The sequence below is a fragment of the Streptomyces sp. NPDC050164 genome, from assembly GCF_044459945.1.
In the GTDB taxonomy this organism is placed as follows: domain Bacteria; phylum Actinomycetota; class Actinomycetes; order Streptomycetales; family Streptomycetaceae; genus Streptomyces; species Streptomyces coeruleorubidus_A.
In genome coordinates this window covers 56,646-112,569 of sequence record NZ_JBITJK010000015.1, presented here as the reverse complement: position 1 = coordinate 112,569, position 55,924 = coordinate 56,646, and the positions used below count along the sequence as shown (strand labels likewise).

Here is a 55,924-nt window from a genome sequence, read left to right as displayed (position 1 = left end):
GGCCGGCAACCGCTACATCGACGGCCTGTCCGGGCTGTACTGCTGCCAGATCGGCTACTCCTACGCCGACGAGATCGCCGAAGCGGCCCAGAAGCAACTGCGCGAACTCTGCTACAGCCCCCTGTGGTCGGACTCCGCGCACCCCACCGGCCTGGCTCTCGCGGAGCGCCTCGCCGCCCTGGCCCCCGACGGCATCGAGCACGTCTTCTTCAGCGGCGGCGGCGCCGAGGCGGTGGAGACCGCCTGGAAGATCGCCCGCAGGTACCACACCCTGCGCGGCGAAGCGGGCCGGACCAAGGCCATCGCCCGGCGCGGCGCCTACCACGGCCTGACCCTCGGGGCGCTGTCCTTCACGGACGACCCCGGCCTCACCGAGCCGTACGGGCCGCCCGCCGTGGAGACCCACTTCGTCGCCAACACCAACCGGACCGCCCTGCAACAGCCCCTGGACAAGGCGGCCTTCACCGCGTACCTGCTCGCCGACGTGGAGGCCACGGTCCTCGCCGCGGGACCGGAGAGCGTCGCCATGCTCATCGCCGAACCGGTGCAGAACCGGGGCGGCTGCATCACCCCGCCGGAGGGCTACTGGCAGGGGCTGCGCCGACTGGCCGACCGCTACGGCTTCCTGCTGGTCGCCGACGAGGTCATCACCGCCTTCGGACGGCTCGGCGAGTGGTTCGGCGGCGACTGCTACGGCGCCCGGCCGGACATCGTCACCGTCGCCAAGGGCATCACCGCCGGCTACGCCCCCATGGGCGCGACCCTGGTCTCGGACCGCGTCACCGAGGTGATCAACCAGCCCGGAGAGGTCCTCAACCACGGCTACACCTTCAGCGGCCACCCGCTCAGCGCCGCCATCGCCCTGCGCAGCCTGGACATCATCGAGCGCGACCGGATCCTGGAGAACGTCCGCCGCCACCAGGACCACCTGGCCCAGCGCATGGCGTCCCTGGGCGAGCTGCCGATCGTCGGCGACGTCCGCGGCGCCGGATACTTCTACGCCCTCGAACTCGTCGGCGACCTCGACGGCGGCGGCTTCAGCGACACCGCGCGCGCCGCGCTCGTCGCCGACCTGATCCCGCGCCGGCTGCGCGAGTCCGGGCTGCTCGCCCGCGTCTACAACCGTGCCGCCCCGCTGGTGCAGATCGCGCCCCCGCTGATCAGCGACCGCGCACTGCTGGACCGTATCGCCGACATCATCGCGGACACCCTCGACGAGGCCTCCGCCCGCCTGTGATCCACGCATTCGCGTATTGAAAGGAACGACATGTACTCCATCGGCCCCCTGACCGTCGCCCCCGGCGAGCGCGCCCAGGGCCTGATCCCGGTCGGCACCAGCACCTACGGCGTGGAGCTCGGCATCCCGCTCGTCGTCGTCAACGGCACCGAGGACGGCCCGGTCCTGTGCGTGGACGCCGGTGTCCACGGCGACGAGTACGACGGCCAGGAGGCCATCCGCCGCGTGCTCGCCGCCATCGACCCGGGCGGCCTGCGCGGCACTCTCGTCGGCATCCCCTGCATGAACACCCCCGCCTTCGAGGCGGCGGCCCGCACCAGCGGCCTGGACCACCTGAACCTCAACCGGATCTTCCCGGGGGATGCGGACGGCTCGTACTCGCTGCGCCTGGCCGCCACCTTCGTCGAGCAGGTCGTCCCCGCCGTCGACGCCCTCGTCGACCTGCACACCGGCGGCACCTTCGGCGAGATCGCCCCGCTCGTCATCCTCCAGGGCGGCTACGAGGACCTGGCGACCGACCTCGCCCTCGCGGCCGGGCACGAGCTGGTCTGGAAGGGCGGCAAGTGGGGCGGCACGGTCCGCCACCCCACCCTCGCGGCCGGCAAGCCCGCCGTCACCATCGAGGCGGGCGGCGGCACCTACCACGAGCAGAACGTCGCCCTGCACGTCCACTCGATCCGCAACATCATGCGCCAACTCGGCATGATCGACGGCGAGGCGGAGCTGCTTGACAGCTACACGACCGTCTCCGGCACGTTCGCCCGGTCCGCCGCCGGCGGCTTCTTCCTCGGCCACGCCGAGCCCGGCGAGACCTGCAAGGAAGGCGACCTGATCGCCCAGATCGTCGACCACTACGGCAACACGCTGGAGGAGGTCCGCGCCCCGCAGGACGGCATCGTGCTCTGGGTGCGCCGGATCCGCACCGTCCGCCCGGGCGACGAAGTCGTCATCTTCGGTGAGGTGCAGGGAGAGATCCAGCCATGAGCGGCGAACTCCAGCTGACCGAGCTGCTGCTGATCGACGGCAAGCAGGCTCCCGCCGCCGACGGCCGGAGCTTCACGGTCCTCGACCCGTCGGACGGCACGGCCCTCGCCGAGGTCTGTCACGCCGGCCCGGCGGACGTCGACCGAGCGGTGGCGGCGGCGCGCGCGGCGTTCACCTCGCCGGAGTGGTCCCGGATGCGCGCCGCGGACCGGGGCAGGCTCCTCCTGCGCATCGCGGAGGCGATCCGGCGCGAGGGCGGGCGGCTGGCCCGCCTGGAGTGCCAGGACGTCGGCAAGCCGCTCAGCCAGGCGAAGGCCGATGTCGAGTCCGCCGCCCGCTACTTCGAGTTCTACGCGGGCATCGCCGACAAACTCGGCGGCTCCACGATCCCCCTCGGACCCGGTCTGATCGACTACACCGTCCGTGAGCCGATCGGGGTGTCCGGCCAGATCATCCCGTTCAACTACCCGCTGCAGAACACCGCGCGGGGCTCGGCGCCCGCCCTGGCGGCGGGCTGCACGGTGGTGCTCAAGCCGTCCCCGGAGGCGCCGCTCACCCCGCTGGAGATCGGCTGTATCGCACTGGAGTGCGGGATGCCGCCGGGCGTGCTGAACGTCGTACCCGGCGACGGCGAGACCGGCGCCGCCCTCGCCGGGCACCCCGGCATCGACCAGGTCACCTTCACCGGCTCGGTGCCGACCGGCATCAAGGTCGCCCAGGCGGCCGCCGCCAACGTGGTGCCCTCCGTGACCGAGCTGGGCGGCAAGTCGCCGTTCGTCGTCTTCGCGGACGCCGACTTCGACCTGGCGTTGAAGGCCGTGCTGGGCGCGTCGTTCAGCAACGCCGGGCAGATGTGCTCGGCGGGCACCCGGCTGCTGCTCCAGCGCGGCGCCGAGGAGTTCCTGGACCGGCTGGTCGAGAAGATCGCGGGCCTGCGCGTCGGGCCGGGTCTCACGGACCCGGACATCGGCCCGCTGGTCGCCGCCCGGCAGCGCGACCGCGTCCTCGGATACCTGGAACTGGCCCGGCAGGAAGGCGCCGTGGCGCGAGTCGGGGGAGGCGTACCGGCCGCCCCCGAACTCGCCGACGGCTACTACGTCGAGCCGACCGTCCTCACCGGCCTGACCAACCAGGCCCGGTGCGCCCGCGAGGAGATTTTCGGCCCCGTCGTCACCGTCATCGAGTTCGACGACGCCGACGACGCCCTCCAGATCGCCAACGACAGCCCGTACGGCCTGTCCTCCTACGTCTGGACCCGCGACATCGACAAGGCGATGCGCCTGGCCGAGGGCATCCGGGCCGGACAGGTCTACGTCAACGCCACCGGTGTCGGCACCGGCGTCGAGCTGCCCTTCGGCGGCTACAAGCACAGCGGCTGGGGCCGCGAGAAGGGCCTCGAAGCGCTGGCGAGCTACACGCAGACGAAGAACGTCTGCATCGGATTCGGGAGCCGGTCATGAGCGCCATGAGAGGAGCCCGGTCATGAGATACCGCACCCTGGGCGAACGCGGCCCGGCCGTCTCCGTCGTCGGCGTCGGCGGCAACAACTTCGGCTCCCGCCTCGACGAGGACGGCACGAAGGCCGTCGTCCACGCGGCCCTCGACGCCGGGGTCACCCTGTTCGACACCGCCGACATGTACGGCGGGTTCGGCGAGAGCGGCGGTGCCCGCGGCGACGGTGAACGCCTCCTCGGCGCCGCCCTCAAGGGCCGCCGTGACGACGTCGTCCTCGCCACCAAGTTCGGCATGGAGATGGGCCCCGAGGCCGACCTGTACGGCCGGCGCGGAGCCCGCCCCTACATCCGGTACGCCGTCGAGGCGTCGCTGCGCCGCCTCGGCACCGACCGGATCGACCTGTACCAGTACCACGAGCCGGACGGCGTCACCCCGATTCAGGAGACGGTCGCCGCCCTGACCGAGCTAGTCGACGAGGGCAAGATCGGGTACATCGGCTGCTCCAACCTCCCGGCCGAGCAGCTCACCGACGCCTTCGTCAGCACCCAGGCCCGCTACCACCTGCTCGACCGCAGCGTGGAGAGCGACCTGATCCCGGCCTGCCTGCGCCACGGCATGGGTCTCCTGCCGTACTACCCGCTGGCCAACGGCCTGCTCAGCGGCAAGTACCGGCGTGGCCGGCAGCCCCCGCCCGGCAGCCGGCTGTCCTGGCGGGAGGGCTGGCTCACCGACCCGGCCCTCGACCGTGTCGAGGCGCTCACCGCGTACGCCGCCGAGCGCGGCCTGACCCTCCTCCAGGTCGCCGTGGGCGCACTGGCCGCACTGCCCGCGGTCGGCTCGGTCATCTGCGGCGCCATGACCCCGGCGCAGGTCACCGCCAACGCGGCGGCGGCCGACTGGATCCCCGACGCGGCCGACCTGGCCGCCCTGGACGCGATCGTCGCCCCCGGCGAACGCGTCGTCTGAATCCCCCGAATCCCTTTTTGAGAAACGCGAATTGAGGCTGGACAGCATGCGAGAGATCGTCACCTTCGACGCCTATGGCACCCTGGTCGACTTCCAGCTCGGCCCCACCACCCTGAAGGTCCTGGCCGGCCGGCTGGATCTGGACAACCTGGACGTCGACGAGTTCCTCGACGACTTCCGCGTCATGCGCTTCCAGGCCGTCCTGGAGGCCTACCGCCCGTACCACGAGATCCTGCACTCCAGCCTGCGCAACGCCATGCGCCTGCACGGCCTGGAGTACCGCGAGTCCGACGGCGACGCCCTGGTCGACGCCGTCCCCACCTTCGGCCCGTTCCCGGAGGTCCCGGATGCCCTGCGCGCGCTGAAGACCCGGTACGAGATCGCCATCATCTCCAACACCGACGACGACCTGATCGCGCGCAACGTCGAGAACATCGGCGTGGAGTTCGATCACGTCATCACCGCCCAGCAGGCCGGCGCCTACAAGCCGGACCGGCAGACCTTCGAGCACGCCTTCACGACCATGGGCGTCGAGCCGTCCCAGGTCATCCACACCGCCCAGGGCTGGGAGTACGACCACATCCCGACCCGCGACCTCGGCCTGAAGCGCCGGGTGTGGATCAACCGCTTCGGCCGCCCCGGCAGCGCCGACTACCAGCCGTACGACGAACTGCCCGACATGACGGGCCTGCCGAAGCTGCTCGGCTGCTGAACCCTTCCGGACGTTTGTGAGGACGCACGCCATGAAGCAGATCCCCTACTGGCTGGATACAGCCCCCGCCCTGCCCGACCGTTCCGGCAAGGACCTGCCCGACGAGGCGGACGTGCTGGTCATCGGCGGTGGCCTCACCGGCCTGTCCACCGCCTACCACGCCGCCCGCAAGGGAGCCCGGGTCGTCCTCGTCGAGAAGGACAAGGTCGGCTCGGGCGCCTCCGGCCGCAACGGCAGCATGTGCACCCAGGGCCTGACCATCAGCCCCGGCGAGGCCCGCAAGCGCTACGGCCAGGAGCGCGCCCGCGAGCTGTACGACTCCTTCCGCGAGGCGGTCGACGTGGTCGAGGAGATCACGCGGACGGAGCGGATCGACTGCGACTTCCACCGGGCGGGCCGGCTCGGAGTGGCCTTCAAGCCGCAGCACTTCGAGTCGATGCGGGCCACCCAGCGCGACCTGGCCGACAACTTCGGTCACGAGACCCGGCTGCTGACCCGCGGCGAGCTGAAGTCGGAGCTGGGCTCGGACTACTACCACGGCGCCCTGCTCGACCCGCTGAGCGCCGCCCTGCACGTGGGCAAGTACGTGCACGGCCTCGCCGAGGCCGCCGAACGGGCCGGCGCCGAGATCCACGAGCGGAACGCGGCCACCGGCCTCACCCGTCTGCCGGGCGGCGGCTTCGTGGTCGAGACCCTCGAGGGCACGATCCGTGCCAAGCAGGTCATGGCCGCGACCGACGCCTACACCGACAAGGCGCTGCCGTGGTTCCGCAAGCGGCTCATCAACGTGGGCAGCTTCATCATCGTCACCGAGCCGCTCGGCGAGGCACGCGCCAAGGCGCTGATCCCGAACGGCCGCCTGGTGGTCGACTCCAAGAACATCGGCCACTACATCCGCCTCACCCCCGACAACCGCCTCGCCTTCGGCGGCCGGGCCCGCTTCGCCCCCTCCGACCCGGCCTCCGACGTCAAGAGCGGCGACATCCTGAAGCGGGAGATGACCGAGATCTTCCCGCAGCTCGCCGGGGTGCGGATCGACTACGTGTGGGGCGGCATGGTCGGCTTCTCCTGGGACCGCCTGCCGCACGCCGGTGAGGCGAACGGCCTGTACTACTCGATGGGTTACTGCGGCCACGGGGTCCAGATGGCCACCTACATGGGCCGCGCGGTCGCCGAGATGATGGACGGCCGCCCGGAGGCCAACCCGCTGCGCGGCCTCGGCTTCCCGAAGGTCCCGGTCCCCTTCTACAACGGCACGGCCTGGTTCCTGCCGTTCGGCGGCGCCTACTACAAGGCCAAGGACAAGCTGCGCTGACGCTCGGCACACCGAGGGCCCTTCCGCGAGGTGGGGCCCTCGGCCGTTCCCGGCCCATGAAGGTATGAATGAGTCTTCATGTATTCCTGTATGGTGAGGGAGTCATGCGTCCCCGCCTGAAGGACCCCCCGATGACCTCCACGCTCACGCCGCAGCCGGTCGAACGGGCCAAGCCCGCCCGCACCGGGGCCGCCCCCCGGCGGCGTACCCGTGTTCTCGCGCTCCCCGAGGCGCGCTGGGCCGCTGCCGCCACCGTCTTCTTCCTGCTCGCGCTGCCCCTCCAGCTGACCGGCGCCCCCGCCTGGACCTGGGGCCCGCTCTACGCCCTGTCGTACGTCACGGGCGGCTGGGAGCCGGGCTGGGAAGGCCTCAAGGCGCTGAAGGAACGCACCCTCGACGTCGACCTGCTGATGGTCGTCGCAGCCCTGGGCGCGGCGGCGATCGGGCAGGTGATGGACGGTGCCCTGCTCATCGTCATCTTCGCCACCTCCGGCGCGCTGGAGGCGCTGGCCACCGCCCGCACCGCCGACTCCGTCCGCGGCCTGCTCGATCTCGCCCCCGCCACGGCCACCCGGCTGACCCCTGACGGTGACGAACAGGCGGTGCCCGTCGAGGAGTTGGCGGTCGGCGACACCGTCCTCGTCCGCCCCGGTGAGCGCGTCGGCGCCGACGGCCGCGTGCTGGACGGGGCGAGCGACGTGGACCAGGCGACCATCACCGGCGAGCCGCTCCCCGCGGCGAAGGAGCCGGGCGACGAGGTCTTCGCGGGCACCCTCAACGGCACCGGCGCCCTGCGGGTCCGCGTCGAGCGCGACGCCTCCGACTCGGTGATCGCCCGGATCGTCCGGATGGTGGAGGAAGCGTCCGAGACCAAGGCGCCCACACAGCTGTTCATCGAGAAGGTCGAACAGCGCTACTCGCTGGGCATGGTGGCCGCGACCCTGGCCGTCTTCCTGGTGCCGCTAGCCTTCGGCGAACAGCTCACCGACGCGCTGCTGCGCGCCATGACATTCATGATCGTGGCCTCTCCGTGCGCGGTCGTGCTGGCCACCATGCCGCCCCTGCTGTCGGCCATCGCCAACGCCGGACGGCACGGCGTGCTGGTGAAGTCGGCCGTGGTGATGGAGCGGCTCGGCCAGGTGGACGCGGTCGCGCTGGACAAGACCGGCACGCTCACCGAGGGCAGCCCGCGCGTCACCGATGTCCGGCCGCTGCCCGGATCCGGCCTGGACGAAGCCGAGTTGCTGACACTGGCGGCGGCGGCCGAGCGGCCCAGTGAGCATCCGCTGGCCCGGGCGGTCGTGGACGCGGCCCGCGAGCGCGGTCTCGACCTGCCCGGCGCTGAGGACTTCACCTCCGCGCCCGGCGTGGGAGTGACCGCCGTCGTGAGCGGCCGAGGGGTCGCCGTCGGCGCCCCGGCCCGCCTGCTGGACGGCACCGGCAGCACGGTCACCGCCGTGGCCGAGGAACTGGAGGAGTCCGGCCGTACCGCCGTCCTGGTCCTCGTCGACGGCGCCCCCGCCGGGCTGCTCGGCATCGCCGACCGGCTGCGCCCGGACGCCGCCGCCACCGTCGCCGCGCTCACCACCCTCACCGGCACCGCCCCGACGCTCCTCACCGGCGACAACCCCCGGGCCGCCGCACACCTCGCCGCCGAGGCCGGCATCGACGACGTGCGCGCCGGGCTGCTGCCGCAGGACAAGCTGACGGCCGTGCAGGAGATGGAGCGCGCGGGCCGCAAGGTGCTGGTCGTCGGGGACGGCGTCAACGACGCACCCGCCCTGGCCGCCGCCCACACCGGCGTCGCCATGGGCCGGGCGGGGTCCGACCTGGCCCTGGAGACCGCCGACGCCGTGATCGTGCGCGACGAACTCGCGGCCGTCCCCACCACCGTCGCCCTCTCGCGCCGCGCCCGCAGGCTGGTCGTCCAGAACCTCGTCATCGCCGGAGTGTTCATCGCCGGCCTCGTCGTCTGGGACCTGGCCGGAAACCTGCCGCTGCCGCTGGGCGTCGCGGGCCACGAGGGCTCCACGGTCCTGGTCGGTCTGAACGGTCTGCGGCTGCTGCGGGAGACGGCCTGGCAGCGGGCCTTTGCCGAGGGAAGCGCCTGACGAACGCCGTCAGTTCACCGGTGGCGGGCCGCTGCTGGCACGCACGACCAGATCCACAGGGACGAGCGTGCCGACGCGGGGCGACTCCCCGGGACCGTCGATGCGGTCCAGGAGGAGCCGCAGGGAACGGGTGCCGATCTCGGCGAAGTCGGTGCGGACGGTGGTCAGCGGCGGCAGGAGATGCGCGGCCTCGGGGATGTCGTCGTAGCCGACGACGCTGACGTCCCCGGGGACGGAGCGCCCGGACTCGTGCAGGGCGTGCAGCAGGCCCAGGGCCATCTGGTCGTTCGAGGCGAACACCGCCGTCACCTCCGGGCGCCGGGCCAGCCGGCGGCCCAGGTCGTAACCGGAGTCGGCGCCCCAGTCCCCGGCGAGCGGGGCCGGGATGTCCGCACCGGCCGCCTGGAGCGTCGCCTGCCAGCTCGCCAGCCGGTGGTCGGCGGAGGTCCAGCCGGCCGGGCCCGCGATGTGCCAGACCGTGGCGTGCCCGAGGCCGAGGAGGTGCTCGGTGGCCTTGCGGGCGCCGGTCCGGGAGTCGCCGGTGACCAGGGGCGTGCTGTCGTCGAGGGCGCTCTCCAGTACCACCAGGGGAGTCCCGAGGTCGGTCTGCGCCAGGGCCCGGCCCACCCACTGCTGCGGGGCGATCGCGATGACGCCGTCCGCGCCCTCGGCCGACAGCCGGTGCACGGCCTCGACGACGGTGTCGTGGTCGGCCGTGTCGAGCGCGATGGAGCTCACCAGATAACCGGCGTCCTGGGCCGCGGTGTTGATGGCGGTCAGGATGGAGGCGGGCCCGTACCGGGCGGCGTCGAAGGAGATGACGCCGAGCATCCGGGTCCGGCCGCTGGCCAGCGACCGCGCGCTGCGGCTGGGCCGGTAGCCGAGGGTGCGCATGGCGTCCAGGACCGCCTCGCGCGTCTCGGGGCGGACGGCCGGATGGTCGTTGAGCACCCGGGAGACGGTCTGCTTGGAGACGCCGGCCAGCCGGGCCACGTCGGCCATCACCGGCCGAGCCCCCGCGAAGTTGCGCCTGCTGCGGCCCTTGGGCACAGGGCTGTCGGTGGCGCTCGGTGTCATGGCGGGTGATTCCTCGACGTCGGTTACGGCGGTCCTGACCCCGCCCGGCAGGAGCACAGCATAGGCCGGGCGGGGGCGCGCAGGATCCTCGGAGCGACAGGGGCCTCAGCCCGTCCGGAGCGCCCACGAGCGGGTGACCACCCACTCGGCGTGCCGCACCCTGGCCGACCGCCAGTCGTCACCCGCCTGCCCCGGCACATGCACGGGAGCGTCCGCGGCCAGCGGCAGCACCCTCAGCCGCAGGCCCCGCGCCCGCACCTGCTCGACGGGCAGCCGGTCCAGGCCGATGTCCCAGACCCGGCCCGAGTAGAACTGGTCGGCGACCAGGACGTCCCCGACGTAGGCCCGGGCCAGGTCGCCCGTCCAGCGCAGCCGCAGCAGGACACCGGCGGGCGCCCGAAGCAGGTCCTCCGGTACGTCGACCCGGTACTCGGCGGCCACCGGCTCGACGTACTTGTCCGCCGGCACGCTCGCCCGGCCCTGCACGCCGGTCACCGGCTCGGGCGCCGGACCGGCGGGCCTGACCAGGGTGACGGGCACCGCGGTGTCCGCGAGGGGCGCGGCCTCGATCGTGTAGCGGGTGAACACGCCGTCCGCCGCCTCCCGCACCCGTGTCCCCGCCGGCACCGGAGCGGAATCCGGCGCGGGCAGCACCGCGAACGAGGGCTCGGCGGCCGGGCTGTGCAGCCGTACCTCGTCACCGTCGAAGACGACGCCGTCCCCGCTCAGCACCAGCCGCTCGGCTCCCCACGCCTCCCCCCGGTAGACGGTACGGGCCGTCGCCGCGTCCAGGACCAGCAGCCCGACGCGTGAACCGTCGGCCGCGTCCACCTCGACCAGGGCGTCGGTGCCGGGCCGCACGCCGCTGACCAGTACCCGGCCGGCGACCGGCGTGACCTCCCCGGACGGTGTCGCGACGGACGCCACCGTGTCCGCGTCCAGGGCCAGTTCGGGCGCGATGCCGTCGGTCGCGGCCAGCACCAGGACCGTACGACCGCCCGCCTCCACGGTGCACACCGGCTGCGCGGTCGCCCACTCCAGCCGCAGCCCGGCCACCTCCAGCCGCAGCGGCCAGCAGAAGTAGGCGCCGGAGGGCACCGTGACGGGAGCGCTCGGCAGCGTCAGCGGCGGTGCGTGCGGGAAGTCGACCGTGAAGGCCGTGTCCGGGTGGTCGGGCAGCGGCTCGTGCGGCTGGTGGTTGGTCACGAACAGGAAGCCCGACGTGCCGTCGGTACGGACGGCCCAGCGCAGCGTGTCCCGGTCGTGCTGCCCGGTCGGCCGCTGCTCGGGCAGCACGGACTCCATGGGCGCGATCCGGTGCCCGAAGCAGTCCAACAGCAGGTGCTGGAGGCGCAGTTCGTGGTACGAGGACCGCAGCTGGCCGTACTCGCCGAGCGGGGCCTGGAAGTCGTAGGTCAGGACCGGCAGGTCGTTGAGGTAGCCGGTGGCGTGCGACTCCTGAAGGGTCGTCAGCTCGCCGGGTGGGTTCGTGCCGCCGTGGAACATGTAGTAGCCCTGCCACACCGAACCGCAGCCGATCTTGGTGAGACCCAGCGCGCCCACGTCGGCGGCCTCGACCCGGGGCCGCCGGTGGTAGGCCACCGCCATGCCGCCGCCCAACTCGCAGGTGGCCCAGGGGAATCGGTCCGCCGGTACCGGGTCGGCGCCGCGCACGGTCGTGGGCCGCAGGTCGGCGCCGATGCTCTCGTCGTCGCGCTCGTGGGTGAAGAAGAAGTGCTTGCGGCAGGTGTCGGGCCAGCCGCCGTCCGCCTCCGTCCAGAACGCCTCCGGGTACCCGCCGTACAGCGGAAGCAGTTCCTCGCCCGGGAGTTGCACCCCGCCCCAGGCGGTCGACGTCCATAGCGGCGCGCTCAGTCCGGCCTCCTGGGCCAGGCGCTTCAGGGTGCGCAGATGGCCGGGCTGGTCGTAGAGCTCGTTCTCGATCTGGATCGCGACGATCGGGCCGCCGTGCGCCCGGTCGAGGCCACGCAGTTGTTCCGCGACGGCCGCGAACCAGACGCGTACGGGTTCCAGATAGGCCGGATCGTCGGTGCGTGGCGCGCGGGCGCGGGCCGGCACCCAGTCGGGCAGGCCGCCGTTGCGTACCTCGGCGTGGCACCACGGGCCGATGCGCGGGATGAAGTCCAGGCCGTGGCGGGCGCACAGCTCGGCGAAGCGACGCAGGTCGCGGTCGCCGTCGAAGCGGATCCGCCCCTCGATCTCCTCGTGGTGGATCCAGATGACGTAGGAGGCGACGGCACTCACGCCGCCCGCCTTCATCTTCAGCAGCTCCTCCTCCCACTCCCGGGCCGGGTAGCGGGAGTAGTGGAACTCGCCGGAGACCGGGAACCAGGGGCGGCCGCCACGGGTGAGCCAGCGGCTGGTGATCTCGATCGGGTCGGACACGCCCGGCGCGTCCGCGAAGGGCAGGTGGCCGGCCAGTGGGGGAGCGGAGGGCGCGGGCACGCGCAGCCGGTACGCGGTCACCAGGTGTTCTCCGGGCCGAGGTCGGGCGTATCGGTGAGCTGGGCGCGGGTGGCGGTGCTGCCGTGCAGCTCCAGCAGGACCAGTTCGTTGGTGCCGGGCCGCAGCACGGGCGCAGGGACGTAGAGCGTGCGCTGCGGGCCACGGTTCCAGTAGCGGCCCAGTTGGAAGCCGTTGACCCAGGCCTGCCCCTTCGTCCAGCCGGGCAGGGAGAGGAAGGCGTCGGCGGGCGCGATCACCTCGAAGGTGCCGCGATGGAAGGCCGGAACGGTGACCGCCGCCCCGTCGCCAGGGATGAACGGCACCGCGTCCAGGTCGTCCAGCGGCAGGGCATGGCAGTCCCAGCCGCGCAGGACGGTGCCGTTGAAGGAGACGGGCCCGAGCAGGCCCTTCGCGGAGCCGATGCGGGGCCCGTAGTTGACGCCGCCCATGTTCTCGACGAGCACCTCGAGCGTCGCGCCGGGGCGCGGGACACGCACCGGCAGCGTCTCGTCGTGGCGTTCGCGCTCCAGCACACCGACGGGTGCGCCGTCGACGAAGACCTGGGCACGGTCGCCGACACCGCCGGCGAAGTGCAGCAGGCCGTCACCGGAGGCGGCAAGGACGGTGCGGTAGAGCGCGTAGCCGGTGTGCTGCCCGAGCTCGCCCATGGTCACCGGGTCGTCGGTGCGGACGGGCGTGGCGAGCGCGCCGACGAGGGGAAGCAGAGCTGCCAGGCCGTCCAACTCGACGTCGGTCGGCGGCAGTTTGGGTCCGGGATCCGGGACGGGCTCGTCGGGGACGGCGGCATGGCGGGCGATGACCTCGCGGAAGGCGTGGTACTTCGGGCCCGGGTCGCCGCACTCGGTGAGCGCGGCGTCGTAGTCGTACGACGTGATGGTGGGTTCGTAGGCGTGCTTGTGGTTGGCGCCGTTGGTGAGGCCGAAGTTGGTGCCGCCGTGGAACATGTAGATGTTGACGGACGCCCCGGCGGACAGCAGCCGGTCCAGATCGGCGGCGGCGTCGGCCGCGTCCCGTACGTGGTGCGGCCCGCCCCAGTGGTCGAACCAGCCGATCCAGAACTCCGCGCAGAACAGCGGGCCTTCGCTCCGGTGCGCGCGCAGCCGCCCGAGGTTCTGCTCGACCCGGCTGCCGAAGGTGCTGGCGGTCAGCACGCCCGGCAGGCTCCCGGCGGCCAGGTGCTCGGGGTCGGCCTGGTCGCAGGTGAACAGCAGCTCCTCGACGCCCCGGGAGCGGAACGCGTCGGCCAGGTGCTTCAGATACGCGCTGTCGTCGCCGTAGGCCCCGTACTCGTTCTCCACCTGCACGGCGATGACGGGACCGCCCGCCGCGGCCAGGTGCGGCCGGAGCGCGGGCAGCAGCAGGTCCAGGTAGCGGTCGACGGCCCCGGTGAAACGCGGATCGCTGGACCGCAGCCGGATGTCCGGGTCCGACGTCAGCCAGTCGGGCAGGCCGCCGCCGTCCCACTCGGCACAGATGAACGGACCGGGACGCAGCAGCACGTGCAGCCCTTCGTCCCGGGCGAGCCCGAGGAACCGGGGCAGGTCGAGGAAGCCGTCGAGCACGACAGGCCCGTCGGGATCGGGCTGGTGGTGGTTCCACGGGATGTACGTCTCCACCGCGTTGAGGCCCATCAGCCGCGCCTTGCGCAGCCGGTCGGACCACAGGCCGGGGTGGACACGGAAGTAGTGCAGCGCACCGGAGATGATCCGGAACGGCTCACCGTGCAGAAGGAATCCGTCGGACGTCGTCGTCAGGGCGGGCATGCGGAGGCTTCCCTTCGGGATAAGGGTGGAAATTCGATGGGGCTTCAGGGCGAGCGGGTGACGCGGATCAGCCAGAGCGTGGCGGCCAGGCACAGCGCCGAGACCCCGCTCAGCAGCAGCGGCACCGCGCGGACCCCCGACCACTCGATGGCCTTGCCCAGCGCCGGCCCGGCAGCGACACCGCCGCCCATGGACGCGGCGATGACCAGCGCACCGGCTCTGCGGGCCCGCGGGGCGACCCGGTTGAGCCAGGGCAGTCCGGTCGGGAAGATCGGCGCGATGAACAGACCGACACCGGCGTACGCGTACGGCGCCAGCGCCGGCACGGACGCGGCCAGCAGACACACCGTCATACCCGCGCAGGAGACGGCGATGATGGCCTGGGCGGAGAAGCGCAACGCGAGCGGTGCGACCAGGAATCGGCCGGCGGTCATCATCAGCCAGTACACGGAGGTGGCGGTGGCGGCGACGCCCGCGCCGTAGCCGACGGTCTCCAGATGGGTGGGTTCCCAGCCGCCGACACCGGCCTCGATGCCGACGTGCAGGACGTAGAGCGCGACGAAGACGGCGAGCACCGAGGCGAGGCTCCGCCTGAGGGCCCCACCACCACTCGCCTCGTCACCGGCCGGGACGGGCGCGTCGTTCCGCACGCCCTTCAGGCACAGCAGCAACGGCAGGTTGGCGAGGGCGAAACCGAGGAAGACGGCCGGGTAGTGCTCGGACCCGACCAGGCCGATCAGGGCGGGGCTGAGGATGGCGCCGATGCCGAAGTGGGCGTGGAGGATGTTCAGCATCGCGGTCGAACGGTGGCCGAAGCCCACGGCGAACAGCTGGTTGAGCCCGTAGTCGATGCCGCCGAAACCGAGCCCGGCGAGCAGGGCCGCAGCCAGGGCGATGGGCCAGCCGGGCGCCAGCGCGAAGCCCGCGGCGCCGACCGCCATGAGCAAGTAGGAACTGCCGAGGATGTGCCGGTTGCCGACCCGCCCGTAGAGCCGGTCGAACAGCAGCACACCGGCCACGCCGCCGACGAAGTGGGCACTGAGCCCCAGCCCCGCGGCGGACGGCGAGAGCCCGAACTCGGCACGTAAACCGGGGATCGCGGGCCCGTACAGAGCCTGCAACGCGCCCATGAGCACGAAGCCCACACAGGAGGCGACCACGGCGGCCCTGCTGAACACCGGGGCGGACGGAGCGGGGGAGGGGGTGGCTGCGCGCTGTGCGGTGGGCTGGTCGGTCACGCGGACTCCGGGGGACGGCCGGCGGCGGGCGATGGTGATGTTACCGGTAACATTTGCCCCGCCGACACCCTTTGGCGACACGAATGAGAAGCCCCGCGCAAGTTCCCCGCTGCTGTGACGACTCCGGTAATCGCGTGGTCAAGCTGGTTCAACGGTTGATCTAATGCGCGCGTGGAGATCTGCAGGAGCGACGCACCGTGTCCCGCCGCCGACCCCTGGCCCGGATACTTCGCCGACCGCGGGCACCCAGATGCCCGCCGTATCGGCGCCGGCGTCGAGGGCGTCGTCTACGGGCTGGGCGACGGCCGGGTCGCCAAGGTGTGGACCGGCCGGCCCCCGACCGAGCTCACCCGCCAGGTCTACGCGGACATCGCAGCACACCGCCCGCCCTTCGCCACCCCGGAAATCCTCGAGGTCCACGAGCACCAGGGCATCGTGGTGACGTACGAGCGTGAGCTGCCCGGTGTCCCGATGCGGTCCGACTCCGCACATGAGGAGTACGAGCGCGAACTGCCGGGCCGGCACAAGAACACGCTGCTCGCCGTCCTGCGTGGTCTGGCCTCGGTGCCGGGCACGGAGGCGATGCGCCGGCTGACCGTCCAGGGCGACGACCGACCCCTCTGGCAGGGCCACGACCGCTTTCAGGACGCGCTCGCGGCCCTGGTCGCCCGGGCCGCGGCCCGGCACGGCGCTGCCCTCGCCGCGCGGGTGCCCGACTTCGACGCCGGGGTCGAGCGCACGCTGAACGCGCTGCGGTCGCTGCCCGATGCCCCGGTCACCGCGATCCACGGTGACCTCGTGCCGCCCAACATCCACGTCGATACGGCCGGCCGACCCGTCGCCGTACTCGACTTCGGCTTCTACACGACCGCGGGGGACCCGGCCTTCGAGGCGGCCGTCACCGTCGCCGTCTGCGACATGTACGGCCCGCACGCCCAGGAGCACACCGCGGAACTCACCCGGCTCTTCGCACAGGAGCTCGGCTACTCGCCCGCCACCCTCACCACCTATCAAGCCGCCTACGCCCTCAGCACCTACGACCTGTTCGGCCCGGACGGCAGCGACGGACACTTCCGGTGGTGTGCCGGGCAGTTGCGTCGCAACCGTGTGTTCGGGCCGGCGTAACGAAAGGGAACCTTCGCATGGCCGTCATCCACCGCACCTCGCTCCAACCGACCAAGCTGGAACTGCTCACCTCCTGGCTGCCGTCCCGTCCGTGGTACCGCGGTGGCGCGGCCGAACCGCAGCCGGCCAAGGCCGGCGGGTTCCGGCTGGACGACCCGCAGGGCGAGGTCGGGATCGAGTTCATCGTCGTCACCGACTCCTTTGGCCCTCACCCGATCACCTACCTGGTGCCGCTGACCTATCGCGGTGCCCCGCTCGACGGGGCGGAGCATGCCCTCGTGGGCACCATGGAGCACGGCGTGCTCGGGCGGCGCTGGGCCTACGACGGCTGCCACGACCCCGTGCTGATCGCCCAGTTGGTGGCCTTGATCGAGGGGCGGGTGCAGGCCCAGGACCAGAACACCAGCGACGTCCCCGACCGGGAGGTCATCGCCTCGTACACCGGCGAAGGCTCCATCCCCACGGACTTCATCACCACCGACGACCAGGACGGCACCCGGCTGACCACACCGCACGGCACGACCCTTGGCCTCCACCGGGTCCTGCAACCTGCCCCGGACGGCCCGCTCCCGCCCTCCCAGGGAGCGACCGGCCAGGTCACCGGCTCCTGGCAACTCCCGGACGGCACCCGGGCCCGCGGAGTGTTCGCCGTCCTGCACACCGGCCCCGGGGCGGCCTAGGGCCTGTCCGGCGGATCATGTGACCGTCGTGACTTCGGGTCGTTGGCATGAGCATGGGGCGGGGAGATTTAACGCATGAGGAGTGGGCCCGGCTGAAGCCGCATCTGCCGAAGTCCGGGCAGCGGGGCGGCCGTTGGGCCAACCACCGCAGGGTCATCAACGGGATCCTGTACCGACTGCGCACTGGGGTGCCATGGCGGGATCTACCGGTGCGTTTCGGTCCATGGAAGACGGTGTACGAGCGGCACAGACGCTGGTCGGCGGACGGCACCTGAGACAGGATCTTCGCGGCCGTCCTGGCCGACGCCGACGCGGAAGGCCGGATCGACTGGTCGATGGTGAGCGTCGATTCGACCTCCTGCCGGGCCCACCAGCACGCCGCCGGGGCTCGTAGGAAACCGCCACGAGTGCCGGGAAAAGACGCACGCCCCGGCAGCACCGCCGCGACGAGGGACTCGGACGCTCCCTGGGCGGTCTGACCTGCAAGATTCACCTCGCCGGTGAGGGTGGGCGCCGTCCCCTGGCCCTGCTGATCACTCCGGGCCAGTGGGGCGACGCTCCGCAGCTCATCCCGGTCATGGAACGCGTCCGTGTCGGCCGCCTCGGTGGCGGACACCCGCGCACGCGGCCCGAGCATCTCGGCGGTGACAAGGCGTACTCCTCCCGTCGCAACCGCCGCTACCTGCGGCGACGCCAGATCAAGCATCCAAGGCACCGTCACCGTCGCCTCGATCCGACTCTGGCTCCGCCCCTGATCTCCGCCGGATCTAGTCGCCGGTCGTGCCGTCGAGCATCTCGCGCAGGATGTCCAGGTGGCCGTTGTGACGGGCCGTCTCCTCGGTGAGGTGAAGGAGAATCCAGCGCAGGTCGACATGGAGGCCGTCGCGGACGGCTCGCTTGGCCTGACTGTCCAGGCCATTCCCGGCGACCAGTTCGCGGTAGCGGGCGCTCTGTTCGGCGTATTCGTCGAGCAACTGCGTGAGCGGGAAGTCGACGGCGATACGCATCTCGCGGTCAGGGTCCTCCTCGGTCCAGGGACCCTGGTCTTCCTCACCGAGGAAGACCACCTGGAACCAGTAGTACTCGACCCAGCGGAGATGGTTGATCACTCCGCTCATGGTCATCAGCGGTGAGCCCGGCAGGAGCGCCTTGCGGGCGTTCTCCGCAGAGACGCCATCGCACTTGGCGCGGGCGGTGTCACGTGTGTAGTCGAGAAACGTGGTGAGCTGGGTGCGCTCGTCCCACGCGGGTGGCGTGTCATCGATTCTGGTCATCGCGCGAAGCGTCCCCGATCACCGCGACCGATGTCGAGGCATTTATCGACGGGCCCAACCTGCTCCACCCAGTTCCTTGTCCGGCGGGTCGCTACAGCGATTCAGCGCCCGTGGGCCACCCGGCATGATCCGGCGGACAGGCCCTAGCCTCACGCGATCACGCACCTGTCCAGGAAGGCACAGCCATGGCCGTCGAACCCCCGCAGCGCCTCGCCCTCCTCGGCGGCGGCTTCTCCACCGACGACGACGGTCTTCTCGACGACTGGGTACTGGCCCGGGCACGGGTCTCCCACCCCAGGGTGTGCTTCGTACCCACGGCCAGCGGAGACGCACCGGCCTACATCGAACAGTTCCGCACGGCCGGCTCCCGGCACGCCCGGGACGGTGAGCGGATGCAGCGCTACTTCCGGGACGCGGCCACCTACTGGACGCACATCGGGCCCAGCATGGCCGAGCCGCTGGCCCGGCGGGTCGGCTGCGACCGCCTCGGTCTGCCCTCCGGCCACATCCCCTGATCCCCTGAGCCTCGCCGGATCAACAGGATTGTTTCGGGCACGATCGGGTACGCGAGCAGGACCGCGCCCGGGGCGGATCTTGTCCCGGGCAGGCCGCACGACCGCCGCTACCAGGGAATCTGCCATGGAGACACCCGCAAACGACCCGACGCCCACGCCCGCCCAGCGGGCTCTGGACGTCCTCGCCGACAACACCGAGGACGCGGCGGCTCTGGACGCGCTCGCCAACAGCGACGTGCTCATCCCCGTGCCCGACGACGCGAACGACGCCGACGCCGCCAACCCCTCGGCGGTGGCGCTGCCGGTGCTGGAGCAGCCGGGCGGCGAGCCGGTGGTGCCCGTGTTCACCTCCGAGGTGGAGATGGCCGGGCTGCTGCCGTTCGTCTCCCGCTACCGCCTGGTGCCGCTCGGCGCCCTGGCCGCCCAGTGGCCGGCCGACGACCTGTCGCTCACCATAGACGGCAGCTCGGAGCACCGCCTGACGCTCACCTCGGAGGGAGTACGCACCCTGCTGGCCCGCCCGTAGGACCCCAGTGGGCCGGGGCCCGGGCCCGGGCGGTCTACGCGCCCAGCGTCCGGGCCAGCGCGGCCCGCTGCAGCGGCAGTACCTGCGCGTGCAGGTCACGGCCCTTGGAGGTCAGGGCCACCCACACCCCCCGGCGGTCCTCCACACACACCGAACGCGTCACCAGCCCGTCCTTCTCCAGCCGGGCGATGAGCCGGGACAGCGCGCTCTGGCTGAGATGGACGCGCCCGGCCAGGTTCTGCACCCGGCACTGCTCGCCCTCCTCGGGCGCCGCGGTCGTGAGCATGTCCAGGACCTCGAAGTCGGACGCGCCGAGGCCGTGCGGATGCAGCACGCGGTCGATCTCGCACATCGTGCGCGCGTGCGCCGACAGGATGTCCCGCCACCGTTCCTCAAGCCGCGCACCAGCCGTTTTCGACGCCATATGGGAACGGTAACACCGGTGCGGCGTTCCATGACTGTGCATGCAGTGCACGTCTTACGCCGGGAGCGGGAGCCTTAAGTCGACTCCCGTTCGACCAGCTCCGTCGGCAGGATCACCGCCGCCGGATCCTCGCCCCCGATCTGCGCGAGCAGCACCCGTACCATCTCGGCGCTGATGCGGTCCCACGGCTGCCGGATGGTCGTGAGCTCGGGGCTGGAGGCCAGGGCGGCCGGGGAGTCGTCGAAGCCGCCGACCGCGACGTCCTGCGGCACCCGCCGCCCCGCCCGCTGGAGGGCCGCCAGCACGCCCTGCGCCATGAGGTCCGAGGCGACGAACACCGCGTCCATGTCCGGGGCCTGGGCCAGCAACCGCTCGGCGCCCGCTTCGCCGCTGGCCCGGCCCCAGTCGCCGGAGACGATGAGCCGCTCGTCGATCTCGAGGCCCGCTTCCGTGAGCACCTCCTTGTAGCCGGCGAGGCGATCGACACCGCCCGGGGTGTCCATCGGGCCGTTCACCACGCCGATACGGCGGCGGCCCAGCGACAGCAGGTGGCGCATCATGTCGCGGGCGCCGGCCCGGTCGTCCGCCGCCACGTAGCTCACCTTGGAGCCGCGCCCCATGGGCTTGCCGCACTGCACGAGGGGCACCCCCGCCTCGTGCAGTTGCTCGGCGACCGGGTCGGCGGAGTGGCTGGAGACGAGCAGCACGCCGTCGACGTGGCCCGCGGTGATGTACCGCGTGATCCGGCGCCGCTCGTCCTGCGTGCCGGCCAGCATCAGCAGCAGGGGGATGTCGTGCGCGGCCAGCGACTGGGTGCAGCAGCGCAGCAGGACGTTGAAGTTGGGGTCCTCGAACAGCTTCTCCTGCGGTTCGGTCAACAGGAAGCCGATCGAGTCGGAGCGGCCCGTGATCAGCGAGCGGGCGTGCCGGTTGACGACGTAACCCGTCCTGCGGATGGCCGCGTTGACCGCCTCCTGGGCGGCGGGGCTGACGTAGTGGCCGCCGTTGAGTACACGCGAGACGGTGCCGCGCGAGACCCCTGCCTCGCGCGCCACGTCGTGGATCGTGGGCGGCTTGCGCCTGCCCCCCGCAGCGTTCATGGTCATGACTTTACGGCTCCGGAGAGCAGATCCAGGCTCCAGAACCGCTGGATGACCAGGAAGAGAGCGACCAGCGGCAGCACCGCCAGGAACGCGCCGGTGATCACCAGGGTGTACATCGCCGGGGTGTTGGCGCCCTGCTCCAGCAACGTGAACAGGCCGAGGGTGATCGGGAACTTCTCGTCGTCGCTGAGCATGATGTACGGCAGCAGGAAGTTGTTCCAGATCGCCACGAACTGGAACAGGAACACCGTCACCATGCCGGGGATCATCATCGGCAGCGCGATCCGCGTGAAGATCCGCCACTCGCTCGCCCCGTCCACCCGGCCGGCCTCGACCACGTCGGCGGGCACCGCGGCGGCGGCGTAGATCCGCGCGAGGTAGACGCCGTACGGCGACAGGATCTGCGGCAGCAGGACGGACAGGTAGGAGTCCGTGAGGTCGGCCTTCGCCAGCAGCAGGTACTGCGGGATGGCCAGGATCACCGGCGGCATCAGCACACCCGCGAGCAGCACGTTGAAGATCGTTTCGCGGCCCCGGAAGCGGTAGATCGCCAGCGCGTAGCCGCTGAATGCCGACACGCATGCCGACAGCAGGGCGCCCAGCCCGGCGTACAGGGCGGAGTTGCCCATCCACGACCAGTAGACGCCGTCGCGGTAGGCGCTCAGGTCCTGGAAGTTGTCGGCGAAGCCGGTGCCGGGCAGGAACGTGAACGTGGAGAACAGCTCACGGCCCGACTTGGTGGCGGCGATGACCACCCAGGCCACCGGCAGCAGGCAGTAGATCGCCCCCAGGAGCAGCGTGACCGTCGGGATCAGGACGATCCGGCGGCGCAGCGGCGGGCGGCCCTTGGCGGTACCGGGCGCGGTGCCCGCCACCGGCTCGGCCTGGGAAACGGCAAGGGAACTCATCGAGCTGCCTCCTGCTTCTGACGACGGTTCGCGGCTCGCAGGAAGCCGAAGGACAGCAGGAGTGTGGCGAGCGCGATGATCACGGCCTGCGCGGCGGCGCCGTAGATGTCGCCCTCGCCGAACGCGTCCCGGTAGACCTTCATCAGCGGACTCCACGTCGTGGACACGGAGTTGGTGAGCGGCTTGAGGGTGGTCGGCTCGTTGAACACCTGGAGCGTCGCGATGATCGAGAAGAAGAAGGTCAGCACCAGCGAGGGCGCCACCATCGGGATCTTGATCCGCAGGGCGATCTGCAACGGGGTGGCGCCGTCCAGCTTCGCCGCCTCGTACACCTCCGCCGGGATCGCCTGGAGCGAGGTGTAGATGACGATCATGTTGAAGCCGGTGCCGCCCCAGACCGCGATGTTCGACAGCGCCAGGTACAGCGGCCCGCCGTCCAGCAGGTCGGGCTGCGGCAGTCCCAGCTTGTCGAGCACGAAGTAGAAGGGGCTGACGTCCGGCAGGTACAGAAAGCCCCACAGCAGCGCCGCCACCACACCGGGGATGGCGTACGGCAGGAAGATCGCGAGCCGGGTGAAGGGGGCCAGCCGCACCCTCTCGGAGTCCAGCATCAGCGCGAACAGCAGGGCGAGGCCGAGCATGACCGGGACGACGATGCAGCCGTAGCCCAGCACGCGCAGCGCCCCGTTCACCAGCTCGCTGTCGGTGAGGGCGCCGGTGTAGTTCTCCAGGCCCGCCCAGACCTCCTTGCGGGCGCCGGAGCCGAGGCCGAGGCCGGAGACCTTCACCTTGCGGAAGCTGAGCCAGAGCGCGTAGCCGATTGGCAGGGCGAAGAAGAGCGCGAACAGGATCGTCGCGGGGAGGAGGAAGCCGTACGGGGCCCCCTTGACCCCGTACGACTGCCGGCGTGCCGTGCTTTTCACTCCGCGACCTCGAAGCCCTGCTTCTTCATGTCGGCGACGGTGTCGTCCTGCATCTTGTCGAGTGCCGCGCCGAAGTCCGACTTGTTCTTCGCGGCGGCGCCGAAGGCGTCCTTGAAGGTGGTGTAGGCGACGTTCACGTTGGGGCCCCAGGCGGATGGTGCGGTGGTCTCCGAGATGTCGGCGGCCTTGGTGTAGAAGTCGGCCTGGTCGGAGAAGTAGGCCGGCGGCTTGAGGAAGGCGCCGCTGGTCTGGGCGTTCTTGGCGGCCGGGTAGATGCCGCTCTCCTTGGCCAGCGCGTTCAGGGCGGCGCTGTCGGTGTTCAGCCAGGCGGCGAACTTGGCGGCGGCCTCCTGGTGCTTGGAGTCCGTGGTGACGGCGGTGGAGGACCCGCCCCAGCTGCCGGTGCGGTTCTCGTTCGCGGACCACTGGGGAAGCGGGGCCATGGCCCACTTGCCCTTGGTTTCGGGCGCGGCGGTGGTCAGGGTGCCCGGTGCCCACACGGCGCTGACCCAGGCGATCTGCTTGCCCGTGTTGAGCGCCTTGTTCCAGGCCGGGGTGTACATCGGCTGGTTGTCGATGGCGCCTTCCTCGACCAGGCCGCCCCAGAACCTGGCGACCTTCTGCGTCGCCGCGTCGTTGATGGAGACCTTCCACTGGTCGCCGGAGGTCGTCCACCACTTGGCGCCCGCCTGCTGGGCGAGGCCCGCGAAGAGGCCGGAGTCGTTGGCGGAGAAGGTGGTGAGGTCCTTGTCGGGGGCGGCCTTCTTCAGCTTGCGCGCGGTCTGCGCGAACTCGTCCCAGGTCGTCGGCACCGTCAGGCCGTACTCCTTGAACAGGTCCTCGCGGTAGTAGAACATCATCGGCCCGATGTCCTGCGGGACCGCGTAGACGGCGTCGGTGCCGAGCGTCGTCTGCTGCCAGACGCCGTCGGCGAAGCTGCCCTTCGCGTCGCCCACGTTCTTCGATATGTCCGCCAGGGCGTCATTGCTGACCAGCGTGGGCAGCGCCTGGTACTCCGCCTGCACCAGGTCGGGCGCCTTGCCCGCCTTGTGCGCGGTGAGGATCTTGGTGACGAGGGTGTCGCCGGACGCCTGCTTCTTCACCGTGACGGTGACCTGGTCCTTCTTGCCCGGGCCCTTGTTCCACAGGTCCACGACCTTGTCCATGCCGGGCGTCCAGGTCCAGTACGTCAGCGAGACCGGCCCCGACTCGGTCTCGCTGTCCCCGGAACCCGAGCCGCAGGCGGCGAGGGCGGTGGCGCCGAGGGCTACGGCGACGGCGGATGTCACGAGGCGGCGGCGCTTCGTGTACGGCATGGATCTCTCCCCTGACCTGGGGTCCTCGCCTGCTGCGAGAACCTGCCATGCTTCTGTGAGCGTTCACAGTAGAGAAACATCCCGGACCCTTGTCAATGGTTGTTGCTGTGCGGTTATGTTGGGCTCCGCACCACGCCACTGTGTGTGCACGTTCCCATATGATCGATCGACCGGGAGACCATCCATGCCGGAGACCACCCCCAGGGGCCTCACCAGGCTCGCCTTCGGTGGGGACTACAACCCCGAGCAGTGGCCGGAGAGCGTCTGGCAGGAGGACGTCCGGCTGATGCGGGAGGCCGGCGTCACCATGGTGAGCGTCGGGATCTTCTCCTGGGCGCTGCTGGAGCCCTCACCCGGCCGTCACGACTTCGGCTGGCTCGACCGGCTGATGGACCTGCTGCACGAACACGGCGTCCGCGTCGACCTCGGCACCCCGACCGTCGTACCGCCCGCCTGGTTCTATCGGGCCCACCCCGACGCCCTGCCGGTCACCCGCGAGGGCGTGCGCTACGAGTTCGGCTCCCGCGCGGCCATCTGCCACAGCAACGCGGACTACCGCTCGGCCGCCGCTGCCGTCACCACGAAGCTCGCCGAGCGTTACGGCGACCACCCGGCCCTGGCGATGTGGCACGTGCACAACGAGTACGGCGTCCCCGTCTCGGCGTGCTACTGCGACTCGTGCGCCGCGCACTTCCGCCGCTGGCTGGCGACGACGTACGGCACGGTCGACGCGGTCAACGAGGCCTGGGGCACGGCCTTCTGGGGCCAGCGCTACGTGGACCTGGACCAGATCAACCCGCCCCGGCTCACACCCGCGGCCGTCAACCCCAGCCAGGCACTGGACTACAAGCGGTTCGCCGACGCCACCATGCGCGAGAACTTCGTGACGGAGCGGGACATCCTGCACCGCCTCTCACCGGGCGTCCCGGTCACCACCAACTTCATGACCGCGCTGAGCCAGTGCGACTCCGTCGACTACTGGGTCTGGGGCCGCGAGGTCGACATCGTCACCAACGACCACTACCTGATCACGGACGGCCGCCGCACCCACGTCAACCTGGCGATGGCCGCGGACCTCACCCGCTCCGTCGCGGGCGGCGCCCCCTGGCTGCTGCTGGAACACTCCACCTCGGGCGTCAACTGGCAGCCCCGCAACCCCGCCAAGGCCCCCGGCCAGATGGCCCGCAACTCCCTCACGCACGTGGCGCGCGGCTCCGACGGCGCCATGTTCTTCCAGTGGCGCCAGTCCCGGCGCGGCGCCGAGAAGTTCCACTCGGCGATGGTCCCGCACGGCGGCACCGACACCCGCGTGTGGCGCGAGGTCGTCGAACTCGGCGCCGCCGTCGACGCGTTGAGCGAGATCCGCGGCACCCGCACCGAAGCCGACGTGGCCGTGCTGTGGGACTGGCACTCCTGGTGGGCGCAGAACCTCGAATGGCGCCCCAGCATCGACCACGATGCCCGCGAACGCGCCGACGCCTTCTACGAGGCCCTCTACGACCGCCACCTCACCGTCGACTTCGCCCACCCGGAAGCCGACTTGTCGAGGTATCCCCTTGTCGTCGTACCGGCGCTGTACCTGATGACGGAGGCGGCCGGGAACAACCTCACGGCCTACGTCGAGAACGGCGGCACCCTGGTCGTCTCGTACTTCTCCGGCATCGTCGACGAGCACGACGCCGTCCACGAGGGCGCCTACCCGGGCCCGCTGCGGGACGTCCTCGGCCTCACCGTCGAGGAGTTCTCGCCGCTGCTGCCCGGTGAACGGGTGAGCGTCACCGGCCCCGACGGATCCGAGCTGGGCGCCGACGTGTGGACGGAGTTCGTGGTGCCGCGCGGCGCCGAGCCCGTCCTGAGTTACGCCGACGGGCTGACCGCCGGGCGGCCCGCCGTCACCCGGCACCGCCTCGGCGAGGGCACCGCCTGGTACGTCTCCACCCGGCTCGGCGCCGACGGCCTCGACGCGCTGCTCGGCTGGGCGGTCGAGGACGCGCGGCTCGCCCCGCGCGCCGACCTGCCCCGGGACGTCGAAGTGGTGCGCCGCACCGGCGAGTCGGGCACTTACCTGTTCGCCGTCAACCACACCGGCTCGGACGCCAAGGTGCCGCTGGAGGTACCCGGCACCGAACTGCTGACCGGGGAACGCGCCGCGGGCCCGCTGGCGGTCCCGGCCGGAGCCGTCCGGGTCGTCCGGCTCGACGGCTGAACCGACTCCCTCCGCCCGCGTGAGCCGCACGAGCCGCGGGCGGAGGGCCCCCTCACCTGCCCCCTGGCGAGGGGCGGCACCCCCATCCCCACGTCGAAGGGACGACGGACGACGATGTTCCATCCCAGACGCACGCTCAGAACCCTGCTGCTCCCGCTCGCGGCGGGGCTCGCCCTCACCGCCCTGCCCGCCACCTCCGCCCACGCCGCGAGCACGCTGACCAACGGCGGCTTCGAGGCCGGCGGAGCGGGCGCGACCACGCCGGGCGGCTGGTCCGAGTACGGTGACACCGGCGCCTCGTTCACCGAGTCCGGCGGCCACGGCGGCAGCTACCGCCTCAGCCACTGGGCCTCCACCGCGTACAAGGTGGAGACGTACCAGTACCTGTCCGGACTCACCAACGGCACCTACAGGCTCACCGCCTGGGTGCGCTCCGGCGGCGGGCAGAAGTCCGCGTACATAGCGCTGAAGAACTGCGGCGGCGCAGAACAGCGCACCGACCTGCCGGTCTCGGCCAGTGGGTGGATCCGGATCGTCGTGCCGGTCAATGTGACCAACAACCAGTGCACGATCAGCGTCAAGTGACGCGAACGCCGGCAACTGGATCAATGTCGACGACCTGACCTTCACGTCGGGCACGTCCGGTACGTCGATCAAGGGTGTCGACATATCGTCCCTGCCCAAGAGCGAGGCCAAGGGCGGCGTCTACCGGAACAGCTCCGGCACGGCCGGCGACGCCCTGACGATCCTCAAGTCCTCCGGCATGAACTACGCGCGACTCAAGGTCTGGGTGAACCCGGCCGACGGCTACAACAACAAGGCGCGCGTCCTGGCCCTGGCCAAGCGCGTCAAGGCGCAGGGCATGAAGCTGCTGGTCGACTTCCACTACTCGGACTTCTGGGCCGACCCGGGCCGCCAGGACAAGCCCGCCGCTTGGTCCGGACACTCGTACAGTCAACTCAGGACCGACGTGTACAACCACACGTACGACGTGTTGAACGCCTTGAAGGCGCAGGGCACCACCGCCGACATGGTCCAGGTCGGCAACGAGATCAACGGCGGCATGCTGTGGAACGAGGGATCGACCTCCAACTGGTCGCAGCTGGCCGGTCTGCTCAACTCCGGCTACGACGCGGTCAAGGCGGTCAACTCGAACACGACCGTCGCCCTGCACCTCGCCAAGGGCGGTGACCTGGCCGGCACCCGCTGGTGGTTCGACAGCGCGCGCTCGAACGGCGTGAAGTTCGACGCGATCGGCCTGTCGTTCTACGGCTACTGGCACGGCACGCTGGCCGACTTCCAGACGACCCTCGACGACGCGGCCTCCCGCTACGGCAAGCCGGTCTTCGTCGCCGAGACCGCCTACCCGTTCCGCCTGGACAGCGAGGACTCCCACGAGAACATCATCGACACCAGTGGCGAGCTGGTCTCCGGCTACCCGGCGAGCGTGGCCGGCCAGACCCGGTGGATGAACGACATGATGAGCATCGTGGAGGCCGTCCCGAACGGCCGTGGCCTCGGCATCTTCTACTGGGAGGCACCCTGGACCGCGGTGAACGGCAACGGCTGGGACCCGACCGACCCGTCCTCCGGCAACGCCTGGGAGAACCAGGCGCTGTTCGGCTACGACGACCGGGCCCTGTCGTCGATGTCCTGGTTCCGCCACCGCTGACCGCACGGGGAAAGGGGGCCCGGCCGCACGCACGCGGCCGGACCCTTGCCTGTTTCCGAACCCGCTTGTGACACATGGCAGTTCGGTATCGGTCAACGATGGAGACTCCCGGACGCGGTAGCTTCGACTGGGCAACAGTGGGAAGACGCGGTAAGAGGACGAGAGCCGCGAGGCAGGGGCACGACATGCTGAGGACTCCCACGGACGAGACGCGCCTGCGCATCCTGGCCTGGCTGAAGGAACCCGGCCCCGCCGCGGACGGTGTCACCGCGGACGCCGTCGCCGAGAGGTTCTCGATGCCCCGCCCGGTCGCCGTCACCCACCTCCGGCTGCTCCAGGCCACCGGCATGCTGCGCACCAGCCGGTCCGCGGGCCGCGTGCGCTACCACCGCGACGAGACGCGGATCGCCGAGGTCGCCCGGATGTTTGAAAAGGGCTGGTAGGCCACCCGGTACGACCCCGTACAGCGGAATCTCCCCCGACGGTGAAGGACACGCGCGCGATGGACCGTCCCACGGCACTCGTCCCACGCCACTACCTCGCGGTGGGCCACGGCCCCGAGGACGTGGTCGCCGACCCGCGCGGCCGCGTGCTGACCGGCCTGGCGGACGGCCGCATCCTGCGCGTGGACGGCGTGGGGGACCCGGTGACCGCACGTACCGAGGTGATCGCCGAGACCGGCGGCAGGCCGCTCGGACTCGAACTCCTCCCGGACGGCGACCTGCTGGTGTGCGACGCCGAACGCGGACTGCTGCGCGTCGACACCGGCGACGGCACGGTCCGTGTCCTCGCCGACGCGGTGGCGGGGGAGCGGTTGCGGTTCGCCAGCAACGTCGTGTCCCTCTCCGACGGCAGCGTGTACTTCACCGTCTCCAGCCGCCGCCACCCCCTGGACCACTGGATCGGCGACATCGTCGAACACACCGGGACGGGACGGCTGCTGCGCCTCGCCCCCGGCGCGGACACCCCCGAGGTGGTGCTGGACGGCCTCCAGTTCGCCAACGGGCTCGCCGCCGCAGCCGACGAGTCGTTCCTCGTCGTCGCCGAGACCGGCGCCCGCCGGCTCACCCGCTACCGGCTCACCGGACCCGAGGCCGGCCGGAGCGAGCCCTTCGCCGAGAACCTCCCGGGCATGCCCGACAACCTCTGGCGCGGTGCCCCGGACGGACCGGTCTGGGTCGCGCTGGCCGGGCCCCGCGTCCCCGCTCTCGACCTGTTCCACCGCAGCGCACCCGCGCTCCGCCGCGCCGCCGCCCGCGTGGCCGTACGCGCCCCCTTCCGCCCCACCGGCACCATCGCCGTCCTGGCCTTCGACGACGAGGGTCGCGTCGTCCACCACCTCGTCCGCCGCCACTCCGGCTACCGCATGGTCACCAGCGTCTGCGAAGCGGACGGGTACCTGGTCCTGGGCAGCCTCCGGGAGCCGGGCGTGGCGGTCTGCGAGCCGCCCGCCCCGAAGTGACGCCGGTTCGCCACCGGGGTTAACCTGAACCCCGGCCGCGACACCTCTCGCGGCGCGGCGGTGGGGCCCGCCGTACCCGAACCGCGGCACGGACGCCGCCAACGGTCCCTACTTGCGACGGCACGCGCCCGCACCCCCCCCCGGGCCCCGGCGAGTAGGAGACGTACGACCATGACGGCCCCCGAGGCGGAAAGCCTCCGCATCCAGCCCTCCGCCTCACACCCGCCCGCCTGGCGCGCCCAGGGACCGGCCGTCGCGGCGGTGGCGCTCGGCGGGGGAGCGGGGGCCGCCGCCCGCTACGCGGCGTCCCTGTGGTGGCCCGCGCAGGCGGGCGGCTTCCCCTGGACGACCTTCTGGGTCAACGTCGCCGGCTGTGCCGTGATCGGCGTGTTCATGGTGGTCATCACCGAGTTCCGGCCAGCCCACCGGCTGGTCCGCCCCTTCTTCGGCACCGGCGTCCTCGGGGGTTTCACGACCTTCTCGACCTACGCCGTCGACATCCAGAAGCTGGCCGACGGCGGCCATGTCCGCACCGGCCTGGCCTACCTCGCCGCGACCCCGCTCGCGGCGCTCACGGCGGTGTGGCTCGCGGCCTGGTCGACCCGCCGCATCCTGAAGCGGAGGCAGCCATGACACGGTTGACCGGCAGGGCCCTGCGCCTGACCGTCTTCGTCGGCGAGAACGACACCTGGCACCACAGGCCCCTCTACTCGGAGATCGTCCACCGGGCCCACGCGGCGGGCCTCGCGGGCGCCAGCGTCTTCCGGGGCGTGGAGGGTTTCGGCGCCTCCTCGCTGATCCACACCTCGCGGCTGCTGTCCCTGAGCGAGGACCTGCCGGTCGCCGTCGTGATCGTCGACACCGAGCCACGTGTCCGGGCCTTCCTGCCCCAGCTCGACGAACTCGTCACCGAGGGCCTGGTGACCCTCGACGACTGCGAGGTCATCCTCCCCCAGTCTCGGCTTCGCTCGACCGGGGGCGCCCCCACCACCGGCCGGGAGGACACACCGGGCGAAACGGACGCGAAGGGTAAGAGGTCGTTGTGAACTGGCTGCTTGTCGTCGGGGGCGCGATGGTCGGCGCGCCGCTGCGCTACCTCACCGACCGCGCGGTGCAGTCCCGGCACGACTCCGTCTTCCCCTGGGGCACCTTCGCGGTGAACCTCGCCGGCTGCCTGATCCTCGGCCTGCTCACCGGCGCCGCGGCCGCCGGCGCCGCGAGCTCCCACCTCCAGCTTCTGCTCGGCACCGGCCTGTGCGGGGCCCTGACGACGTATTCCACGTTCTCCTACGAGACGTTGCGGCTGGTGGAGACGGGGGCCCGCGGCTACGCCGTCCTCAATGTGGCGGCGAGCCTGGCGGCCGGACTCGCGGCGGCGTTCGCGGGGGTCGCGCTCGCCGGAGGGTGAGACCGGCTCTCGCCCGGGTGTAGTAGGACTGGCCCTCTCCGGTCCCGCCTCTCCCTTCACAGAACTGGATCCCATGAGCGTCATCAGTGTCGGTCAGGCCGTCGTCCTCGGAGCCGTCGAGGGGGTGACCGAGTTCCTGCCCGTCTCCTCCACCGGCCATCTGAAGATCGTCGAAGGGCTCATGGGCATCCCCGTCGGCGACGACGCCGTGATCGGGTTCTCGGCCGTCATCCAGGTCGGCGCGATCGCCGCGGTGCTCGTGTACTTCTTCAAGGACATCGTGCGGATCGTCTCCGCCTGGGGGCGAGGCCTGTTCGACCGTGAGGAGCGCTACCACCACGACTACAAGTTCGCCTGGTGGGTCATCTGTGCGACCGTACCGATCGTCGCCGTCGGACTCGCCGCCAAGCCGCTCATCGAGGGTCCGCTCGCCTCGCTGTGGGTGGTGGCCGGCTCGCTGGTCGTCGGCAGCGGGGTGATGTGGGCGGCGGACCAGATGGGCCGGCACAAGCGCGGCGAGGACGACACCTCGTTCAAGGACGCCATGCTCGTCGGCAGCTCCCAGATCCTCGCCCTGCTCTTCCCCGGCTTCTCCCGCTCCGGCGCCACCATGTCCACGGCGCTGATCCTCGACCTGGACCGCGTCGCAGCCACCCGGCTCTCCTTCTTCCTCGGCATCCCCGCCCTGACCGGCGCAGGCCTCTACGAACTCAAGGACGCCCTGGGCACCGGCGTGGGCGCGGCCCCGCTCGCCGTCGGCACGATCGTGTCCTTCGTGGTCGCCTACGGCTCCATCGCCTGGCTGCTGAAGTTCGTCGCCAAGCACTCCTTCAACGCCTTCGTGATCTACCGGATCATCGTGGGTGGGCTGCTGTTCGGCCTGCTCGGAGCGGGTGTGCTGCACAGCTGACCGGTTGCGGGGGACCGGGGGCCGAGACCGTGAACGCGGGCTTGCGGCACCCTGAACGTTTCCTTTCGGGCCCTTGACAGGTGCCTCACTTGCCCCGGAGGATCACCCCCGTGAACCTGTCAGACAGCCGGACAGCCGGACAGCCCGTACGTCGCGTCAGCGCCATGGAAGCGGTGCTGGCGCATCTGCGTGACGCCATCGAGCGCGGCGACTACGCGATCGGCGACAAGCTCCCCTCCGAGGCGGAGCTGTGCCGCGCCCTGGAGGTCTCCAGGCCCGTGCTGCGCGAGGCGCTGCGGGCGCTGCAGACCATGGGCCTGACCGTGTCCCGGACCGGCAAGGGCACCTTCGTCGTCGCCAGCACCGTCGAGGACCCGACCTTCGGCGACTACTCGGCCAGCGACCTGCTGGAGGTGCGCCGCCACGTCGAGATCCCGGTCGCCGGGTACGCGGCCCGCCGCCGCACCCCGGAGAACCTGGACCACCTGGCCCACCTCCTGGACCGGATGGAGCGGGAGACGGACACCACCGCCTGGGTCGCGATGGACACGCTGTTCCACCTCGCCGTGGCCGAGGCCGCCCAGAACCCGGTCTTCCGCCGGGTCATCGAGGAGATCCGGGACGCGCTGGCCCGCCAGTCCGCCTTCCTCAACGAGCTGGGCGGCCGCCGCGAGCAGTCCAACCGCGAGCACCGGGCGATCGTCGAGGCGCTGACCGACGGCTGCGAGAACGACGCCGTGGAGGCCATGGCCCACCACCTCGACCGCGTCGAGACGACCCTCACCGACATCGTGCGCCCCGCGCGCACGGACACCCCCACGGAAGGCGGACCCGAGGCGTGAGCGAGCAGTCCCTGCACGAAGGCGTGCAGAAACGTTCCGGCCATGTCGATGCCGGAGACGCGGGCTACAGCAAGTCCCTGAAGTCCCGGCACGTCAACATGATCGCCATCGGCGGCGCCATCGGCACCGGCCTCTTCCTCGGCGCCGGTGGCCGCCTCGCCGACGCCGGCCCTTCCCTCTTCATCGCCTACGCGGTCTGCGGCCTCTTCGCCTTCCTCGTCGTGCGCGCCCTCGGCGAGCTCGTGCTGTACCGGCCCTCCTCGGGCGCCTTCGTGTCGTACGCCCGCGAGTTCATGGGGGAGAAGGGCGCCTACACCGCGGGCTGGATGTACTTCCTCAACTGGGCGACCACCGGCATCGCCGACATCACCGCCGTGGCCACCTACACCCACTACTGGGGCATGTTCTCCGACATCCCGCAGTGGGTGATCGCGCTCATCGCGCTGGCGGTCGTGCTCACCGTGAACCTGATCTCGGTGAAGATCTTCGGCGAGCTGGAGTTCTGGTTCGCGATCATCAAGGTCGGCGCGCTCGTCGTCTTCATGTGCATAGGCATCTTCCTGCTGGTCACCCAACACCCCGTCGACGGCCACCACCCCGGCCCGTCCCTGATCAGCGACAGCGGCGGCGTCTTCCCGCACGGCCTGCTGCCCATGCTGCTGATCATCCAGGGCGTCGTCTTCGCCTACGCCTCCGTCGAGCTCGTCGGCGTCGCGGCAGGTGAGACCGAGAACCCCGAGAAGATCATGCCGAAGGCGATCAACTCGATCATGTGGCGCGTGGGCCTGTTCTACGTCGGCTCGGTCGTCCTGCTGTCGATGCTGCTGCCGTGGAACAAGTACACGGCGGGGGAGAGCCCCTTCGTCACGGTGCTGTCCAACATCGGCGTCCCCGCCGCAGGCGGCGTGATGAACCTCGTCGTCCTCACCGCCGCGATGTCCTCCCTCAACTCCGGCTTGTACTCCACCGGCCGCATCCTGCGCTCCATGGCCATGGCCGGATCCGCGCCCAGGTTCACCTCCGTGATGAGCCGCAGCCAGGTCCCCTACGGCGGCATCCTGCTCACCAGCGGCATCTGCGTCCTGGGCGTCGGCCTCAACTTCGTCGTGCCCGCCGAGGCGTTCGAGATCGTGCTGAACTTCGCCGCGATCGGCATCCTCGCCACCTGGGGCATGATCATGGTCTGTCACCTCCTCTTCTGGCAGAAGACCCAGAAGGGCGAGCTGACCCGCCCGGGCTACCGGCTGCCGGGTTCCCCCTGGACCGAGATAGTGACTCTGGCGTTCCTCGCCTCCGTCCTGGTCCTCATGTACGCCGACGGCGGCGCGGGACGCACCACCGTGCTGTGCCTGCCGCTGATCGTCGGGGCACTGGTCGCCGGATGGTTCGCCGTCCGCGGCAGTGTCGCGCGCAAGTCCACGACCGGAGCCGACGCGTGAAACACGCGCCGCTCCACGAGAAGCAGGCAGTGATGTACAGCAGTTCCCTCGCGGACGCACCCCTGGTCCGTGAACCCGTCCACGCCCCCGTCGCCCACCTCATACGCGGCGGAATCGTCGAAGGCATCCACTACGGCTCCGTCGTCGTCCTCGGCGCCGACGGAGAGGTCCAGCTCCAGATCGGAGACATCGAGGCCGCCTTCTACCCCCGCTCCGCGCTCAAGCCCGTCCAGGCCGTGGCCATGGCACGGGCCGGGCTCCCGCTCGACGGCGAGCTGCTGTCGCTGACCGCGGCCAGCCACTCCGGCGAGGAACGCCACCTCGCCGGTGCCCGGCGCATCCTCGAACTCGCCGGGCTCACCGAGGTCCACCTGCGCAACGTCCCGGACCTGCCGTTCGACCCGGTCGTCCGGGACGGCTGGGTGCGCGAGGGCCGGCTGCCCTCCCGGCTCGCGCAGAACTGCTCCGGCAAGCACGCGGCCATGCTCTACACCTGCACGCTCAACGGCTGGTCGCTGGAGGACTACCTCGACCCGGGCCACCCGCTCCAGCAGGCCATCGCCGAGATCGTCGAAGACCTCACCGGGCAGCGCATCGCCCGGGTCACCGTCGACGGCTGCGGCGCGCCCCTGTTCTCCATCTCCCTGCACGGCCTCGCCCGGGCCACCGCCCGGATCGCCACCGCCGCGCCGGGGACGCCCGAGGCCCGCGTCGCCGACGCGATGCGCGAGCACGCCGAGATGGCCTCCGGCTCCGGCCGGGACGTCGCCGCGCTGATGCGGGCCGTGCCCGGGCTGCTCACCAAAGACGGTTTCGAGGGCGTGCAGGTCGCTGCGCTGGCCGATGGCCGGGCCGTTGCGGTGAAGGTCGCCGACGGTGCGAATCGGGCGCGTGTGCCGGTTGCCGCGGCGGCGCTTGCCCGTGTGGGCGTCGACCCGGAACTGCTCACCGAGTTCGCAGGTGAGCCGCTGCTCGGGGGTGGGGAGCCGGTGGGGTGTGTGCGGCCGGTGCGTGCGCTGGATGCTCTTCCGGTGACGGCTGACATGTAGCGCTACGCCGGATCCCGATGGGGGCTGCGGGTTGTCGCCCGGCTGACGGCCGTCTGTGGTTGATCGCGCAGTTCCCCGCGCCCCTTAAGGCATTAACCCTCACCCCCTCAGAAGAAGAGGACCCGCACCCTCATGACCGCCGCCACCCGCTTCGAACACGACCTGCTCGGCGACCGTGACGTTCCCGCCGAGGCCTACTGGGGTGTGCACACCCTGCGGGCCACGGAGAACTTCCCCATCACGGGCACGCCCATCTCCGCCTACCCGCACCTGATCGACGCCCTGGCCGCCGTCAAGGAGGCCGCCGCCCTCGCCAACGAGGAACTCGGCCTGCTGGAGGCGAAGAAGGCCGCCGCCATCGTCGCCGCCTGCCGGGAGATCCGCGCCGGCAAGCTGCACGACCAGTTCGTCGTCGACGTCGTCCAGGGCGGCGCGGGCACGTCCACCAACATGAACGCCAACGAGGTCGTGGCGAACAGGGCGCTGGAACTGCTGGGTCACGCCAAGGGCGAGTACCGGTACCTGCACCCGAACGAGGACGTCAACCTCGGCCAGTCCACCAACGACGTCTACCCGACCGCCGTCAAGATCGCGACGGTGTTCGCGGTACGCGGCTTGCTCGACGCGATGGCCGTCCTGCAGGACGCCTTCGCCCGCAAGGCCGTCGAGTTCCGCGACGTGCTCAAGATGGGCCGTACACAGTTGCAGGACGCGGTGCCGATGACGCTCGGTCAGGAATTCTCCGCGTACGCCGTCATGATTGACGAGGACCGGTCCCGTCTTGCCGAGGCCGTCGAGCTGATCCATGAGATCAACCTCGGCGCCACGGCGATCGGCACCGGCCTCAACGCCCCCGCCGGATACGCCGAGTCGGCCCGCCGCCACCTCGCGGCCATCACGGGCCTGCCCCTGGTGACGGCGGCCAACCTGGTCGAGGCGACCCAGGACTGCGGCGCCTTCGTCCAGATGTCCGGCGTGCTCAAGCGCATCGCGGTCAAGCTCTCCAAGAGCTGCAACGACCTGCGGCTGCTGTCCTCCGGCCCGCGCGCCGGGCTCGGCGAGATCAACCTGCCGCCGGTGCAGGCCGGTTCGTCCATCATGCCCGGCAAGGTCAACCCGGTGATCCCCGAGGTCGTCAACCAGGTCGCCTTCGAGGTGATCGGCAACGACGTCACCATCACCATGGCAGCCGAGGCCGGACAGCTCCAGCTCAACGCCTTCGAGCCGATCATCCTGCACTCCCTGTCGGAGAGCATCACGCACCTTCGCGCGGCCTGCCTCACCCTCGCGGCACGCTGCGTGGACGGCATCACCGCCAACACCGAGGCGCTGCGCGCGAGTGTGGAGAACTCCATCGGCCTCGTCACCGCCCTCAACCCGCACATCGGCTACACGGCCGCCACCGACATCGCCAAGGAAGCCCTCGCCACCGGTCGGGGCGTGGCGGAACTCGTCCTGGAGAAGGGCCTGCTGCCCGCCGAGACGCTCGCCGGCCTGCTGCGCCCGGAGGTCCTGGCAGGCAGCGACCCGGCTCCGGCGGCCTGACGTACGCGAGCGCACCGGGACCGGCACGGAGGGACAATCGAGATCATGACGTCGTCAACCACCTTCCAGCCGGTCCTGGAGCGCATCGCCGAGGAGATCGAACGGACTCCAGGCCGTGGCCGGCCCGCCGACTACATCCCGGCGCTCGCCGCCCGCGACCCGCGCAGCTTCGGCATGGCCGTCGCCGAGCCGGACGGCACGGTGTACGGCGTGGGGGAGTGGCGGCGGCCGTTCTCCGCCCAGTCCCTCACCAAGGTCTTCACCCTCGCCCTCGTCCTGGCCCGCGAGGGCGACGCCCTGTGGGAACACGTGGGCCGCGAGCCCTCCGGCAACCCCTTCAACTCCCTGGTCCAGCTGGAGTACGAGAACGGCATCCCGCGCAACCCGTTCATCAACGCGGGCGCCCTCGTCGTCACCGACCGGCTGCACACCCGTACCGGTGACGCGTCGGGCGAACTGCTGGCGTTCCTGCGGGCGGAGAGCGGCAACACGGACCTGAACTTCGACAAGGAGGTCGCCGCGTCCGAGTCCGCCCACGGCGACCGCAACGCCGCGCTCGGGCACTTCATGGCGTCCTACGGCAACATCGACAACCCCGTGCCGGTCCTGCTCGACCAGTACTTCCGGCAGTGCTCGATCGCGGCGTCCTGCGCCGACCTCGCCCTCGCCACCACCTTCCTCGCCCGGCACGGCATACGTGCCGACGGCACCCGGCTGCTCACCCGCAGCCAGGCCAAACAGATCAACGCGATCATGCTGACCTGCGGGACGTACGACGCGGCGGGCGACTTCGCCTACCGCGTGGGCCTGCCCGGCAAGAGCGGCGTCGGCGGCGGCATCATCGCGGTCGTCCCGGGCCGCTGCACGCTGTGCGTGTGGAGCCCGGGTCTGGACGAACGGGGCAACTCGGTGGCGGGCGTGGCGGCCCTGGACAGATTCACGACGCTGACCGGACTGTCGGTGTTCTGACAGAACCTCCCGGCCCTCACCTGATCACCGGCCGGTCACCCTCCCGCTTCCCTCCAGAGGGCTCCACGTCGCCGTGAAGCCACCCCGCGTTGACACGCTGCCCGAGTGTTGGCCATGGCTTTCCCCGTCGATCTCCGCCGCTGCCAGATACTCGGTCTGGCCGGTACCGCCTTCCTCGCGGCAGGCGGTGAGACGGCCGGAGCCCTGCCCGTAAGGGACCTCCTCCACCCGGCCTCCGCACGCGCCGCCCTCGGCCTGGTGGGGGTGTACTTCGGACTCGTCCTGCTCATCGCGGCCTGGGCGCTGCTGGGCCGCCTGGTCCGAGGACCCAGACCGCCCGCTCCCCGCGCCCTGCTGCTCGTCCTCGCCGTGTGGGCAGCCCCGCTGCTGCTCGCCCCGCCGCTGTTCAGCCGGGACGTGTACAGCTACCTCGCCCAGGGGGCGATGGTCGACGCGCACATGGACGTGTACGCGCACGGGCCGTCCCACCTCGGCGGCCCGCTCGCCGGCGAGGTCGCCCCGCTCTGGCGGCACACCGGCGCCCCCTACGGCCCGGTGTTCCTCGCTGTCGCGGCGGGCCTGTCGGCGCTGACGCGCGGTGACGTGCCCGCCGGGCTGGTCGGGATGCGGCTCGTCGCGCTCGCCGGCGTGGCCCTGATGGCGGCCGCACTACCCCGTCTGGCCCGCCACAGCGGCGCCGACCCGTCCGCCGCGCTGTGGCTCGGCGCCCTCAACCCGCTCGTCCTGCTGCACCTGGTCGCGGGCGCCCACAACGACGCCGTCATGCTGGGCCTGCTCGGCGCCGGCCTGGTCGCGGCGCTCGGCCGGTGGCCGTTGCTCGGCGCCGTCCTCGTCACGCTCGCCGCGCTGGTCAAGGCACCCGCCGTGCTCGGGCTGGCCGCCGTCGTCGTCCTCCAGATCCGCGCGGGCCGAGGGACGGCGAAGGCTCTCGTGACGACCGCCGTCGCCGCCGCGGGGACGACTGTCGCGGCCACGGCCGCGGCCGGCACCGGATACGGCTGGATCGGCGCCCTGAACACCCCCGTCTCGCCCCAGAACTGGGCCCTGACCACCCTGCTCGGCCGCGCCACCCGGGCCCTGCTGGAACACCTCGGCAGCGATCTCGCGCCCCTGGCGATCCCCGCCTGGCACGCGCTGGGCGTCGTGGCGGCCGGGGTCGCGATCGTCCTGATCTGGGTCCGGCTGCGCCCGCGACCGGTGTACGCGCTGGGCCTGAGCCTGGCGGCGGTGGCCGCGCTCGGCCCGGCGATCCGCCCCTGGTACGCCCTGTGGGGCCTGTTCCTCATCGCCGCCGCCGCTCCCAGCGCCTCCGTACGCCACCGCATGGCGGCCGTGACCGGCGTGCTCGCGCTGTGCGTCCTGCCCAGCGGCGCCCCGGCCGACACCGGGCAACTCCTGCTGGCCGTCTCCGGCGGCGCACTCGCGGTCGTCGTGCTGTGGCAGGCCCACCAGGCCGAGCTGGCCCCGGCACTGGGACGCACGGCATGACCCCGGCCCCGCCGCGCACCGACCGCGGACGACTGCTGCTCGTACTCGCCCTCGCCACGCTGGTGACGGTCTTCACCGCGACCGTGCCCCTGCTGCGCGACTGGTTCGACCTGCGCGTCTACTACGGAAGCATCGACAGCTGGGTCCACCACGGCGGCCGGATCTACGACTACCGGGTCCCCGGCACGACGTACGGCTTCACCTACCCGCCGTTCGCCGCCGTCGTCATGGTGCCGATGGCCCTGCTGGACCTCCACACCGCGATCGCCGCCGCCCTGCTGCTCAACCTGGCGGCCCTGGCCCTGGTCCTGCGGCTGCTCGCGGGACCGCAATGGCGGCGCCACGGCTGGTACGGCTGGGCGCTGACCGCCTGTGTCCTCGCGCTGTTCGAACCGCTCCGCGACACCTTCAGCTTCGGCCAGGTGAACCTGCTGCTGCTGGCTCTCGTGCTCACCGACGCGGCGCTGCTCGCCACTGGACGCACCCGCTGGGCGGGCATCGGCATCGGGCTGGCGGCCGCGATCAAGCTCACGCCGGCGTTGTTCATCGGTCTGCTGCTGGTGGCCCGGCGGTGGCGCGCGGCGGCGGTCGCCACGGTCGTCGCCCTCGGCGCCACGGCCCTCGCGGCATCGGCGGACCCCGACGCCTCACGCTTCTACTGGACCGAGGCGCTGTGGGACACCAACCGGGTGGGCCGCCTCGGCTACGTCTCGAACCAGTCCTTGCAGGGCATCCTGGCCCGGCTGGGCGAACCGGACCGGGCGGTGTGGGCGGCGGCGGTTGTGCTGGTCCTCGGCGTGTGGGCGCTGCGGGCCCGCCGGGCGGTCGCCGCGGGGGACTGGACGACGGCGTTCGCTCTGACCGGCCTCGCCGCCTGTCTCGTCAGCCCGATCACCTGGGTGCACCATCTCGTGTGGCTGCTGCCGTCCTTGGCCGTGCTGATCCGCAACGGGCACCCCCGGATCGCGGGCGCCCTGTACGCGGTGCTGTGCACCAGCGTGGTGTGGCTGTGGTTCGACGACGCGTCCGGCGTCGACGGGTTCCTGGGCAGCAACACCTACGCCTGGATCACCCTGGGCCTGCTGCTGTGGCTGCCGGTCGGTCAGCAGTCCCCGGACCGGCGGACCGGCAGCCGCAGCACCAGCACCACGACCGCCGCACCCAGCCCGGCGGCACCCGCGATCAGCCCCGCTTCCGTCCAGTCGGAGTCGGCCTCCTCCGGCACGGCGGCCGCGACGGCGGGCGGAGTCGGTGCCGCCGGTCGCGCGGCAGCCCTCGACAGTTCGAGCGAACCCACCGGATCGACCCGGCTGCCCGCCTTGAACCCCCAGTCGAGCAGCGAGCGGGCCTCCTCGTACACCGCGGACCCGCCGCCCTCCTGAGGGTTCATCACCGTCACGACGAGGGTGCGCCCGTCCCGCCGCGCCGCCGCGACGAGCGTGCTGCCCGCCTTGCTGGTGTAGCCGTTCTTGATGCCGATCAGTCCCCGGTACGGCTTCACGCCACGGGCGCCGCTCAGCAGCCGGTTGGTGTTGCGGATCGGGTACGACCAGCCTCCGCCGCCGGGGAACCTGGCCTCGACGGTGGCGCAGTACCGCGCGAAGTCGGGGTTGCGCAGCCCGACCCGGCCGAAGACCGCCAGATCGAACGCCGACGACACCTGTCCCGGCGCGTCGTAGCCGTCCGGGGAGACCACGCGCGTGTCGCGGGCGCCGAGGGACCGGGCCTTGGCCTGCATGCGCTCGGCCGTGGCCCGCCAGCCGCCGTTGAGCTCGGCCAGGACGCGCACGGCGTCGTTGCCGGAGTTGAGGAAGACACCCCGCCACAGGTCGGCGACCCGGTAGGTACGGCCCTCGGTGACCCCGACCAGGCTGCTGCCGGCCCCGACGCCCCTCAGTTCCTCCTCGCGGACCGTGTGCCGGATGCCTGCCGGCAGCGCGGGCAGCACCGTGAGGGCGAAGAGGGTCTTCAGGGTGCTGGCCGGGGGCAGCCTGCGGTGCGCGTTGTGGGCGGCGAGCACCTCGCCGGTGCGGGCGTCGGCCACCAGCCAGGACAGCGCGGAGGTCTCCGGGAGACGGGGCGCCCCGGCGCGCGGCCGGACCTGGGTGCCGGGGCGGTACAGCAGCGAGGGGTGCGGGGCCGCCGCCCTCGGCCCGGACGGCGGACTGGGTTCCGTCCCGCCGGGACCGGCCGCCGCGGCGGGCATCACGGCCAGAAGCCCTGCCGCACAGAGCGCACAGACCGACACAGCCACCCGGGAAGAGACTCCAATGATCATACGATCAACGTAGAAACGGATGTGCTCCGCGCCGCGACGACCGGGCCGGACACCGCGCGCGAGCACCCGGATGCCGCACGTGCGGCCGACGGCGGCGGCGATGATCGCGGCGCTCGCGCAGGCGGAGATGAACGAGCGCACCCTGGCCGTCAAACCCGCGTTTATCGCGTCCTGATGTCCCCGGCCTACGATCGCCCGGCCGGACGTGCCGAAGCAAGGCTGTCGCATGACACTGCGAAAGCCGAGTCAAAGGGGGACGACGACATGCTCCGCATCCACTTCAGCGACGGGGACCTGGCGCGCACCAGGGTCGCCGCCGCACCTGATCCGGTGTGGGAGATCGCCGCGAGTATGCACCGGTTACAGTCCCGCAAAGGGCGGTGGGCCTATGCCGAGTGGTACCGCACGGCACGGCAGCAACTGCGGGAGAAAGGGCTGGAGCGGGTCCTGCGGAGTGTCCTGCTGCCGCTGTATCCGAGGGCCGCGTACTTCCCGGACTTCCTGACCCCCGCCGACGCGGTGGGCGACCTGGACGCGGGCATGGAATCGATCGTGGCCACGCCTGCAGAACGCATCCTGGCGGAGATGGCCGTCCTCGACCGGACGGTGGGTGCCCCCGCCTGGGCCGGGCAGCTGACCGGGCTGGAAGCGCGCAAGGAGTTCGTGGGGATGCTGCGCGCGTACTACGACGCGGTTGTCGCCCCGTACGAAGAGCAGGCACAGGCCCGGATCGAGGCGGAGCGGGTGGCCCGCTGCCGTGGGCTCCTGGACGGCGGGGTCGAGGGCATGCTCTCGGGGCTCGGGCCCATGCTGCGCTGGCGCCCTCCCGTCCTGGAGGTCAGCTATCCGAAGCAGACCGGCGAGCGGGACCTGCACCTGGACGGCCGTGGACTCACGCTCGTCCCCTCGTACTTCAACTGGGGCGAGCCGGTAGCCTTCGCCGATCCCCAACTGCCGCCCGTGCTCTGGTACTCGCTGCTCCACGAGCCGAGCTCGCCGGACGCTCCGTACGGCGCCGAAGCCGCCGACAGATCCTTGATCAACCTCCTCGGCCGCGCTCGCGCGGTCTCACTGCGCGCCGCTTCCACCGGCGCCACGACCGCCGAGATGGCCCGTGCCGCCGGAGTCTCGGCGTCCTCGGCCAGTCGGCACGCCACCGCGTTGCGCGACGCGGGCCTCATCACCACCGTCCGGCACGGCCCGGCCGTACTGCACACCCTCACGCCTGCCGGGGCGTCCTTGCTCAAGGCGGGCACAGGCGGATCCGGCTGACGCGACAGCCGCGGCTCAGTCCGAGGGCAGCGTCGGCTGGATGCGCCGCAGGAACGTCGCGTTGTCCGGGGTGTCGCGCATGCGTTCCAGGAGGGTCTCCAGGGCGCCCTGCCCGTCCCGGTTCTGCAGCACCCGCCGCAGGCCGTGCATGGCCGCCAACTCGGCCGCGGGCAACAGGAGTTCCTCGCGGCGGGTGCCGGAGGGGATGATGTCGACGGCCGGGAACACACGCCGGGAGGCCGGTTCGCGGCTCAGCCGGAGCTCCATGTTGCCGGTGCTCTTCAGCTCCTCGAAGTAGAAGTCGTCGGCCCGGGAACCGGTCTCCACCAGCGCCGTCGCGAGGATCGTGAGGGAACCGCCCTCCTCGGCCGACCGGGCGGCGCCGAAGAACCGCTTGGGTCCGGTCAGCGCGGACGCGTCGACGCCTCCGGTGAGGATGCGGCCTCCGGAGGCGGCCGCGTTGTTGTGCGCCCGGCACAGCCGGGTGAGGGAGTCGAGGAGGATCACGACGTCCTCGCCCGCCTCGACGAGCCGCTTGGCCCGCTCGATCACGAGCTCGGCGAGTGCGATGTGCTGCTTGGCACTCCGGTCGAAGGTCGAGGCGTACACCTCGCCCCGCACGCTGCGCCGCATGTCGGTGACCTCCTCGGGCCGCTCGTCGAGCAGCAGCATCATCAGCCGGCACTCGGGATGGTTGCCGGTGACGGCGGCCGCGAGCTGCTGGAGGATGACGGTTTTGCCGGTCTTGGGCGGGGCCACGAGAAGCCCGCGCTGGCCCTTGCCGACCGGTGCGATCAGGTCGACGACCCGACCGGCCAGCCCCGCGGCCGGGTGTTCGAGGCGAAGCCGCTCCTGCGGATGCAGCGGCGTCAGGTCCCGGAAGTGCCGACGGCCGCGCAGTTCAGCGGACGTACGGCCGTCGACCCGTGCGACGTCGGTGAGACCGCGCCGGTCGCCCAGGGTGCCCTCGACGAGGTCGCCCTTGCGCAGGCCGTGGCGGCGGATCAGGGCGGGGGAGACCGCAGGGTCGGTGGGCGTGGGCAGGCAGCTCTCGCCGCGCAGGTGCCCCTTCCCGCTCGCGTCGATGTCGAGGACGCCGAGGGCGGTCCGGGTCTCGGACTGCTGCTGGGTGGGCGGGGTGTCGAGTGTGGTGGTCATGGTGGTGTGTCCTTTCACGGACGGCAGGCATGAGACATGCGAAGGGAAGGGGGGAGAGAGCCGCGAGGGGAGGGCGTGAAACATGCCTCCGGCGGCGGGGAACAGCACCTCGGGTGCGACTGAGCAAGTCGAAGTGCCGGAAATGATGGAGAGAAATGGAGAACCGCACCGGCGCCCACAGAAGGGGGCGTGCACAAGTGCTGTTCGCAGGCTACCACCCGACGGGGCGCCGGGGGAGGGAGATATACGTCAGCGTGTGGCCAGCAGCCCGTACAGCAGCGGGATCCGCGGCTCGGGCAGTCGCCACCAGCCGGACTCCGTGCGGACCGTCTGCGGCCACCGTGGCCAGGGAAGTTCGTCGCTTTCCCGCAGCCGCCCAACGGCCAGTCCCGCATCCGTCAACGCGTTGACGACCTCGCCTATTCCGTGCATCCACTCGTAACTGTCCGTGGCGCCCTCGACGGCAGGGCCGTCCGTGTACGTGTGGGTCGCGTCCCGGTGCACGGGACCGGCGCCGCCCAGGTAGTCGTGGCGCAGGAGCAGCTCGGGGCCCTCGCCCGGAGCGGGTTTCGGGCCGAGCGAGTTGAGCAGGGGATGGAATTCGACGACGTACAACCGGCCGCCGGGACGCAGGAGCCGGCCGACGACCTCCGCCCACCGGTTCAGGTCGGGCAGGTAACACAGGGCGCCCTTGCCGGTGTAGACGACGTCGAACTGCCGCCCGTCCAGGGCCTCGACGGCGTCGTACACGTTCGCCCGCACGTACGTCACGTCCGCGCCGGCCTTCGCGGCGATGCCGGTCGCGGCCGCCACGGACGCCTCGGAGAAGTCGAGGCCGACGGCCCGGGCACCGCGCCGTGCGAAGGCGATCGTCTCCGTGCCGAGGTGACACTGGAGGTGCAGCACGTCACGGCCGGTCAGCTCGCCGAGGTCCTCCCACTCCCAGGGCGCGAACCAGCGCTCGGGGTCGGGATCCTGGTCGAGACAGTAGAACCGGCTGGCGAGATGGACGGGCGTGCGGGCGTCCCAGTTCGCCTGGTTGGCCCGCATCAGCCGGTCGTGCTCGGCGGACGTCATGGGGACATCCAACCGCGAACGGACCGCGCGATGCGGCAGAACGGAGGAACGGATCGCCGGACGTGTCGCTCACACCGAGCGCGCCCGCGCCTCCTCGGCGATCTGCTCGAACTGCGCGCCCATGGCCGCCGCCAGCGCCTGTGCCGCCGACAACGGACGTACCATCACGGTCAGTTCGTCGATGAGCCCGTCCTCGTCGACATGGATGAAGTCGCAGCCGTTGATCTCCCGGTCGCCCACCCGCGCGGTGAAGACCAGGGCGTGGTCACGGCCGTTCACGTCGTTGATCTCGCGCACGTAGCGGAAGTCCTCGAAGACACCGGAGACGGCGCGCAGGATCGCCGCCGTGACCGGCTTGCCGGTGTACGGCTTGAACACGACCGGGCTGGTGAAGACGACGTCCGGCGCCAGCAGCGCCTCGGCGGCGTCGAGGTCGAGAGCCTCGACCGCCTCACGGAATGCACGCATCGGACCTGCCCTTAGTCAACTAATTGAATAGGTGCGGAGTAGATTAATCAACCGTTGATACCGTGTCCACATGTCTCTCAAGTACGCCGTGCTGGCCGCTCTCCTGGAGGGCGAGGCCTCGGGCTACGAGCTGTCCAAGGTGTTCGACGTGTCGCTCGCGAACTTCTGGCCCGCGACCCCGCAGCAGCTCTACCGGGAACTGGAGCGTCTCGCGCAGGACGGTCTGATCGAGGCCAGGGTGGTACGCCAGGAACGGCGGCCCGACAAGCGGATGTTCACGCTCACCGAGGCGGGCCGCCAGGACCTGCGCGCCTTCACCGTCACACCGCCCCGCCGCCCCACCGCCATCCGCGACGAACTCCTCATCAAGATCCAGGCCATGGACGGGACGGACCCCGAGGCCACCCGTGCGCTGGTCGAGGAGCGCGAGGCGTGGGCCCGCGGCAAGCTCGCCCGCTACGAGCGCGTCCGCGAACGCCTCCTGGCCGGCCGCAGCGAGGAGGAGTACCTGCGGGAGGCCGACCGCATCGGCCCGTACCTCACGCTGATGGGAGGCATCGCCTTCGAGGAGGAGAACCTCCGCTGGTGCGCACGCGTGCTCACGATCCTCAAGCAGCGAGCTCCTCTAGGCTGAGCCGATGTTCAGCCCCGAAGGCCCCAGTCTGCCCGAACTCGCCGTCCAAGCGCTGTCGTCCGTCGAGCGCGGCTACGACCTCCTCGCGCCGAAGTTCGACCACACCCCCTTCCGGACGCCCGACGCGGTCCTCGACGCCGTCGAGTCGGCCTTGCGGCGGACGGGACCCTTCGACGCCGGGCTCGACCTGTGCTGCGGTACCGGCGCGGGCGTCGGCGTGCTGGCGGGGGTGTGCCGGGAGCGGGTCGTCGGTGTCGACTTCAGCGCGGGCATGCTCGACGTGGCCCGGGAACGGGTCCTCCCGGCGGTGCCGCCCGTCTCCTTCGTCCGCGCGGATGCCCGTGCCCTGCCGTTCGGGCCCGTCTTCGACCTGGTGGTGAGCTTCGGGGCCTTCGGGCACTTCCTGCCCCGCGAGCTGCCCGGACTGTTCGCGCAGGTCCGCTCCGTCCTGCGGCCGGGCGGCTGCTTCGCGTTCCCGCTGGTGGCCCCGCCCCGCCCGGGCTCGCTCGGCTACTGGATGCTGCTCGGCTTCGACACGGTGATGCGGGTGCGGAACGCGCTGTGGCGGCCTGCGTTCGTCATGTACTACCGCGCGTTCCGCTTCGGGGACGTACGACGTGAGCTGGCCCGGGGCGGCTTCCGAGTGGATCTCCACGCGCTGCCGGAGTTCGGGCGGCGACGGGACGGCAGCCCGCGGGTGCGGCTGGTCGTGGCCCGGACGCCGGACCAGATGATTGATTCCAAGGGGTCAGTGGTCGTAGGCGGGCAGTGAGCGCCTCGGTGCTGTTCGGAGGTTGAGCTGGCCTTTGAAGGTTTCGTTGACCGACTCGACTGGTGCTCGAAGTCGCGGCCGAAGTAGTTCTTGTCGCCGATCAGCAGCTGTCCAGGCCGGGCGGCGGTCAGGCCCCGTTCGGCGGCGAGCCGGTCCAGCGTTACAGCCGGGCTGCTTCGGCAGGTAGGGGAAGAGATGCCGTAGGGATCCTCCACCCTCGACGGCACCGACCAAGCCACCCACAAGGAACAGGGCAGCATGATCCGCCGCTACGTCGTCTGGCGGAACCGTCACGCCGACGACCGGCGCCTACGAGCGTCGTCGGCAGGGCAAACGTCGCCTGAGGCTCAGAACCCATCTTTGAACCTCTTTTGATCTCGTGCGCGCGTCGCGGCGGAGGACTCCGTACCGGACGGGAACTGAGGACGAGCCTTCACCGCCTCACGTGTGACGGCAGAGTGTCCCCGACAAGGACGCAATCGACGGCTGTGTACAGGGTTTCGGTCTCGGCGGTCAGGATCGATTCGTCGGAGGGCAGGGCTCTCTCGATCGAGAGCCCGTTGAGGACGGTGAGCAGGAATCTCGCGCGTCGGGTGTTGTCGCCCTGGGCGAGCGCGCCTTCGTTCGTGAGGATCGTCAGCCAGTACTCGATGCGGCGTTGCCCTTCCCGCTCGATGGCGAGATACGCCGCGCGGTTCTCTTCGGTCGGCTCGGGTTCGATGAACGCCTGGTGGATCTGGCGCCAGGCCGTTCGCGCCTGTTCGCCCACGCCGGCGGGGGCGAGCACTTGGCGGAGGCAGTCGACCAGCCGGTCCCGGGCCGGTACCGATCGTTCGTGGATCCTGTCGTCGGGGGCCACCACGTCGTAGATGCCGGCGAGCACCGCGTCCTGCAGGGCGCGCTGGGTCGGGAAGTGGTACCGGAGCGAGCCCGTGCTCACCCCGGCGCGCGCCGCGACCGCCCGCACGCTCAGCCTCGCGCCCGGGTCCTCCCCGAACATCTCCATGGCCGCCTTGAGGACCTTGTCCCGGCTGCTCATGCCCGTCTCCCGCTGCCGCTTCTCCGTCATCACAACCTCCTCCAACACACTGTACTAGCACACTGTGCTACTTTGACTCGCAGTGGTACTAACACGGTGTACCAGAAGCGGGGGCCGGCAGGCGCCGGGGAGGCGGAGACATGATCACGGAATGGCGAAGGCAGCGGGCCGTGGCACGCGTGAAGAGCGGGGACGGGCGGCCGCTGCAGCGTTTTCGCTGGTGGCAGCTGCCCGGCCGCGCGCTGTTCCATCTCCGGCTGTCCGACGACGCCGGTCGCCGGACGGAGTACGCGGTCGACGTCCGGCACTGGGGCAACCAGAGCAGCGGCTCGGTCAGGGCGCACCTGTACCGCGACGGAAGGCGTCACGCCGAGTCCAGGATCCCCGCCGTCTTCCCCGTCCCGGGCGGCACCATCGAGGTGGCCATGAGCGGCTTCGGGATCAAGCGCTGCCACTACGTCACCACCGGCGGCACGGCGCAGCAGCTCGCCCCTGATCCGAAGTCCGCCGAGGGGCGCCGTGCGCGCCTCGACCGTGCGCATCCCACGCTGAGCCGATCGATCGCGTTCCTCTCGGTGTTCATGCTGATCACCGGTGTGGGCCTCAACCTCCTTCAGGCTCTCGAACCGATCTCGCACATCCCCCCGGTCGCCGGGAGCGTCGGAACCTTCGACTCGCCCGTTCACCTGCCGCTCTGGCTCAACATCACGCTCGGGCTCGGGGCCGTACTGGGCAGCACGGAGCGAGCGCTCCGGCTGCGCTACTCCCGGCTGCTCGACGGCGCAGGCAACTGACCCCGCCCACGAACCGACGAGGCAGACATGACCACAACGACCAAGCCCACTTGGCTCCTCGGCGAGGGCGAGCCCGGCACCGCGCGGAAGCTCCCGGCCGGCGTGGAGTACCACCGCGTACTCGCCAGCGACAAGCGCCGCATCGGCCGCGGCATCTTGGCGATCGTGCTCCTGCTGGCGGGGATCGTCATCTTCCCCACGGCCATCGGCAGGGCGGCCGCGCTCATCGACGAGCGGATGGGCAACACCCCTCCCATCCTGGGCGGCACCGACTACACACCGCTGTACCACGCAGCCTCCATGATCTCCCTGGCCCTGCTCATGCCGTGGAGCATGCTCATCCAGCGATGGCTCTACGGAGTACGCGGTGCGTCGCTGCACTCGGTGACATCGCGGTTCCGGTTCGACGTGTTCGGGCGGGCGCTCGTACTCTTCGGCCCGGTCTGGCTGGTCGTCATCGCGCTCGGATTCCTCGCCCCCGGCGAGCGGGTCGCCTGGTCGCACGCCGACCTCATCGGCATCTTCGTCACCACCCTCCTCCTGACTCCACTGCAGACGACCGGCGAGGAATACGGTGTGCGCGGGCTCGTCTTCCGTGTCGTCGGAAGCTGGACCCGTGGACCGCGAGCAGGGCTGATCGCAGGTGTCCTGGTCTCGGCCGTGCTGTTCACCGCCGTCCATGGTTCGACCGATCCGTACATCACCGTGTGGTACTTCGTGCTCTGGTCCGGACTGGCCGTCATCACCTGGCGTACGGGAGGTCTCGAGACCGCGGTCGTGCTCCATGCCGTGCTCAACACGGTCTCCTTCATCGCGGCGCCGCTTCTGCGTGCCGACCTCGGCGGTGACCTCCAGGACCGCTCCGCCGGTACGGGCTCGCCGTATCTGCTCGTGCCCACGCTCACACTGGTCGCGATCACCGCGGTGGTGTGGCGGCAGACACGGCGGACCGGCTCGGAGTAGAACCCGTCTTCAAACCGGCGGGGCAGGCCATGAGGCCGTTGGCTCGTTGGAGGAGACATGGAGACTGCGGTGTCCGCGCTCCCCGTGATGGGCCGGACGGGCACGAGGCGGTCCTCAAAGACGCGATACACGGCATCATCGCGTCCAACACGATGATGCCGTTCCCCACGAGTCAAAAGAGGTTCAAAGATGGGGTTCTGAGCGGTGTCACCCCTACTCAGCGTCACGGCACACCATCAACAGGGCAAACGTTGGCTGACACGGCACTAGTCAGTCGCGCAGGAAGTTCAGCAGATCGTCGTTGAACGTCTTCTCGAAGTCGCCCACCAGACCGTGCGGGGCGCCCGGGTACACCTTCAGCGTCGCGTCCTTGACGAGCTGGGCGGTCCGCTGGGCCGAGGCGCCGATCGGCACGATCTGGTCGTCGTCGCCGTGCGCGACCAGCGTCGGCACGTCGATCCGCCGCAGGTCCTCGGTGAAGTCGGTCTCCGAGAACTGCGCGACGCAGTCGTAGGCGCCCTTCAGCCCGGTCTGCATGCTCCACATCCAGAACGCCCGCCGCATGCCCTCCGACACGGCGGCCCCGGGCCGGTTGAAGCCGTAGAAGCTCTCGCTCAGCTCCCAGTAGAACTGCGAGCGGTCCGCCGCCACGGCGGTGCGGATGCCGTCGAAGGCCTCCTTCGGGGTGCCCTCCGGATTGGCCTCCGTCCGCAGCATCAGCGGCGGCACAGCGCCCAGCAGTACGGCCTTGGCGACCCGCGCGGTCCCGTGCCGCCCGATGTAACGGGCCACCTCGCCGCCGCCGGTTGAATGGCCCACCAGGACCGCGTCGTTGAGGTTCAGCGCCTCGATCAGTTCGGCCAGGTCGTCGGCGTACCGGTCCATGTGGTTGCCCTGCCACGGCTGACCCGAGCGGCCGTGCCCGCGGCGGTCGTGCGCGATCGCCCGGAACCCGTTCTCGGCGACCAGACGCGCCTGACCGTCCCAGGCGTCCGCGTTGAGGGGCCAGCCGTGGCTGAACACCACGGGCTGCCCCTCGCCCCAGTCCTTGTAGTAGATCTCGGTTCCGTCGGACGTGGTGAGTGTGCTCATGGGAAACCCTCTCGGATCGTCGGGGCGTGACCCCTGCCCTTGATCTCGATGATCTCCGTGATCCCGGGATCGCGCCGCCGACGCCGGCACGAGGGGTTCGAAGCGCCCCAGGCGCCGCCCGGCGAGAATCTGCGTGAGCATTCCGCCGAACGAGTGACCGATGCCGATCGGCTTGTGCCCGAGCCCGCCGATCGGTCCCGCGAGGTGGCCGGCGACCTGCCGGCCACTGCGCGCGCCGTTTCAAGGCCCGCGTACGGTCGGACGCCCCGGCGGTGGTGGGCGTCGGGGTCCGGCCCGGCAGCGTGAACTCGTAGACCAGCGCGTCCCGTTGGGCGTCCACCACGAGGTCGGTGATCTCCAGCGGGCGCGCGTACTGGTCGTGCACGCGCCGGGTGACCCGCACCGACGGCGTGCTCACGAGGCGGGTGATGGCGTCGCGGTGGTGCAGGGTCAGGCCGGCCCGGCGCATCCAGTCGTAGGCCCGCCGCCGCTGCGCGCGGCGGCGGCGGTGTCATCGGCGCGGTCGCGGATGGGGGCACCTCCCACGCCGTTCAGGCAGTGGGGGAGGGCCAGCCCCAGGGCCTCGGCGTGGTCCGGCGGGGGCGGCTCCCAGGCCACGGTGGCGCGGGCCACCGTGCCCGGGGTCGCGGCGCGGGCGCCGACCGGGAAGGTGCGCGAGGCCGGGGTCTCGACCGGCAGACCGGGCAGCGTGACGTGACTGCCGCGCCGGTCGGTGGCGACGAAACCGTCGCGGCGCAGCAGCTCCAGCGCCTGCCGTACGGTCTTCCGGCTGACCCCGAAGTGCCCGGCCGGCCGCCGCTCGCCCGGCAGCCGTTCGCCGGGCGGCACGGTGCCGTCGCGCAGTTGGCCGAGCAACTCCGTGGCGATCCGCCGGTACAGGGGCTCTCCTTCGGCCGTCGGGGGGTCGTGCGGGGTGGTGCGGGCCATGCCGCGCGTCCTGTTGGTGACGTTCGGTATCCGTGCGGGCTCGGTGCGCCACCAGGTCCAGCATTGGTCTAAATCAGCCGGGAAGGGGGGCCGGGCGGTTCGGCCGAAACCGGCCCGCCCGAGCCGGCCGTCACAGCGCGCTGTACAGGGCGTCGACCAGCGCCATCTTGCGCGGGTCGTCCGCGATATGAGGCCCCATACGGTTCATCACGTACCCCAACGACACGTCCGCCTCCGGGTCGGCGAGCCCGCAGGAGCCGCCGAAGCCGTCATGACCGAAAGCGCGCGGGTTGGGTCCGTAGGAGCCGTTGGATCCGCTGAGCCACAGCCCGAGCCCCGCCTCGGTCTCGCCCTCGAACCCGGCGCCCAGCACCAGATCCCGGCAGCTGCCCTGTCCCTCGCGCACCCGCTCGGCCGCCTCGGGGGACAGGACGCGGTGGCCCCCGTGGGAACCGCGCCCCGCGAAGACGCCGTAGAGCTCGGCGACCGCACGCGCGGTGCCGTGCCCGTTCGCCGCGGGAATCTCGGCGGCCCGCCACCCGGGCGTGCCCGCCGCGGCGGCGGACACCGAGGGGTTGGTCAGCGCGGCGATCGCCGCGGGATCCAACTGGGCGAAGACAGCGGCCTGTTCACTGCTCGCCGCGACCGGTGGCTGGACCAGCTCGGCCACCCGCCCGGAGTCCTTCTCCGGCAGGCCGATGCGGAAGTCGATGCCGAGCGGCCGGGTCACCTCCCGCTCCAGGAAGGCCCCCGGCATCAGCCCCGTCACCCGCCGGACGACCTCGCCGACCAGATGGCCGTACGTCAGCGCGTGATAGCCGGACCTGCTTCCCGGTTCCCACCAGGGCTGCGTCGCCGCGAGCCGCTGTGTGGTCAGCTCCCAGTCGCAGAGCTGCTCCAGCGAGTGCGGTTCGCGCAGCCCGGCCAGACCGGCGCGGTGGGACAGCAGGTGCCGTACGAGGACCTTATCCTTGCCCGCCGCGGCGAACTCCGGCCAGTACACGGCCACCGGCGCGTCCAGATCCAGCAGCCCCCGGTCGGCGAGGATGTGCGCGCACAGTGCCACCGGCCCCTTGGTCGTGGACCACACGTTGACCAGCGTGTCCTGTTCCCACGGCCGGTTGTGTGCCGCGTCGGCCCAGCCGCCCCACAGGTCCACCACCGTCCTGCCGCCGACGGTGACGGCCACCGCGGCACCCAGCTCGCCCCGTTCCCGGAAGTTCTCCTCGAACGCCCTGCGTACCGCCGTGAAACGCGCGTCGCAGTGACCGCGCACCTGTGCCTCGTGCTCTGACATGGGCCCCTCCACCACCTCGCCGGGCCGGGCCGCCGAGGAGCGGCCCGGGCGTGAGGAACGTACCGACTGGTCGGACTCGGTGGAAGGCTGTGCCGGTGAAACGGCCGGATCACTCACCGGCCGGCGGCGGAATCAGATGTATGAGCGCATCCAGCGCAGCTTGGCCGCCTCCTGGAAGGGGCCGCCGCCCTCGTGGTCGTTGAAGTCGTACACCTCGATCGTCTTGTCCTCGTGGCTCCAGGCGTTGAAGGCCGCGAAAACGGTCGAGGGCGGGCAGGTCTGGTCCTCAAGGGCGGCCGAGAACAGCGCGGGAGCCCCGCCGCGGACGGCGAAGTGGACACCGTCGAAATAGGAGAGAGTGCGCAGCGCCTGCTCGGTGCGGCCGCGGTGCGTCTTGAGGTACAGGCCGATCTCCCGGTACGGGTGACGGTCCGTGATCGTCGCCGCGCGCGGGTAGTCGCACAGGAACGGCACGTCCGGCGCGATGCCCGCCAGGTCCGGTATCAGACCGCCCACCGCGATCGTGATGCCGCCGCCCTGGCTGCCACCGACAGCGACCGTGCGTGTCGGGTCGGTGAGCGGATGCGAGCGGGCCGCCTCCACGGCACGCACGGCGTCCGTGAACACCCGGCGGTAGTAGTAGTTCTCCGGCGCGTCGATCCCGCGCGTCATGAAACCGGGGTACGCGGGCGCGCCGCCCACCGGGTCGGCAGTGCCACCGCCCGCACCCCAGGCGCTGCCCTGCCCGCGGGTGTCCATCACGAAGTGCGCCCGGCCCGTGGACGCCCACAGCAGATGCTCGTGCGGCAGCCCGCGTCCTCCGCCGTAGCCGATGAACTCCACGACCAGCGGCAGCGGGCCGTCCGCCCCGGCCGGCAGTGTCAGCCAGCCCTTGACCGGATGACCGCCGAACCCGGCGAACGTCACGTCGAACACCTGCACAGTGGACAGTCCCGTGTCGACCGGTTCGAACCGGGCGTCCAGGTCGTGCTCGCGCGCCTCCTGAAGCGTCTTGGACCAGAACGCGTCGAAGTCCTCGGGCTCGGTGGACGCGCTGCGGTACTCGCGGAGTTCGTCGAGAGGAAGGTCGAACAGGGCCATGTAGGACCGCCTTGGGTGAGGAACGGCTGCGGAGACAGTGCGGATGATCACACTACGTGTGCGGCCAGAGGACTCGCCAGGTCTATTGCAGTAACCCGTTCACCTGCCGTTTGTCGGTCGCGTCACGCGTCGCGACGCGTCCACTCCGGCTCCGTACGGGCCCACTCCCGCTCCCACTCGGCCAGCCGGCGGCGCAGGGCGACCCGGCGCACGACGGAGTGGCCGAGGAGCACCACGAGCACCACACCGCCCGCGGCGCACGTGCCGATGGTGAGGGTGTGCTGCCAGACCCCGGTGCCGTCCACCGGCGGGGTCACGCTCCGCCCCCGGGAGTCGAACCACACGTCCACGACCTCACCCGGCCGGGTGTCCCCGGTGACCCGTGCCGTCGCGGTGCGCGTGCCCTCGCCCGGTTCCGCCCAGCGCACCGTGGCCCGGTACGCGTGCTGCCCGCCGGCCTGCACCGTCGGCAGCGAGTCGCCCTTCCTGCCGACGACCTCGGCACGGACGCGATGACGCTCGGCCTGTTGCTCCGCGGAGACCGACCGCGCCTCGCCATGGGCCCACCAGGCGGTGGCCGCCCCCACTACAGGCGCGCCCACGAGTATCAGGACGGCGACCACCAGCACCGTCCACGCCTCGACGACATCCGACCGGCGCCGCAGCGGACTGCGCCGCCAACGCCAGCCGCGCACCCGGGTTCGCATGTCGACCTCCTCGCCGTCACCGCGGCCGGAGGGCCGGACCGGCCGTGCGGTGGCGGCGTCGCCGCTCCCTCCGCGTCACGTCACGCGTGCGAGTTCCCACACGGGTCGGGTACCCCCTCCGACACACCTCGATCGCTCGGCACGGCCCGGGTCGCCACATGCCGGAGCCCTCCGGGCCGGAGTGCCCGGGCCGGCCCCGGCGAAACACCGGGCCGCGCACACGACGGACCACGTCCAACCCGAAGGCGAGCCAACGCCACCCCTGTGGCACGACCGGAGGAGGGCCGCCGTCGGGATCAGCCGAACCGCTCGATCCGGATGCGGTCCACCGGCTGACCGGCCGTCACGAGCAGCCGGGAGGCGTGCTCGGCGAAGGAGTTGGAGCCGCACACATAGGCCTCCCACCCACCGGAAGGCTGCTCGGCCAGGAGCGGCGCCACATGTCCGGCCGCCATACGTCCCACCGGCACACCCTCCGGCGCGCTCCGCGTGAACACGGGCGTCGTCTCGGCGCCGAACTCCCGGGCGTAGATGAGCTCCTCGGGACTGCGCGCGGACACCAGCAGAGACAGCGGCACGGTCAGATTCCGCGCCCGGTGGTGCCGGACCATCGACATCAGCGGCACGACGCCGGAGCCGGCGCCGATCAGCAGCGCGGGCCGGTCGCCCGGCCAGGCGAAGAAGCCGCTCACCGGGCCCCGCACCTCGACCTGGTCGCCGGGCCGGGCGACGCTGTGGAACCAGCCCGAGACCTCGCCGCCCTCGACGTGGTCCAGGGTCAGTTCGACGTGCCCGCAGTCGTCCGGCGCGGACGCGATCGAGTAGTGGCGCTGGGCCGCATAACCGTCCTCGGCGGTCAGCCGCACCATCAGATGCTGGCCGGGCAGGTGCCCCGGCCAGCCCGGCACGGCGAACCGGAAGGTGCTGGCACGCGCGGTCTCGCGGCGGATCCCGGTCAGCGTGGCCGTCTGCCACACGGAGGCGGCCTGCTCGCTCACCGCGATGCGCCCGGGCACGGCGAACCGCGTGGAAGGCACGAACGTGTCAGTCACCGGAGTACCTCTGCTCCTCCCAGGGGTTGCCCCGCTCGTGATAGCCGTTCCGCTCCCAGAAACCCGGCTCGTCGTGGTCGAGGACCCGCAGGCCCGCTATCCACTTGGCGCTCTTCCAGAAG

General features: G+C 71.4%; 49 protein-coding genes and 6 pseudogenes (2 of these 55 only partly in view). 33 read left to right on the top strand and 22 right to left on the bottom strand.

The genetic code is table 11. The features are described from left to right. The 7 genes from ACIBNA_RS21360 to ACIBNA_RS21330 form a co-directional block, all read left to right on the top strand. Window positions 1-1,237 carry the 3' portion of an aminotransferase class III-fold pyridoxal phosphate-dependent enzyme gene (locus ACIBNA_RS21360; protein WP_399166734.1) on the top strand. Its footprint begins 119 nt before the window's first position, so the window shows 1,237 of its 1,356 coding nt (coding positions 120-1,356); its start codon lies beyond the left edge, outside the window; it ends in the stop codon at window positions 1,235-1,237. A 30-nt stretch (window positions 1,238-1,267) separates the two neighbouring features. Further along, complete coding sequence (locus tag ACIBNA_RS21355) at window positions 1,268-2,221, top strand: succinylglutamate desuccinylase/aspartoacylase family protein (protein WP_399166733.1); 954 nt, start codon at window positions 1,268-1,270, stop codon at window positions 2,219-2,221. Beyond that, on the top strand, window positions 2,218-3,681 hold the full coding sequence (locus ACIBNA_RS21350; protein ID WP_399166732.1) for an aldehyde dehydrogenase family protein: 1,464 nt from the start codon (window positions 2,218-2,220) through the stop codon (window positions 3,679-3,681). Before ACIBNA_RS21355 ends, ACIBNA_RS21350 begins: the two co-directional genes overlap by 4 nt. 22 nt (window positions 3,682-3,703) lie before the next feature. Next, entirely contained in the window at window positions 3,704-4,642 is a 939-nt protein-coding gene (locus ACIBNA_RS21345) for an aldo/keto reductase (RefSeq protein ID WP_399166731.1), read from the top strand. Window positions 4,643-4,688: 46 nt separating this feature from the next. Continuing rightward, window positions 4,689-5,354 (top strand): haloacid dehalogenase type II, encoded by a 666-nt coding sequence (locus ACIBNA_RS21340; protein ID WP_399166730.1) that lies wholly within the window; start codon window positions 4,689-4,691, stop codon window positions 5,352-5,354. 31 nt (window positions 5,355-5,385) lie between these two features. Then, a complete protein-coding gene (locus ACIBNA_RS21335; RefSeq protein WP_399166729.1) occupies window positions 5,386-6,669 on the top strand; it encodes an NAD(P)/FAD-dependent oxidoreductase in 1,284 nt (427 codons plus the stop codon). A gap of 131 nt (window positions 6,670-6,800) precedes the next feature. Beyond that, window positions 6,801-8,780 carry a heavy metal translocating P-type ATPase gene (locus tag ACIBNA_RS21330; protein WP_399166728.1) on the top strand — a complete coding sequence of 660 codons (1,980 nt, stop codon included), beginning with the start codon at window positions 6,801-6,803 and terminating at the stop codon, window positions 8,778-8,780. Window positions 8,781-8,789: 9 nt separating this feature from the next. Here the strand turns inward: ACIBNA_RS21330 and ACIBNA_RS21325 are convergent, their stop codons facing one another. The 4 genes from ACIBNA_RS21325 to ACIBNA_RS21310 all read right to left on the bottom strand — a co-directional run bounded on the left by ACIBNA_RS21325 (window position 8,790) and on the right by ACIBNA_RS21310 (window position 15,345). After that, window positions 8,790-9,857 carry a LacI family DNA-binding transcriptional regulator gene (locus ACIBNA_RS21325; protein WP_399166727.1) on the bottom strand — a complete coding sequence of 356 codons (1,068 nt, stop codon included), beginning with the start codon at window positions 9,855-9,857 and terminating at the stop codon, window positions 8,790-8,792. A 105-nt stretch (window positions 9,858-9,962) separates the two neighbouring features. After that, the gene (locus tag ACIBNA_RS21320; RefSeq protein WP_399166726.1) at window positions 9,963-12,344 is read right to left on the bottom strand and encodes a beta-galactosidase; all 2,382 of its coding nucleotides are present in this window, start codon (window positions 12,342-12,344) and stop codon (window positions 9,963-9,965) included. Next, on the bottom strand, window positions 12,341-14,107 hold the full coding sequence (locus ACIBNA_RS21315; protein WP_399166725.1) for a beta-galactosidase: 1,767 nt from the start codon (window positions 14,105-14,107) through the stop codon (window positions 12,341-12,343). The genes ACIBNA_RS21320 and ACIBNA_RS21315 overlap by 4 nt, the downstream gene beginning before the upstream one ends. A 44-nt stretch (window positions 14,108-14,151) precedes the next feature. After that, window positions 14,152-15,345 (bottom strand): MFS transporter, encoded by a 1,194-nt coding sequence (locus tag ACIBNA_RS21310; protein ID WP_399166724.1) that lies wholly within the window; start codon window positions 15,343-15,345, stop codon window positions 14,152-14,154. A gap of 171 nt (window positions 15,346-15,516) precedes the next feature. Here ACIBNA_RS21310 and ACIBNA_RS21305 point away from each other — a divergent pair, with 171 nt between their 5' ends. The 3 genes and pseudogenes from ACIBNA_RS21305 to ACIBNA_RS21295 all read left to right on the top strand — a co-directional run. Then, window positions 15,517-16,470 carry an aminoglycoside phosphotransferase family protein gene (locus ACIBNA_RS21305; RefSeq protein WP_399166723.1) on the top strand — a complete coding sequence of 318 codons (954 nt, stop codon included), beginning with the start codon at window positions 15,517-15,519 and terminating at the stop codon, window positions 16,468-16,470. 17 nt (window positions 16,471-16,487) lie between these two features. Further along, entirely contained in the window at window positions 16,488-17,150 is a 663-nt protein-coding gene (locus ACIBNA_RS21300; protein ID WP_399166722.1) for a 1,4-alpha-glucan branching protein, read from the top strand. 53 nt (window positions 17,151-17,203) lie between these two features. Next, window positions 17,204-17,967 (top strand): annotated as a pseudogene (locus ACIBNA_RS21295) (IS5 family transposase); the annotation flags it as partial. Here the strand turns inward: ACIBNA_RS21295 and ACIBNA_RS21290 are convergent. Then, window positions 17,918-18,424, bottom strand: a complete 507-nt coding sequence (locus ACIBNA_RS21290; protein ID WP_399166721.1) for a DinB family protein — start codon at window positions 18,422-18,424, stop codon at window positions 17,918-17,920. The pseudogene ACIBNA_RS21295 and the gene ACIBNA_RS21290 sit on opposite strands and share 50 nt — an antisense overlap. Before the next feature lie 185 nt (window positions 18,425-18,609). Between ACIBNA_RS21290 and ACIBNA_RS21285 the strand changes: the two are divergent. Together ACIBNA_RS21285 and ACIBNA_RS21280 are read left to right on the top strand one after the other, a co-directional pair. Beyond that, window positions 18,610-18,777 (top strand): annotated as a pseudogene (locus tag ACIBNA_RS21285) (peptidase E); the annotation flags it as partial. A 286-nt stretch (window positions 18,778-19,063) separates the two neighbouring features. Then, on the top strand, window positions 19,064-19,465 hold the full coding sequence (locus ACIBNA_RS21280; protein WP_086598811.1) for an SseB family protein: 402 nt from the start codon (window positions 19,064-19,066) through the stop codon (window positions 19,463-19,465). Window positions 19,466-19,499: 34 nt separating this feature from the next. On the opposite strand, the gene ACIBNA_RS21275 is transcribed toward ACIBNA_RS21280, so the two are convergent. The 5 genes from ACIBNA_RS21275 to ACIBNA_RS21255 all read right to left on the bottom strand — a co-directional run bounded on the left by ACIBNA_RS21275 (window position 19,500) and on the right by ACIBNA_RS21255 (window position 24,139). After that, window positions 19,500-19,889, bottom strand: coding sequence for a MarR family winged helix-turn-helix transcriptional regulator (locus ACIBNA_RS21275; RefSeq protein WP_399166720.1), 390 nt, complete (start codon window positions 19,887-19,889; stop codon window positions 19,500-19,502). Between the two features lie 74 nt (window positions 19,890-19,963). Next, entirely contained in the window at window positions 19,964-20,995 is a 1,032-nt protein-coding gene (locus tag ACIBNA_RS21270) for a LacI family DNA-binding transcriptional regulator (RefSeq protein WP_399166719.1), read from the bottom strand. Next, window positions 20,992-21,900: a carbohydrate ABC transporter permease gene (locus ACIBNA_RS21265; RefSeq protein ID WP_399166718.1), complete on the bottom strand. Its 909-nt coding sequence runs from the start codon at window positions 21,898-21,900 to the stop codon at window positions 20,992-20,994. Before ACIBNA_RS21265 ends, ACIBNA_RS21270 begins: the two co-directional genes overlap by 4 nt. After that, window positions 21,897-22,823, bottom strand: a complete 927-nt coding sequence (locus tag ACIBNA_RS21260; protein ID WP_399166717.1) for a carbohydrate ABC transporter permease — start codon at window positions 22,821-22,823, stop codon at window positions 21,897-21,899. Before ACIBNA_RS21260 ends, ACIBNA_RS21265 begins: the two co-directional genes overlap by 4 nt. Further along, window positions 22,820-24,139 (bottom strand): ABC transporter substrate-binding protein, encoded by a 1,320-nt coding sequence (locus ACIBNA_RS21255; RefSeq protein ID WP_399166716.1) that lies wholly within the window; start codon window positions 24,137-24,139, stop codon window positions 22,820-22,822. The genes ACIBNA_RS21260 and ACIBNA_RS21255 overlap by 4 nt, the downstream gene beginning before the upstream one ends. Window positions 24,140-24,323: 184 nt before the next feature. Between ACIBNA_RS21255 and ACIBNA_RS21250 the strand changes: the two genes are divergently transcribed. The 15 genes and pseudogenes from ACIBNA_RS21250 to ACIBNA_RS21180 all read left to right on the top strand — a co-directional run bounded on the left by ACIBNA_RS21250 (window position 24,324) and on the right by ACIBNA_RS21180 (window position 40,532). After that, window positions 24,324-26,345: a beta-galactosidase gene (locus tag ACIBNA_RS21250; RefSeq protein ID WP_399166715.1), complete on the top strand. Its 2,022-nt coding sequence runs from the start codon at window positions 24,324-24,326 to the stop codon at window positions 26,343-26,345. A gap of 114 nt (window positions 26,346-26,459) precedes the next feature. Further along, window positions 26,460-28,017: pseudogene (locus tag ACIBNA_RS21245) on the top strand (arabinogalactan endo-beta-1,4-galactanase). Between the two features lie 185 nt (window positions 28,018-28,202). Further along, entirely contained in the window at window positions 28,203-28,460 is a 258-nt protein-coding gene (locus ACIBNA_RS21240) for an ArsR/SmtB family transcription factor (RefSeq protein ID WP_399166714.1), read from the top strand. Between the two features lie 59 nt (window positions 28,461-28,519). Then, window positions 28,520-29,479 (top strand): SMP-30/gluconolactonase/LRE family protein, encoded by a 960-nt coding sequence (locus ACIBNA_RS21235; protein ID WP_399166713.1) that lies wholly within the window; start codon window positions 28,520-28,522, stop codon window positions 29,477-29,479. A gap of 171 nt (window positions 29,480-29,650) precedes the next feature. Next, entirely contained in the window at window positions 29,651-30,112 is a 462-nt protein-coding gene (gene crcB, locus ACIBNA_RS21230) for a fluoride efflux transporter CrcB (RefSeq protein ID WP_399166712.1), read from the top strand. Then, a complete protein-coding gene (locus tag ACIBNA_RS21225; protein ID WP_399166711.1) occupies window positions 30,109-30,525 on the top strand; it encodes a DUF190 domain-containing protein in 417 nt (138 codons plus the stop codon). Before crcB (ACIBNA_RS21230) ends, ACIBNA_RS21225 begins: the two co-directional genes overlap by 4 nt. After that, window positions 30,522-30,887, top strand: coding sequence for a fluoride efflux transporter CrcB (crcB, locus tag ACIBNA_RS21220; RefSeq protein ID WP_399166710.1), 366 nt, complete (start codon window positions 30,522-30,524; stop codon window positions 30,885-30,887). The genes ACIBNA_RS21225 and crcB (ACIBNA_RS21220) overlap by 4 nt, the downstream gene beginning before the upstream one ends. 73 nt (window positions 30,888-30,960) lie before the next feature. Next, window positions 30,961-31,797, top strand: coding sequence for an undecaprenyl-diphosphate phosphatase (locus tag ACIBNA_RS21215; protein WP_399166709.1), 837 nt, complete (start codon window positions 30,961-30,963; stop codon window positions 31,795-31,797). 164 nt (window positions 31,798-31,961) lie between these two features. After that, a complete protein-coding gene (locus ACIBNA_RS21210; protein ID WP_399166787.1) occupies window positions 31,962-32,639 on the top strand; it encodes a FadR/GntR family transcriptional regulator in 678 nt (225 codons plus the stop codon). After that, on the top strand, window positions 32,636-34,078 hold the full coding sequence (locus ACIBNA_RS21205; protein ID WP_399166708.1) for an amino acid permease: 1,443 nt from the start codon (window positions 32,636-32,638) through the stop codon (window positions 34,076-34,078). The genes ACIBNA_RS21210 and ACIBNA_RS21205 overlap by 4 nt, the downstream gene beginning before the upstream one ends. A 32-nt stretch (window positions 34,079-34,110) precedes the next feature. Then, complete coding sequence (locus ACIBNA_RS21200; protein ID WP_399166707.1) at window positions 34,111-35,127, top strand: asparaginase; 1,017 nt, start codon at window positions 34,111-34,113, stop codon at window positions 35,125-35,127. A gap of 132 nt (window positions 35,128-35,259) precedes the next feature. Further along, a complete protein-coding gene (aspA, locus tag ACIBNA_RS21195; RefSeq protein ID WP_399166706.1) occupies window positions 35,260-36,672 on the top strand; it encodes an aspartate ammonia-lyase in 1,413 nt (470 codons plus the stop codon). Between the two features lie 45 nt (window positions 36,673-36,717). Then, the gene (locus ACIBNA_RS21190; protein WP_399166705.1) at window positions 36,718-37,641 is read left to right on the top strand and encodes a glutaminase; all 924 of its coding nucleotides are present in this window, start codon (window positions 36,718-36,720) and stop codon (window positions 37,639-37,641) included. Window positions 37,642-37,755: 114 nt separating this feature from the next. After that, window positions 37,756-39,150: a polyprenol phosphomannose-dependent alpha 1,6 mannosyltransferase MptB gene (gene mptB / locus ACIBNA_RS21185; RefSeq protein WP_399166704.1), complete on the top strand. Its 1,395-nt coding sequence runs from the start codon at window positions 37,756-37,758 to the stop codon at window positions 39,148-39,150. Next, complete coding sequence (locus ACIBNA_RS21180; RefSeq protein ID WP_399166703.1) at window positions 39,147-40,532, top strand: glycosyltransferase 87 family protein; 1,386 nt, start codon at window positions 39,147-39,149, stop codon at window positions 40,530-40,532. The genes mptB and ACIBNA_RS21180 overlap by 4 nt, the downstream gene beginning before the upstream one ends. Before the next feature lie 59 nt (window positions 40,533-40,591). On the opposite strand, the pseudogene ACIBNA_RS21175 reads toward ACIBNA_RS21180, so the two are convergent. Further along, window positions 40,592-41,356 (bottom strand): annotated as a pseudogene (locus tag ACIBNA_RS21175) (D-alanyl-D-alanine carboxypeptidase family protein); the annotation flags it as partial. Between the two features lie 336 nt (window positions 41,357-41,692). Here ACIBNA_RS21175 and ACIBNA_RS21170 point away from each other — a divergent pair. Continuing rightward, window positions 41,693-42,700 (top strand): ArsR family transcriptional regulator, encoded by a 1,008-nt coding sequence (locus tag ACIBNA_RS21170; protein ID WP_399166702.1) that lies wholly within the window; start codon window positions 41,693-41,695, stop codon window positions 42,698-42,700. Window positions 42,701-42,715: 15 nt separating this feature from the next. Here ACIBNA_RS21170 and rho read toward each other — a convergent pair whose 3' ends face one another. The 3 genes from rho to ACIBNA_RS21155 form a co-directional block, all read right to left on the bottom strand. Next, window positions 42,716-43,858: a transcription termination factor Rho gene (gene rho, locus ACIBNA_RS21165; RefSeq protein ID WP_399166701.1), complete on the bottom strand. Its 1,143-nt coding sequence runs from the start codon at window positions 43,856-43,858 to the stop codon at window positions 42,716-42,718. 249 nt (window positions 43,859-44,107) lie between these two features. Next, window positions 44,108-44,935 carry a class I SAM-dependent methyltransferase gene (locus ACIBNA_RS21160; protein ID WP_399166700.1) on the bottom strand — a complete coding sequence of 276 codons (828 nt, stop codon included), beginning with the start codon at window positions 44,933-44,935 and terminating at the stop codon, window positions 44,108-44,110. A 69-nt stretch (window positions 44,936-45,004) separates the two neighbouring features. After that, window positions 45,005-45,403: a nuclear transport factor 2 family protein gene (locus tag ACIBNA_RS21155; RefSeq protein ID WP_399166699.1), complete on the bottom strand. Its 399-nt coding sequence runs from the start codon at window positions 45,401-45,403 to the stop codon at window positions 45,005-45,007. 70 nt (window positions 45,404-45,473) lie between these two features. Here ACIBNA_RS21155 and ACIBNA_RS21150 point away from each other — a divergent pair, with 70 nt between their 5' ends. The 3 genes and pseudogenes from ACIBNA_RS21150 to ACIBNA_RS21140 form a co-directional block, all read left to right on the top strand. After that, window positions 45,474-46,037, top strand: a complete 564-nt coding sequence (locus tag ACIBNA_RS21150) for a PadR family transcriptional regulator (protein ID WP_399166698.1) — start codon at window positions 45,474-45,476, stop codon at window positions 46,035-46,037. Window positions 46,038-46,041: 4 nt separating this feature from the next. Next, window positions 46,042-46,809 carry a class I SAM-dependent methyltransferase gene (locus tag ACIBNA_RS21145; RefSeq protein WP_399166697.1) on the top strand — a complete coding sequence of 256 codons (768 nt, stop codon included), beginning with the start codon at window positions 46,042-46,044 and terminating at the stop codon, window positions 46,807-46,809. Between the two features lie 213 nt (window positions 46,810-47,022). Next, window positions 47,023-47,153: pseudogene (locus ACIBNA_RS21140) on the top strand (transposase); the annotation flags it as partial. Between the two features lie 89 nt (window positions 47,154-47,242). On the opposite strand, the gene ACIBNA_RS21135 reads toward ACIBNA_RS21140, so the two are convergent. Next, window positions 47,243-47,878, bottom strand: coding sequence for a TetR/AcrR family transcriptional regulator (locus tag ACIBNA_RS21135; protein ID WP_399166696.1), 636 nt, complete (start codon window positions 47,876-47,878; stop codon window positions 47,243-47,245). Between the two features lie 110 nt (window positions 47,879-47,988). Between ACIBNA_RS21135 and ACIBNA_RS21130 the strand changes: the two genes are divergently transcribed. Both ACIBNA_RS21130 and ACIBNA_RS21125 read left to right on the top strand, forming a co-directional pair. Beyond that, complete coding sequence (locus ACIBNA_RS21130) at window positions 47,989-48,642, top strand: hypothetical protein (protein WP_399166695.1); 654 nt, start codon at window positions 47,989-47,991, stop codon at window positions 48,640-48,642. Between the two features lie 27 nt (window positions 48,643-48,669). Further along, complete coding sequence (locus ACIBNA_RS21125; RefSeq protein WP_399166694.1) at window positions 48,670-49,605, top strand: lysostaphin resistance A-like protein; 936 nt, start codon at window positions 48,670-48,672, stop codon at window positions 49,603-49,605. 270 nt (window positions 49,606-49,875) lie between these two features. Here ACIBNA_RS21125 and ACIBNA_RS21120 read toward each other — a convergent pair whose 3' ends face one another. From ACIBNA_RS21120 to ACIBNA_RS21090, 7 genes and pseudogenes are all read right to left on the bottom strand, one after another. Next, entirely contained in the window at window positions 49,876-50,697 is an 822-nt protein-coding gene (locus ACIBNA_RS21120; RefSeq protein WP_399166693.1) for an alpha/beta fold hydrolase, read from the bottom strand. A gap of 295 nt (window positions 50,698-50,992) precedes the next feature. Next, window positions 50,993-51,645, bottom strand: a pseudogene (locus ACIBNA_RS21115) (GntR family transcriptional regulator); the annotation flags it as partial. A 130-nt stretch (window positions 51,646-51,775) separates the two neighbouring features. After that, a complete protein-coding gene (locus ACIBNA_RS21110; protein ID WP_399166692.1) occupies window positions 51,776-52,942 on the bottom strand; it encodes a serine hydrolase domain-containing protein in 1,167 nt (388 codons plus the stop codon). A 132-nt stretch (window positions 52,943-53,074) separates the two neighbouring features. Further along, entirely contained in the window at window positions 53,075-54,043 is a 969-nt protein-coding gene (locus ACIBNA_RS21105; RefSeq protein ID WP_399166691.1) for an acetylxylan esterase, read from the bottom strand. Window positions 54,044-54,165: 122 nt separating this feature from the next. Beyond that, the gene (locus ACIBNA_RS21100) at window positions 54,166-54,750 is read right to left on the bottom strand and encodes a hypothetical protein (protein ID WP_399166690.1); all 585 of its coding nucleotides are present in this window, start codon (window positions 54,748-54,750) and stop codon (window positions 54,166-54,168) included. A 296-nt stretch (window positions 54,751-55,046) separates the two neighbouring features. Then, window positions 55,047-55,802, bottom strand: a complete 756-nt coding sequence (locus ACIBNA_RS21095) for a ferredoxin reductase (protein WP_399166689.1) — start codon at window positions 55,800-55,802, stop codon at window positions 55,047-55,049. After that, window positions 55,795-55,924: the 3' portion of a sulfite oxidase-like oxidoreductase gene (locus ACIBNA_RS21090; protein ID WP_399166688.1), read on the bottom strand. The gene runs 476 nt beyond the window's last position; 130 of the gene's 606 nt are visible here — the last part of the coding sequence; the start codon falls outside the window, past its right edge; its stop codon occupies window positions 55,795-55,797. Before ACIBNA_RS21090 ends, ACIBNA_RS21095 begins: the two co-directional genes overlap by 8 nt.

What these genes read in the sequence shown, in the direction of transcription:
- ACIBNA_RS21300 (WP_399166722.1), top strand. Translation starts at nt 16,488, where the DNA reads ATGGCCGTCATCCACCGCACCTCGCTCCAACCGACCAAGCTGGAACTG.
- rho (WP_399166701.1), bottom strand. Translation starts at nt 43,858, where the DNA reads ATGACCACCACACTCGACACCCCGCCCACCCAGCAGCAGTCCGAGACC.
- ACIBNA_RS21170 (WP_399166702.1), top strand. Translation starts at nt 41,693, where the DNA reads ATGCTCCGCATCCACTTCAGCGACGGGGACCTGGCGCGCACCAGGGTC.
- ACIBNA_RS21270 (WP_399166719.1), bottom strand. Translation starts at nt 20,995, where the DNA reads ATGACCATGAACGCTGCGGGGGGCAGGCGCAAGCCGCCCACGATCCAC.
- ACIBNA_RS21250 (WP_399166715.1), top strand. Translation starts at nt 24,324, where the DNA reads ATGCCGGAGACCACCCCCAGGGGCCTCACCAGGCTCGCCTTCGGTGGG.
- ACIBNA_RS21240 (WP_399166714.1), top strand. Translation starts at nt 28,203, where the DNA reads ATGCTGAGGACTCCCACGGACGAGACGCGCCTGCGCATCCTGGCCTGG.
- ACIBNA_RS21355 (WP_399166733.1), top strand. Translation starts at nt 1,268, where the DNA reads ATGTACTCCATCGGCCCCCTGACCGTCGCCCCCGGCGAGCGCGCCCAG.
- ACIBNA_RS21110 (WP_399166692.1), bottom strand. Translation starts at nt 52,942, where the DNA reads ATGTCAGAGCACGAGGCACAGGTGCGCGGTCACTGCGACGCGCGTTTC.
- ACIBNA_RS21210 (WP_399166787.1), top strand. Translation starts at nt 31,962, where the DNA reads ATGGAAGCGGTGCTGGCGCATCTGCGTGACGCCATCGAGCGCGGCGAC.
- ACIBNA_RS21120 (WP_399166693.1), bottom strand. Translation starts at nt 50,697, where the DNA reads ATGAGCACACTCACCACGTCCGACGGAACCGAGATCTACTACAAGGAC.
- ACIBNA_RS21330 (WP_399166728.1), top strand. Translation starts at nt 6,801, where the DNA reads ATGACCTCCACGCTCACGCCGCAGCCGGTCGAACGGGCCAAGCCCGCC.
- ACIBNA_RS21335 (WP_399166729.1), top strand. Translation starts at nt 5,386, where the DNA reads ATGAAGCAGATCCCCTACTGGCTGGATACAGCCCCCGCCCTGCCCGAC.
- ACIBNA_RS21130 (WP_399166695.1), top strand. Translation starts at nt 47,989, where the DNA reads ATGATCACGGAATGGCGAAGGCAGCGGGCCGTGGCACGCGTGAAGAGC.
- ACIBNA_RS21350 (WP_399166732.1), top strand. Translation starts at nt 2,218, where the DNA reads ATGAGCGGCGAACTCCAGCTGACCGAGCTGCTGCTGATCGACGGCAAG.
- ACIBNA_RS21160 (WP_399166700.1), bottom strand. Translation starts at nt 44,935, where the DNA reads ATGACGTCCGCCGAGCACGACCGGCTGATGCGGGCCAACCAGGCGAAC.
- ACIBNA_RS21190 (WP_399166705.1), top strand. Translation starts at nt 36,718, where the DNA reads ATGACGTCGTCAACCACCTTCCAGCCGGTCCTGGAGCGCATCGCCGAG.
- ACIBNA_RS21150 (WP_399166698.1), top strand. Translation starts at nt 45,474, where the DNA reads ATGTCTCTCAAGTACGCCGTGCTGGCCGCTCTCCTGGAGGGCGAGGCC.
- aspA (WP_399166706.1), top strand. Translation starts at nt 35,260, where the DNA reads ATGACCGCCGCCACCCGCTTCGAACACGACCTGCTCGGCGACCGTGAC.
- ACIBNA_RS21125 (WP_399166694.1), top strand. Translation starts at nt 48,670, where the DNA reads ATGACCACAACGACCAAGCCCACTTGGCTCCTCGGCGAGGGCGAGCCC.
- ACIBNA_RS21145 (WP_399166697.1), top strand. Translation starts at nt 46,042, where the DNA reads ATGTTCAGCCCCGAAGGCCCCAGTCTGCCCGAACTCGCCGTCCAAGCG.
- crcB (WP_399166712.1), top strand. Translation starts at nt 29,651, where the DNA reads ATGACGGCCCCCGAGGCGGAAAGCCTCCGCATCCAGCCCTCCGCCTCA.
- ACIBNA_RS21345 (WP_399166731.1), top strand. Translation starts at nt 3,704, where the DNA reads ATGAGATACCGCACCCTGGGCGAACGCGGCCCGGCCGTCTCCGTCGTC.
- ACIBNA_RS21290 (WP_399166721.1), bottom strand. Translation starts at nt 18,424, where the DNA reads ATGACCAGAATCGATGACACGCCACCCGCGTGGGACGAGCGCACCCAG.
- ACIBNA_RS21100 (WP_399166690.1), bottom strand. Translation starts at nt 54,750, where the DNA reads ATGCGAACCCGGGTGCGCGGCTGGCGTTGGCGGCGCAGTCCGCTGCGG.
- ACIBNA_RS21265 (WP_399166718.1), bottom strand. Translation starts at nt 21,900, where the DNA reads ATGAGTTCCCTTGCCGTTTCCCAGGCCGAGCCGGTGGCGGGCACCGCG.
- ACIBNA_RS21255 (WP_399166716.1), bottom strand. Translation starts at nt 24,139, where the DNA reads ATGCCGTACACGAAGCGCCGCCGCCTCGTGACATCCGCCGTCGCCGTA.
- ACIBNA_RS21200 (WP_399166707.1), top strand. Translation starts at nt 34,111, where the DNA reads ATGTACAGCAGTTCCCTCGCGGACGCACCCCTGGTCCGTGAACCCGTC.
- ACIBNA_RS21325 (WP_399166727.1), bottom strand. Translation starts at nt 9,857, where the DNA reads ATGACACCGAGCGCCACCGACAGCCCTGTGCCCAAGGGCCGCAGCAGG.
- ACIBNA_RS21155 (WP_399166699.1), bottom strand. Translation starts at nt 45,403, where the DNA reads ATGCGTGCATTCCGTGAGGCGGTCGAGGCTCTCGACCTCGACGCCGCC.
- mptB (WP_399166704.1), top strand. Translation starts at nt 37,756, where the DNA reads ATGGCTTTCCCCGTCGATCTCCGCCGCTGCCAGATACTCGGTCTGGCC.
- ACIBNA_RS21135 (WP_399166696.1), bottom strand. Translation starts at nt 47,878, where the DNA reads ATGACGGAGAAGCGGCAGCGGGAGACGGGCATGAGCAGCCGGGACAAG.
- ACIBNA_RS21105 (WP_399166691.1), bottom strand. Translation starts at nt 54,043, where the DNA reads ATGGCCCTGTTCGACCTTCCTCTCGACGAACTCCGCGAGTACCGCAGC.
- ACIBNA_RS21215 (WP_399166709.1), top strand. Translation starts at nt 30,961, where the DNA reads ATGAGCGTCATCAGTGTCGGTCAGGCCGTCGTCCTCGGAGCCGTCGAG.
- ACIBNA_RS21180 (WP_399166703.1), top strand. Translation starts at nt 39,147, where the DNA reads ATGACCCCGGCCCCGCCGCGCACCGACCGCGGACGACTGCTGCTCGTA.
- ACIBNA_RS21235 (WP_399166713.1), top strand. Translation starts at nt 28,520, where the DNA reads ATGGACCGTCCCACGGCACTCGTCCCACGCCACTACCTCGCGGTGGGC.
- ACIBNA_RS21280 (WP_086598811.1), top strand. Translation starts at nt 19,064, where the DNA reads ATGGAGACACCCGCAAACGACCCGACGCCCACGCCCGCCCAGCGGGCT.
- ACIBNA_RS21340 (WP_399166730.1), top strand. Translation starts at nt 4,689, where the DNA reads ATGCGAGAGATCGTCACCTTCGACGCCTATGGCACCCTGGTCGACTTC.
- ACIBNA_RS21315 (WP_399166725.1), bottom strand. Translation starts at nt 14,107, where the DNA reads ATGCCCGCCCTGACGACGACGTCCGACGGATTCCTTCTGCACGGTGAG.
- ACIBNA_RS21275 (WP_399166720.1), bottom strand. Translation starts at nt 19,889, where the DNA reads ATGGCGTCGAAAACGGCTGGTGCGCGGCTTGAGGAACGGTGGCGGGAC.
- ACIBNA_RS21225 (WP_399166711.1), top strand. Translation starts at nt 30,109, where the DNA reads ATGACACGGTTGACCGGCAGGGCCCTGCGCCTGACCGTCTTCGTCGGC.